Genomic DNA, 57,671 nt, shown 5'->3' with positions numbered 1-57,671 from the left:
CTGTACACGCTGCTTGAGTTCAAGAGCTGGTACGACGAGATCCAACGTGACACCAAGCGCGTCGAGCTGAAGGCGGCCAATGAAGTCGCGCCTGTCGCGCAGGTACCCGTGGAGGCGGTGGTATCGGTGCCCGTAGAGACGGTTTACACCACCATTCTTGACCAGGCCACGTTCGATCTGTGGCTGAAGAAGCTCAACAACGCCAAGCTGTTTGCCTTCGATACCGAAACCACCGGGATCGACGCCCAGCAGGCGCAATTGGTTGGGGTTTCGTTCGCGGTGCAGCCCCATGAGGCTGCCTACATTCCGCTGACGCACGCCTACATCGGTGCACCGGAACAACTGGACCGCGACACCGTGCTGCTGGCCTTGAAGCCGTTGCTGGAAGACCCGACCAAACTCAAGGTGGGCCAGCACGCCAAGTTCGACATGAACATCCTGGCCAACTGCGCCATTGGGGGCGACCCTGCCCAGGGCATTACCGTGCGCGGCATCGCCTTCGACACCATGCTTGAATCCTACGTGCTCAACTCCACCGCGACGCGGCACGATATGGACAGCCTGGCGAAGAAATACCTGGACCACGACACGGTCAGCTTCCAGGACATCGCCGGCAAAGGCGCCAAGCAACTTACGTTCGACCAGATCGCCCTTGAGCAAGCCGGCCCTTACGCGGCCGAAGATGCCGATGTGACCTTGCGCCTGCATCAGCACTTGTACGCGCAACTGGCAGCGATCCCGAGCCTGGCCAGTGTGCTGACGGACATCGAGATCCCGCTGGTGCCGGTGCTGGCCCGCATCGAGCGCCAGGGCGCACTGGTGGACAAGGACCTGCTCGGCATCCAGAGCATCGAACTGGGTAACAAGATGGTTGAACTGGAGCGCCAGGCGTACGAGATCGCCGGTGAAGAATTCAACCTAGGGTCGCCCAAGCAGCTCGGGGCGATCCTGTACGAGAAGCTTGGCATGCCGGTGCTGAAAAAAACCGGCAAGGGCCAGGCCTCCACGGCTGAGGAAGTGCTGGCCAAACTGGCCGAGGATGATTTCCCGCTGCCCAAGGTACTCATGCAGTACCGCAGCATGAGCAAGCTTAAAAGTACCTATACCGACCGCCTGCCGGAACAGATCAACCCGCGTACCGGGCGTATTCATACGTCTTACCATCAGGCCGTCGCGGCGACCGGGCGCTTGTCCTCCAGCGACCCGAACCTGCAGAACATCCCGGTGCGCACCGCCGAGGGGCGGCGCATTCGCCAGGCGTTTGTCGCGCCCAAGGGCTATAAGCTGCTGGCGGCGGACTATTCGCAGATCGAGCTGCGGATCATGGCGCATTTGTCCAAGGACGAAGGCTTGATGAACGCCTTCCGCAATGACCTGGACGTGCACACCGCCACGGCGGCCGAAGTGTTCAAGGTTGAATTGAACGAGGTTACGTCCAACCAGCGCCGCAGCGCCAAGGCGATCAACTTCGGCCTGATTTACGGCATGGGTGCCCAGAAGCTGGGCAAGGACATCGGCGTCGACACCAAGACCGCCAAGGCCTATATCGATGTGTACTTCGCCCGCTACCCTGGGGTTCGCGAATACATGGAGCGCACCCGCGCCCAGGCGGCGGATCAGGGTTATGTCGAAACCTTCTTCGGGCGACGCCTGTACTTGCCGGATATCAACTCCAACAAACCCCAGGAGCGCGCGGCGGCCGAGCGCACGGCGATCAACGCGCCGATGCAGGGCACGGCGGCGGACATCATCAAGAAAGCCATGGTGCAGGTGGATAACTGGCTGACCGAGTCGGGCCTGGATGCCAAGGTTATCCTTCAGGTGCACGACGAATTGGTGCTGGAGGTGCGTGAAGACTTGGTCGCGCAGGTCAGCGAGAAGATTCGCGAGCATATGAGCGCGGCGGCGCAGTTGGACGTGCCTTTGGTGGTGGACGTAGGCGTAGGCGATAACTGGGACGAGGCGCACTGATTCTGCGGCTTCGCCATCACATTGCGCGGTGGCGAGGCGGTTTAGAGCGCAAACCGCGGTCAGTTATTTCCAATAGTTTTTTGAGCCTGTCGGAACTTAACCTGTGAACTGCCACTCAGAGTTACTGAATGGGTGGTGAAGCCCTTCAATGCTCCTATGTTGTGTTAAGTGTTGGCAGATAATTCTGGACCCCGCCCTAGCGGTCCGGAACTTGAACCCCGAACTTCCCCTCCCCAAAAGAAGTCCGGGGTTTTTTTTGCCCGCAGAAAAGTTATTCGGCGATTTCTGCGCCCTTGTCAGCGAGTTCCATCCAGCCGGCCAGTACGGTGTAGGCTTCTTCCAGGCCCATGCGCTTAGGGGCGGAGAACAGCTGAATGGTGATGGTGTCGCCCCAACCCTTACGAATTTCGGACTGCACTTTGAGCAGGGTGTTCTTGGCTGCACCGTAGGTGAGCTTGTCGGCCTTGGTCAGCAAAATGTGCATCGGCATGCCGCTGGCGACCGCCCAATCGAGCATCAGCAAGTCGAAGTCGGTCATTGGATGACGGATATCCATCATCAGAATCAAGCCCTTCAAACTCTCGCGACCGCCCAGGTAAGCCTCGAGGTGACGCTGCCAGTGCAGCTTCAGCGGGATAGGTACTTTTGCATAACCGTAGCCCGGCAGGTCGACCAGACGCCGATCATCGTCTAGCTTGAAGAAATTGAGTAGTTGCGTGCGGCCCGGGGTTTTCGAGGTGCGCGCCAGGCTGGCGTGGGTCAAGGTGTTCAGTGCGCTGGATTTACCGGCGTTGGAACGGCCGGCAAAGGCGACTTCAAAGCCCTCGTCATCGGGGCATTGGTCCACTTTGGCGGCGCTGAGCATGAAGGTGGACTGTTGGCACAGGCCGAGGATGGGGTTCTTGAGTTGCATGAGATTTCCGATGTGGGCGGTGCCGAGAAAGGGTGCGGCAAGCGGTGTCGTTTCCGTTTCAGTAGCGCCAGTATATAATGCCGCAGATTTTGTGTGTGCTTTGTCCCAGCGAAGGATGAAGTTCACGGGAGCGAAAGACCTTTATTGCGCATTAGAACGCAAAACGCTCTCAAACCCTGAAAAGGTCGATGTATGGACCGACGGTTGCTCGCTTCTGCTGCCCTGATTCCGCTTTACGGCGCTCAGGCTACACAGGATCAACCGAGTTTGCATGGTCAGGCTGGCGCAGCACGTGACCCAGGGTTTCAAGGCAATGCCGCCGCGTGGTTTGTGCATGGACTGCAGTACTGAGGATTACCAGGCCGTCACTGATGTGATGGTGAGTAAACCCGGTAGATAACTCTTAAACCCTTAGCCGTAGTTGGATTAGCTGATGAACAAACTGATCGTGAGTCTGCTGTTGACCTTGGGCATCACAGGCGCTGCCGTCGCTGCAGAGGGCCCCGTCAAAGGTGATGCCACTGCCGGTCAAGCGAAGGCCGCCGTGTGTGGTGCCTGCCACGGGCCGGATGGTAACAGCCCGGCGCCGAACTTCCCCAAACTGGCCGGCCAGGGTGAACGTTACCTGAGCAAGCAGATGCACGACATCAAGAGCGGCAAGCGCACGGTGCTGGAAATGACCGGCCTGCTGACCAATCTCAACGATCAGGACCTGGCGGACCTCGCGGCGTATTTTGCCAGCCAGAAGGGTAGCGTGGGAGCTGCCGATCCTAAATTGGTCGCCCGTGGAGAGCAGTTGTTCCGTGGCGGTAACCTGGAAAAAGGCTTGCCTGCCTGCACCGGTTGCCACTCGCCCAATGGCGCAGGCAACGCTGCCGCAGGCTTCCCGCACCTGAGCGGCCAGCACGCCACCTACATCGCGAAGCAGTTGACCGACTTTCGCAAAGAAGAAGCCGGCCGGGCCAACGATGGCGACGCGATGACCATGCGCACCATCGCTCGCAAGCTGAGCGACGAAGACATCGCAGCCCTCTCCAGTTATATCCAGGGCCTGCACTGACCGGGCCGGGCGTTAACGCTCGATTAATCCCGCGATGCAAGCATAAAAAGGGTGGCTCAGGCCGCCCTTTTTTGTGGCCGCTGCCGTTACACTAACGAACTCATGTCCGCGTAGACCTGTCACAACAAAGGTCGCGTGAGGCGACTTTATTTGTCCAGGAGTAAAGCATGCGTAATCTGATCCTCAGCGCCGCTCTCGTCACTGCCAGCCTCTTCGGCATGACCGCACAAGCTGCCGATGTGCCGCTTGAAGCCGGTAAAACCTATGTTGAGCTGGCTAACCCGGTTCCCGTTGCAGTACCGGGCAAGATCGAAGTGGTGGAGCTGTTCTGGTACGGCTGCCCGCATTGCTACGCCTTCGAGCCGACTATCAACCCATGGGCTGAAAAGCTGCCCAAGGACGTTAACTTCCGTCGCATTCCTGCCATGTTCGGTGGCCCATGGGACGCCCACGGCCAACTGTTCCTGACCCTGGAAGCCATGGGTGTTGAGCACAAGGTCCACAACGCCGTCTTCGAAGCGATCCAGAAACAAGGCAAGCGCCTGACCAAGCCGGACGAAATGGCTGACTTCGTTGCCACTCAGGGTGTCGACAAGGACAAGTTCCTGGCGACCTTCAACTCCTTCGCTATCCAGGGCCAGATCAAACAGGCCAAGGAACTCGCGCAGAAGTACGGCGTGCAAGGCGTTCCAACCCTGATCGTCAACGGCAAATACCGTTTCGACCTGGGCAGCACCGGTGGTCCTGAAGCGACCCTGAACGTTGCTGACCAACTGATTGCCAAAGAACGCGCTGCCAAGTAAGGGGCTCGCCATGCGCCGCTGGGGTACCGAGCGTGTCGTTGGCCTGCATGAACCGCAGGTCAACGAGCATCACCTGGAGTCCACGGGCCTGCCGGCAGATAGCCGCTTGCGCCTGCTCAGCTTCAATATCCAGGTGGGCAACAGTACCGAGAAGTATCGGCACTACCTCACGCGTGGCTGGCAGCACCTGCTGCCCCACAAGGGGCGTACCGGTAACTTGCAGAAAATCGGCGACCTGCTCAGCGACTTCGACTTGGTCGCCCTGCAGGAAGCCGACGGCGGCAGCCTGCGCTCCGGCTATATCAACCAGGTGGAACACCTGGCTCAGTTGGGGGCTTTTCCGTACTGGTATCAGCAACTCAACCGTAATCTAGGGCGCCTGGCACAGCACAGCAACGGCGTGCTCAGCCGTCTCAAACCCACTGCCATTGAAGATCACCCCTTGCCAGGCCCCAAAGGCCGCGGGGCGATCCTTGTGCGTTTTGGCGAAGGCCCGGAAGCCTTGGTGGTGGTGATGATGCACCTGGCCCTCGGGGGGCGTACGCGCAACCTGCAGTTGGCCTACGTGCGTGAATTGATTGGCAACTACAAGCACCAGGTGCTCATGGGTGACATGAACACCCATGCCAACGACCTGCTGCAAAATTCTCCGCTACGCGACCTGGGGTTACTGGCCCCGCAAGTCGAAGCCACGTTTCCCAGCTGGCGCCCGCAGCGCTGTCTTGACCATATCCTGCTCAGCCCAAGCCTCACACTGGAAAGTGTGCAGGTGCTGGCGCAGCCCATTTCCGATCACCTGCCGGTCGCGGTAGAGATTCGTCTGCCGGGTTCGCTCACGGCTGATGCATTACCCGCGTTGAGCCCAGGCCCTCGCGGACCCCTTGCATGAGCGACGACGCCCAGCGCTGGAAAGAGAAGTACCTTCAGAGCATCGAGCAACAAGACAAACTCGAACGCCGCTGGGCCGCCCGCCTCGATTTGCTGCGCCGCGGGCTGGTGCGCAGCACGCTGGCCGCTGAAGGCACCGACCGCGCCGTCGATCAATGCATGAAGGAAATGCGCGATGTCGTGCGCACGGACGACATGGATGCTGCCCTCGCCGCTTTACTGCCGCGTCTGGAAAAGGCCGTGCTGGATTCGGAGCAGCGCCGCGAAACCCGCGTCGACCAGATCAGCACCGCGCTCACCGCCTTGGTCACCCAGTTGCAAAAGCTGCCGCTGCCCCGCGAAGTGGCTCGCCCGCTGAAAACCTTCGCCAAGCAACTCGATGGTCGCGTGGCGCAAGCGCGGGAGATACCGCTGCTACTCAGTGAGCTGAGCAGCCTGCAGGGGCAGGCGTTGAATAATCTGGAGCCGGATGGCGAAACTGCACGCCCAGGCCCAGGCCTGTTGCAGCGCCTGTTCGGCAGTAAAGAAGCCGCCAGCGAAGCGCTTGCGGTTGATGCCGAGCCACTGCCGGCAGCGCAATCGGCAGCGTCAAAACCCGCAGCGCCCAAACCCGTGCCCGAACCGGAAGAACCTGCGCAATCAGAAGAATTGACCCAAGCTTTGCGTGCCTTTGCACCGTTGCCACCCTTGAAGCCTGCGCCTGTTGCAGCGGCCGAAGAGCAAGAGGTCGCCAGCGAAACGCCGGTATTCGATGCTCCAGAGCTGCCGTCGATTGCGCCCGCGCAATTACCTGAACCCGACGTGCAGGCGCCGCCAGTTGCGGAACCTGCTCACGAAAGCGCACTCGCCGCCTTTATCGAACCGCCGCCGGTTCCAATTGAAACGCCGGATGAGACCCGCATCGGCAGCCTGTCGCTACCCCCTGTGCTGGAAAGCCCCGAGCCAGACGAGCTGCAATCGGACGGCACCTATGCCCTGCCCGATTCACCTGAACCGTCCTACAGCTCGGTGGCCAAACATATTGAAGGCACTTTACTCGGCCTGCTGGAAGATCTTTCCCTGCCCGAACGCCATCAACCCCAGGCCGAGGCGATGCGTGAGCGTCTCGCCCATGGCTTGAACTGGTACGAACTGCTGCCGATCCTCGATGACCTGGCGGTGCTGATGCTGGCGATCACCGACAGTGGCCAGCATGAATTCGAGGCTTACCTCAAGCAGCTCAACGAGCGTCTCGAGGCATTCCAGGGCCATCTGCAGGTCGCCAGCGAGGGCCACGCCGATAGCAGCCTGGCTGCGCGGGAGTTGGACACGCAGATTCGTGAGCAGGTCGATGGCCTGCAAAGCAGCGTGCAGGACGCCGCCGACCTGGACAGCCTCAAGCAGGTGCTCGAAAGCCACCTTGAAGGCTTGCTCGGCACCATGGACGAACACCAGCAGCAGCGTGACCTGCGCGAACAGGAAGTGGCCGCACGTTTAAAAGGCCTGGCTGAACGCGTGGCCCATATGGAGCAGGAGGCCCAGGGCTACCGCGAGCACCTGGAGGTGCAGCGCCAGAAGGCCTTGATCGATCCGCTCACCGGCTTGCCCAACCGTGCGGCGTGGAGCGAACGCCTCGATTACGAAGTCAACGCCTGGCATCAGCGCGGTAACAGCCTGTCGCTGGCCATGCTCGACCTGGACCACTTCAAGCGCATCAACGACGGTTACGGTCACCTGGCAGGGGACAAAGTCTTGAAGATCATCGCCAATGTGCTGAGCAAGCGCCTGCGGCCGACTGACTTCATCGCACGTTTTGGGGGTGAAGAGTTTGTGCTGCTCATGCCCGACTCGACCTTGGCGGATGCGTTGGCCGTAGGTGAAGTATTGCGTGAGGCCATTGCCGCGTGCCCGTTCCACTTCAAGGGTGAGCCGGTGACGATCACGGTGTCCATGGGCGTGGCGCAGTTTCAACCCGGCAAGCGCAGTGACCTGGCGCTCAAGCGTGCCGATGAAGCGCTCTACAGGGCAAAGGCCGCGGGGCGTAATCAGGTGCAGGCGGCATAAAAGATGTTCCATTTTGTAATTTGACCGCCTGGCCGTGAGTCGTACGTTACACTGTTGCATTATCGTCTTTCAGTGTACTGCCTCTCGCCATGAAATCCTTGTATATCGCTTTAGCGTTTCTTCTGCTCGCCGGCTGCACCAGTGGTCCGCGCCTGAACACCAGCCATCCCTCGGTCAACCACGACAACCGCGTGCAGTTCGTTGTGGTGCATTACACCTCGACCAACCTCGAACGTTCCCTGGCGCTGTTGACCCATGGCCAGGTCAGCAGCCATTACCTGATCGGCGACGACGCCTCCGGCACCATCTACAAGCTGGTGGATGAAAGCCAGCGCGCCTGGCACGCGGGTGAAAGCGAGTGGATGGGGCGCACATGGCTCAACTCCAGCTCCATCGGCATCGAGATCGTCAACCCAGGGTTCACCGATACGCCGACGGGGCGTGTGTGGTACCCGTATTCCGAAGCGCAGGTGCAGTCGCTGATCGTGCTGCTCAAGGACATCAGCAAGCGCAACGGCATCGACCCCAAGAACATCATCGGGCACAGCGACATCGCCCCACTGCGCAAGCTGGACCCAGGCCCGTTGTTCCCTTGGAAGCGCTTAGCGGCAGAAGGTCTGGCCGTGTGGCCGGATGCCCAGGCAGTGGCCCGGTTTCAGGTGCAGTACGCCGCGCAGTTGCCGAGCATTACCTGGTTCCAGGAAGAGCTGGCGCGCCTGGGCTACCAGACGCCGCAGACTGGTGAGCTGGATGTGGCCACGCGGCACGTCATCGCCGCATTCCAGATGCGTTTCCGCCCGTCATTGTTTGACGGCACCCCGGATGCTGAAAGCGCCGCAATCCTGCGCGCCTTGAATCACCGCTGATGGTGTAAAAATAATAATGTAGGAGCGAGCTTGCTCGCGAAGAACGCATAGACGACGCGGGCTGCCTGACAGCACAGCGTTATCGTTGACGTTTTTCGCGAGCAAGCTCGCTCCTAAAGGGGTAATGCCATATAGAACTGCGTACCCTGCCCCGGCCGTGAGTACACGCCCATGCGGCCGCCGTGCAATTGCACGATCTCCTTGCACAGTGCCAAGCCCAGGCCCGCCCCACCTTTCTTGCGGCCCACCTGCACAAAGGGTTCGAAAATCCGCCCCTGCTGGCCGTAGGCGATACCTTCGCCGTTATCCTCGACGCTGATAATCACCCGCTCGCCATGGCGTCGTGCCTGCAGGCGGATCTGCCCGCCTTCGGCGGTGTGGCGCAGGGCATTGCCCAGCAGGTTGTCGAGCACCCGCTCCAGTTGCACCTGGTCGGCATATAGCCGTGGCAACTCAGGTTGGGCTTCCACCAGCAACTCAATGTGCTGGGCGTTCGCAGGCTCAGCAAATCGAGCCCGTGCGTGCTCCAGCAAGTCGGTGACATCGCACGTACCCAGGGTGAGTTTTTGCAGGCCGTTCTGGTAGCGCGAGAAGTTGAGCAGGTCGTTGATCAACTGCATCAGGCGCTGCATCTCTTCATTGACCGTATCCAGCAGGTCCGCCTCGCGGGAGTCCGGTGGGAACTTGGCTCGCTCACGGAACAAGCCGAAGGCCATGTGCATGCCGGTAACCGGCGTGCGCAGCTCATGGGAGGCGCGCAACACGAACTCGCTGCGCACCCGCTCGAAAGCGCGCTGTTCAGTCACGTCATGCAGCACCATCACGGCCCCGAGAATATGCCCCTGGGTATGGCTGACCGGGGTCAGGCTGTAGGTCAGCAGGCGCAGCTCCCCTTCGACTTCCACCTCCAGATCATCCGGGGCCCGCTCCAGGTTGCCGCCGCGCAGCACCAGTTGCAGCTGTTCATCCATTTCCGCACGACCCATGGCTTCGCCAAGGCCTTGACCCAGCCGCTCCTCATCCCAGCCCAATTGGCGCTGCGCCACAGGGTTGAGGTGCTCCAGGCAGCCTTGGCGATCAATCATCAACAGGCCGTCATCGATACTGTCGAGCACCGCTTGCAGGCGCTGTTGGCCGGCCAGCAGCTCATCGATGTTAGTGGCCTGATGTTGGCGCAACGCTTCGGCCATGATGCCGAAACGGCGGGTCAGCAGGTTCATTTCCGCTGCGGAGGAGATCGGCAGCGTGACTTCAAAATCGCCCTGCCCGATCTTGTCGGCGGCCTTGGCCAGCGCCTCGATGGGGCCGCCGAAACGCCGGGCGATGCCATGGGCCGTGACGAAACCGATGATCAGCACCGCGAGCCCTACCAGGCCGAGCAGGCCGGCAATCAACAGCGCTCGTTCGCGGGATTTATGCTCGCTGGTACTGATATTTTCCAGCGCCCGCTTGTGATCGGCGATCAGGCCGTTACGCAATATGTTGAAGGTTTCAGTCAGCTTTTCTTTGCTGCCTGCGGGCGGTGATGCCTGTTGGGATTGGTCAAACGCTTCCAGCAGCTTCTGGTAATCGGAGCGTGCCTGGCTGAAGCCATGGTTTTTGCCGTCTATCTGCTCATGGGCGATGCCTTGGTCCAACAGGTCGAAATAATGCTGCTTGGAGGCTTGCAGGGCGTCCGGGTCGGGGCGCTTCTCCAGCATCATGATCAATTGGTCGCCCAGGCTCTGACGCAATTTGAGCCCCAGGTCCAGGGTGATGAAGTTACTGCGGATCAGCGATTCCTGGGTCTTGGCCATTTGCATGACGCTGACCAAGCCCAGGATCAACCCCAGCAATGCCACGGTGATCAACGCTGAGATGCTCAGGAATAACCGGGTGCGCAGTTTCATCGCGAGCTTCATAAGGTCCTGTTCAAAGGTTGTACTGCTTGCGTTTGCGGTACAGCGTCGACGCATCGATGCCGAGTGTGCGGGCCGCTTGGTCCAGTGTGTCGCTGGTCGCAAGTACGGCGCCGATATGGGCTTTCTCCAGCTCATCCAGGCTCAAAGCCGCGCCGATACGCGGTGCATTGTTGGCCGGTTGCTCGGCCATCCCCAGGTGGCTGATCTCCACCTTCTCCTGAGGGCAGATGATGCTGGCGCGTTCCACCACGTTACGCAGTTCGCGGATATTGCCGGGCCAGCGATAGTTGAGTAGCGCTTCGCGGGCATTATCACTGAAGCCGCGTGCCGGGCGGGCGTACTCCTTGACGAAGCGGGCGAGGAAGCGGTCGGCCAGGGTCAGGATGTCTTCACTGCGTTCGCGCAGCGGCGGCAAGTGCAAGGTGATGACATTCAGGCGGTAGAGCAAGTCTTCACGGAAGCGGCCATCGCGCACCATGTCTTCCAGGTTCAGGTTGGTGGCTGCGAGGATGCGCACATCGGCGCGGCGGGTGACCGGGTCGCCCACCCGCTCATACTCTTTGTCTTGGATAAACCGCAGCAACTTGGGTTGCAACGTGAGGGGGAAATCGCCGATCTCGTCGAGAAACAGCGTACCGCCGTCCGCTTGGTTCACTCGGCCCAAGGTGCTTTCGCTGGCGCCGGTGAATGCGCCGCGGCTGTGGCCGAACAGTTCGCTTTCCATCAGTTCGGCAGTCAAAGACGGGCAGTTGATGGTCACGCAGGACTTCTTCGAGCGTTTGCTCCAGCCGTGTATCGCCCGGGCCAACTCACCTTTACCGGTGCCGGATTCGCCGAGAATCAAGATATTGGCATCTGTCCCGGCCACCTGCCGCGCGGTTTCCAACACCACCATCATTGCCGGGCTATGGGAGTCCAGGCCGTCTTTAGGCTGGCGCACTTCGCCTTCCAGCGCTTCCAGCCGCGCCGAGAGCTGACGCACCTCCAGTTGCTTGGCGGTGGCCAGGCGCAGCTGGTCTGGGCTGCAAGGTTTGACCAGGTAGTCGGCGGCGCCAGCCTGGATGGCGTCCACGGCGGTATCCACGGCCGAATGGGCGGTCACAATCACCACGCGCATCCACGGTGCCTGCACACGCATCTGGGCCAGCACGTCCAGGCCATTGTCCTCGCCCAGGCGCAGGTCGAGGAAGCACAGGTCGAACACCTGACGCTGCATCAGGGCATCGGCCTGGGCGGCACTGTTCGCGGTGGCGACGGTATAGCCTTCATCTTCCAGGCAATAGCGGAAGGTGCGCAGGATCGCAGATTCGTCATCCACTAAAAGAATGCGGCCTTGAAGTTCCTTGGCTGATTCCATCTGTCCCGCACTCCTTAACTATAAATGTGATGGTGTTTAGTCCCGGAATAATCGGGCAAGTTGCATGGTTTATTCTGATTCATAAAAGGCTTCTTCGCGCAGCTATCTGCGCGCCTTCCTACAGACGTCGTCTGAGCGCATTTTCCCTTCCGTTCGCCCTTCGATCCTTCGATGTGTGCGCTGGGTGTCTGGTTCCGACCACTTGCCGTCGTGCATTTCGCACGGCCTGCACGCAGGCATCGTGCAGGATGCTAGGCGATGATTCTATCGGGCAAGTATAACTCTTTGATTTTATTGAGTTTTATTTTGCAATAAAGCTGGCATGCACTCTGCAATATCTCCCCCAAGAGCGTCATGAACGAATAATCAGAATGCGGGAGCAATGCAGTATGACTCGCCAAAGCCTCAGCCAATTGCGTGTATCGCCGCTGCGCTTGCAGCAGGGCCTGTTTGCCAGCCTGGCCTTGATGGTCACGTTGATTGCCGGCCAGCAGTTGCAGCATTGGCAAGAGCGTGCGCAGCCAGCCCCGCAATTTGAACGTCCTGCCATGACCCAGACCCATTTCCGTTCCATTGGCAGCGCCAGCGCCGATGTGACTGCCCCGCAACTGAGCCTGGTAGATCAGGGTTCCACCCTGGACGAACTGCCGGCCCATGACCGTTGGGTGTTCTAGGCAAAAAACGTCGCTTGTGTTGAGCGGCTGCACGGCATCACCGCTGTTACCCCTATAGAAGCATAAGGAGAATCACCATGTTGAGTTGGGCAATCACATTTCTGATCATCGCCATTGTGGCTGCAGTCCTGGGCTTCGGTGGTATCGCTGGCACCGCTACCGGCATCGCCAAGATCCTGTTTGTGGTCTTCCTGGTGATGTTCATCGCTTCGTTCTTCTTTGGTCGCAAAGGCCGAGGTTGAATATGGCCAACCTGCCTTTTAAAGCCCTTGCTGCCGCCCTGCTGTTGGGCGGTAGCGGCTTGGCTTTGGCCGCCAATGACGGCCAATCCCGGGCTAACGAATTGCTCAGCGCGGATCCGCAGTACCGTGAAACCTGGCAAGACGTGGTGAAGAAAGAAGAGCGCCTGCCCGAGTGGGTGATGAACCTGTCGGGCACGGCCGAGCAAATGAATGCCGTTGAGGAAGATGGCGACAAGTACTTGGTCGGGCCGCTCTGCGAAACTGCAGACACCTGCCTGAACAAGCGCCTGATCGTTGCCTTCAGCCTCGACAAGGAAGATGCCTACGCCATGTTGGTGGAAGTACCGGCCGGTTTGCCGGCGGACAAGTCCCCGACGCGGCACGCCGATTACCGTTTTATCGGTAAGCCGGACGAGGGTATGCAAAAGCTGCTGATGGAGCAGCTCAAGAAAGATCCGAATTGGTACTAGGTTCCGTCTGACGGAGCCGGCGTCCATAGAAAGAAGCCCTTGTGCTTCTTTCTGTTTGCATCGCTCCTTGAGCGATGCATGACCAGGGGGCCGGGTTGCTCTGATCGATCAGGATCGGCGTGACCTACGGGTACAGGGAGTACCTGCGCAAGGGCCGGGTCAGGCGAAAAGCTGCGACGCAAGTTCACAAGACCTCAAGCTTGCTGAACTTGCGGCGGGCTTATGACTCTCATTCCCGCACTTCATGCCGCCCATAGCCGCAGTTTTGCTTTTTGCCGCTGGCTAACCATTACCGGGTATGTCGGCGCGACCATCTATCGAGAATTTTTCACCCGCGCTATAGGATCTTTCTGGCGCTAGGTGGTGGATTTCTCAGACATTTCTGCCAATCAATTCAAGTCGTCCAGTATCTCTGCGCGAGCCTGATTTGGCTGCTTGACGGCATATTCACCCGCCTGAATGGCGGATACGAACTGACCGTTTGGACAAATATTTTCAAAAAAAGCCATGCCGATTCGGCATAGGGTAGGCGTTTACGGCATTAGACGTCGCTCCCTTGCATGGGAATAGTTGCGCCTTTTTTCGCCTGCCAGTAAGCCATTTCGGCCACGCTGCGGTGACCTTCCATGGAGGCAGATGCACACACTTTTTCGCTTTCGAGCGTTGCAGCGGGCGCATTTGCCGTAAGTCCACTTGAAGCAAGGGTAATGACATGAAGAAGGCAAAGCTAAGCCTCGCCTGGCAGATCCTCATCGGTTTGGTACTGGGGATCGCAATCGGTGCAGTGCTCAACCATTTCAGTGCTGAAAAGGCCTGGTGGATCAGCAATGTGTTGCAGCCGGCGGGCGATATCTTTATCCGCCTGATCAAGATGATCGTGATCCCGATTGTGATTTCTTCGCTGATCGTCGGTATTGCCGGTGTAGGCGACGCGAAAAAGCTCGGTCGTATCGGCGTCAAAACCATTCTTTACTTCGAAATCGTCACCACCATCGCCATCGTGGTGGGCCTGTTGCTCGCCAACCTGTTCCACCCAGGCGCTGGCATCGACATGAGTACCCTGGGTACCGTCGATATCTCCAAGTACCAGGCGACTGCTGCCGAAGTGCAGCATGAACATGCGTTCATCGAGACCATCCTCAACCTGATCCCTTCGAACATCTTCGCCGCTGTTGCCCGTGGCGAGATGCTGCCGATCATCTTCTTCTCGGTGTTGTTCGGCCTGGGCCTGTCGAGCCTCAAGCCTGAGCTGCGCGAGCCGCTGGTGACCATGTTCCAGGGCGTGTCCGAGAGCATGTTCAAAGTCACCCACATGATCATGAAGTACGCGCCTATCGGTGTATTCGCGCTGATCGCGGTGACGGTCGCCAACTTCGGCTTCGCCTCGCTGCTGCCGCTGGCCAAGCTGGTGATCCTGGTTTACGTCGCGATCCTGTTCTTCGCCTTCGCGGTCCTGGGGTTGATCGCCCGCCTGTTCGGCTTCTCGATCCTCAAGCTGATCCGCATCTTCAAGGATGAGTTGGTATTGGCTTACTCCACCGCCAGCTCCGAAACTGTGCTGCCGCGTGTGATCGAAAAGATGGAAGCCTACGGCGCGCCGAAAGCGATCTGCAGCTTCGTGGTGCCGACCGGTTATTCGTTCAACCTCGACGGTTCGACCCTGTACCAGAGCATTGCGGCAATCTTCATTGCCCAGCTGTATGGCATCGACCTGTCGATCGGCCAGCAACTGATGCTGGTACTGACCCTGATGGTGACCTCCAAAGGTATCGCTGGCGTGCCGGGCGTGTCCTTCGTGGTATTGCTGGCGACGCTGGGCAGCGTGGGCATCCCGCTGGAAGGCTTGGCGTTTATCGCCGGTGTCGACCGTGTGATGGACATGGCGCGTACCGCCCTGAACGTGATCGGTAACGCCTTGGCTGTACTGGTTATCTCCCGTTGGGAAGGCATGTACGACGATGCCAAGGGCGAGCGCTACTGGAATTCCTTGCCGCACTGGCGCAGCAAGGAAGCTCTGCCTACGGCACAAGCCACCCGTAGCTGATTACAGATTGATCGAAAACAAACCCCGGAGAATTCCGGGGTTTGTCGTTTCTGCCAGCCCCGTTATCATTCGCCCCATCTTTCGGGGGACTTATCTGATGCTCAATGGCCTGTGGCTTGGCTTCTTTGTCGTGGCAATGGTGTCAGCACTGGCGCAATGGCTGGTGGGCGGTAATGCAGGGATCTTCGCGGCGATGGTCGAAAGCATTTTCGCCATGGCCAAATTGTCGGTGGAAGTCATGGTGCTGCTGTTCGGTACCCTGACGTTATGGCTGGGCTTTCTGCGGATTGCCGAAAAAGCCGGGATCGTCGATTGGCTGGCCAAGGCCCTCGGCCCGCTGTTTCGCCGCCTGATGCCGGAAGTGCCGGCCGGGCACCCCGCGATCGGTTTGATCACCCTCAACTTTGCCGCCAACGGCCTGGGCCTGGATAACGCCGCAACGCCCATCGGCCTGAAAGCCATGAAGGCGCTGCAAGAGCTCAACCCCATCCCCAATACGGCAACCAACGCTCAGATCCTGTTTCTGGTGCTCAACGCGTCCTCGCTGACGCTGTTGCCGGTGACTATCTTCATGTACCGCGCCCAGCAAGGCGCCGCGGACCCGACGCTGGTGTTCCTGCCGATCCTGCTGGCCACCAGCGCCTCAACCCTGGTGGGCCTGCTGTCGGTGGCAGTCATGCAGCGCCTGCGGCTGTGGGACCCGGTGGTGCTGGCCTATCTGGTCCCCGGCGCGTTGCTGCTGGGCGGCTTTATGGCGCTGCTGGCGACCTTGTCCGCCACGGCGCTGGCGGGTTTGTCATCGATCTTGGGCAACCTCACGCTGTTTGGGCTGATCATGCTGTTCCTGGTGATCGGCGCGTTGCGCAAGGTCAAGGTGTACGAGGCCTTTGTGGAAGGTGCCAAGGAAGGCTTCGACGTGGCCAAGAACCTGTTGCCCTATCTGGTGGCGATGCTGTGCGCGGTTGGCGTGTTGCGTGCCTCGGGGGCCTTGGAGTTCGGCCTTGAAGGGATTCGCCATGTGGTGGCCTGGACGGGGCTGGATACGCGCTTTGTCGACGCGCTGCCGACCGCGATGGTCAAGCCGTTCTCCGGCAGCGCGGCGCGGGCGATGCTGATCGAGACCATGCAGACCCAGGGTGTGGACAGCTTCCCGGCGTTGGTGGCGGCGACGATTCAGGGCAGTACGGAAACCACGTTTTATGTGCTGGCGGTGTACTTTGGCTCGGTAGGCATCCAGCGGGCGCGGCACGCGGTGGGGTGTGCGTTGTTCGCGGAGTTTGCTGGTGTAGTGGCGGCTATTTCGGTGTGCTACTGGTTCTTCGGTTAAGCATGAGCCGCACCCCCGTAGGAGCGAGCTTGCTCGCGAAAAACGTTAACGATGACGCGGGGTATCAGGCTCCCCGAGGCGGTCTCAGGTTTTTCGCGAGCAAGCTCGCTCCTACAGGGCGGTGGAATCATTTTTTCGGCGCAGCATTACCCTGTTGTACTACCCAATCCACCACCTGCTTATTCAACTGATCCCCGGCCTGGCCAAAAGCAGCCACCACCGCAGGCACCTTGGCGTCACCCACCGGCTGCCTCACTTCGAAACGACGGCTGGCGATAATCCGTTGATCACGTCCACGCACCAATCGCGCGTCGAGACGAATCACCACCTCCACCGCCTTGCCCCGATACTCGCTCTGAAACGCCTGCAACTGCCCGCCCAGTTCATAGTCGGCTTGCAGGTTGGTCTCGTCAGTGCTCAACAATGTCACGCGCCCGTCGCGCTGGAAGCCATCCAGCAGGCGATTACGCAGCAACACCGGCGCCGGGTCGCTCCAGCGCGAGTTCGCGTAATTGCTGATCAAGTTGCCATCTGGCACCACGGCGATGCGCGGGCTGTCGAGAAACTCGCTGGTCTGTGGCTTGGTCACGCGCAGTGACCAACTCACCGGCGTGCCTTGAGTGGTCGGTTGGGCGGACGCCAGCCGGTACACGTCCGACGGGTCCGGCTTGGGCAGGATCGAGCACGCGCTGACCAGTGCCAGAGCCATAGGGACGATCATGTGGTAAGCACGCTTCATGGCGTGAACTCCTTGTTCTTGTCGCTGCCCAGCAGGTAACCACTGGGGTTGGCTTCCAGGCGGCGAGAGATGGCGCGCAGCGAGCCGAGGGTTTCACGCAGCTCGCGCACGGCTGGCGCCAGTTCGTTGAGGCCCTGCATGCCACTGTTTACCGAGTCCTGGTTATTGGTCAGCAAGGTATTGATGGTGGCGGTGCTTTGCTCCAGGGATTTCATCGCCTGCTCGGCGCTGCCGAAGGCTTGCTTGCCTTGTTCGCTGAGCAAGCCATTGGCGTCGCGCATCAATACGGTGGTTTGCTCGAGCGCTGCGCCCGCCTGTTTGCTCACCTGCATCAATTGCTGCATCACCACCTTGATGTCGCCGCGTTGCTCGGCAATGGCGCCGGTGGTTTGTTGCAGGTTGTCCAAGGTGTTGCTCAGGCGTTCGACGTTTTCCCGCGAGAACAGGTGGTTGGCGTTGTGCAGCAGCAGGTTGACGCTGGTCATCAGGTCGTTGCTGTTATTGAGCAGGCGCGCGATGGGCGATGGCGATGCGATGATTTCCGGCAGGTTGCCGTCCTTGCCCTTGAGCTCCGGGCTCTGCGGGGTGCCGCCACTGAGCTGGATGATCGAGGTGCCGGTGATACCGGTCAGGGCCAGTTTGGCCTGGGTGTCTTCCTTGATCGGCGTTTGCCCGGCCAGGCGGATGCGAGCCAGGACGCGGCGCGGGTCCTTGGGGTCCAGGCGCAGGCTGATCACGTCGCCCACCTTGATGCCGCTGTACTGCACCGCACTGCCCTGGGACAGGCCGCTGACCGCCTCGTTGAAGATCACTTCGTAATCCTGGAAGGCGGTATCGACGCTGGACTTGGCCAGCCACAGGCCGAACAGCATCGCGCCGACCACCACAATTACGCTGAACAGTCCGATCATCACATGATGGGCTCGGGTTTCCATGTCATACCTCGTTGAGCGATTGAGCGGCATCCAATGCCGCGCGGCCCCGGGGGCCGTGGAAATATTCGTGAATCCAGGCGTCGTTCGTTTCCGAAACGACATCGATGGCGTCGGCCACCAGCACTTTCTTCTGCGCCAGCACCGCCACACGGTCGGTGATGGTGTACAGCGTGTCGAGGTCGTGGGTGACCAGGAACACACTCAAGCCCAGCGCATCGCGCAGGGTGAGGATCAGTTGGTCGAATTGCGCCGCGCCAATCGGGTCGAGACCGGCGGTAGGTTCGTCCAGGAACAGGATGTCCGGGTCCAAGGCCAGTGCGCGGGCCAGGGCTGCACGCTTGATCATGCCGCCGGATAACGAGGCCGGGTATTTGTCGGCCGCCGACAGCGGCAACCCCGCCAGGGCCAGCTTCACCGCCGCCAAGTGCTCGGCATCGGCGCGGCTGAGGCCGGCGTGCTCGATCAAGGGCAGGGCCACGTTTTCGGTCACCGTCAGCGAGGAAAACAGCGCGCCCTTCTGGAACAGTACGCCAAAGCGGCGCTCTACCAGTGAGCGTTCATGTTCAGGCAGGCTCGGCAGGTTTTTGCCGAACACCCGTACTTCGCCTTCACTGGGGCGACGCAGGCCAACGATGCTGCGCAACAACACGGATTTACCGCTGCCAGAGCCGCCCACCACCGCCAGGATCTCGCCCTTGTACAAGTCCAGGTCGAGGTTCTCGTGCACGCTTTGGCTGCCAAAGCGATTGCACAGGCCACGCACTTCAATCACCGCCTCAGTGGGCGCACGGTGTAGACGACTCACCAGCCCATCTCCATGAAAAACATCGCCGCGACCGCATCCAGAACGATCACCACAAAGATCGATTGCACCACGCTCGACGTGGTATGCGCGCCGACTGATTCGGCACTGCCGCTGACTTTAAAACCTTCCAGGCAGCCGATGGCCGCGATCAAAAAGGCAAAAATCGGCGCCTTCACCATGCCCACCAGAAAGTGTTGCACGCCAATGTCCGATTGCAGCAGCGAAAGAAACATCGCCGGCGAAATATCCAGGGCCACCGCACACACCACACCGCCGCCGACGATCCCCGAGAGCATCGCCAGGAAGGTCAGCATCGGCAACGCCACCAGCAGCGCCAGCACGCGGGGCAATACCAACAGCTCCATGGGGTCCAGGCCCAATGTGCGGATGGCGTCGATTTCTTCGTTGGCTTTCATGGAGCCGATTTGCGCGGTGAACGCACTGGCGGTACGTCCGGCGATGAGGATTGCGGTGAGCAGCACGCCGAACTCACGCAGGAAGGAGAACGCCACCAGGTCGACGGTAAAGATCGTCGCGCCGAAGCTCTTGAGCACGGTGGCACCGAGGAAGGCCACGACGGCGCCCACCAGAAAGGTCAGCAGCGCGACGATAGGCGCCGCATCCAGGCCCGTCTGTTCGATATGGGCGACCATGGGCGTCAGGCGCCAGCGCTTGGGCCGCCAGATGCCGCGGGCGAAGGTTTCGAGGATCAGGCCGATAAAGCCCAACAGCTTCATTGCGTCTTGCCAGACCGTGTCTACTGCGCGGCCGATGCGGGCCAAGACTTGAATGCCGGCGGCCTCTTCCGGCTCTTTGATCGGTACGCAAAAGTCATTCAGGGAGCGGTAGACGGTCTTGAGCAGTGCACGGTCGGCGGCTGCCAGGGTGCAATCGGTCTGTTCGGCAGAGTGTTCGATGCGCGCTGGGCCCAGCAGCTCCACCAGCAGCGAGGCGCCGGCGGTATCCAGCGCGCCGAGGCCGTTGAGGTCAATGCGGGCACCGGCGTCATATTGGCCGTCGAGCGTGGCCGACAGCTTCTTCAGGTGGGCGTAGTGGGCCAGCGTCCAGTCGCCGGTAATCCGTAGCGAAGGCGGGGTGCTGGACGTATCAAGATGGGCCGCGCCGGCCGTCGTGCGAGTGGTCATAAGCTCCGAGCTTGTTTGGCTATCCACAATTGCTACGTAATAGCACGATCCGGCTTACTTTGGGTTGTCCGCTTGTGCTGTGTCTATCACCTTGAAGCGCAGAACGCCGATGACTTGCCCGTCTTCGGTGAGCACCTGCACCTGCCAGCGCCCTACGGCGTCACCCGGAAAATTCTGCTTGTGGGTCCAGGCGCGATAGCCTTCCTTGCGCCCACCGTGGATGTCCAGGGCAATGCGGTCGACTTCCTGGCCGTTGAATTTCCACACATGGTAGATCCGCTCATCCAGCCCGCGTGGTGCATTGATCGCGGTGTACGCATACAGCCCACCGCTGCGCAGTTGGGCGGCGGTGACTTGCTTGAGGTCGTCGCCCGGCGTGCGGTCTTGCAGTTGGGTGCTGATGGCGACTTCGGTCATCCACAGGGTGGCGGGCGGTACCCAACTGCGCAGGAACCAGCCGGCGCAGCCGATGGCGGCCGTTACCCCCAGCAGCATCGCCCAGCCCTTGAGGCTGCGCAGCGGCAGGCTGACGGCCAGGCTTGGAATCGACAACACCATGGCTACACCCAACGCCAGTTTGTAGCTCTGGGCGGTGGTCAGGTGCATGATGATCGGCAGCGCGGTCAGCAACGCGGCGAACAGGGTCAGGGTGTGCAGGGCCAGGAACAGCCAGCGTTTGGGCGCCAGCCATTTGTAATACAGCGGGTCGATGATCGACACCAGCGCCGCCGCGCCGAGCAGGCCGGTGAACAGCGATTGGCCGCTGTTCCAGGCGGTGGTGACAAAAAAGAAAGGCAGGACGAAAAACAGACTTTCCTGGTGGATCATCTGGGTGGCGTAGCGCAGCAGCGGTTCAGGGATCTCGCGATTGAAAACCTTGGTGAACAGTTGCGTAAAGCTGTTTTCCAGCATCAGCCACAACCAGCTCACCAGCATGATCACCGCAATCCAACTGGCCATGCCCTGCTGGCGGTCTACCAGGATGAAGCTGCCCACCCCCGAGATGAAACCGCCGAGTGCAATCACCCCTGGGTAGCGCTTGATCAGTTCTATAACGCGCTGGATAAGGGGCGGCAAGTTCGGCATGGGCGGTTCACTAGTTGTGGGAAAAATCTCAGACAGAATAACGCCTTAGCCCGATATTCTGTGCGTCATTACTCAACAGGTTTGCGATAAAGCCTCAGGCCGATCAAACCAAGGATGATCAGGCCCAGTACGCCCGCGCCGATCCAGGTCAACGCGTCATAACTCAACAGCGGTTTTTCGATGCGCCAGTAGCCAGGCTGCTGGAACGCTTCGCGCATGGCCTGGTTGGTTTGCGCCAGGCTTACAGCCTTGATGCGTTTGACCGGGTCGCTGAAACGCCCGTTGCTGTAGTCACCGGCAGCACTCCAGTAATAGTCGGCCAGCGCACTGTTGCCCTGTACTGCCCAGGCTTGGCGAGCAATGGCGGCTTGTTGCAGGCGCGTGAATACTGTTGGGTCGAGGCCGTCCTTGAGCAGTTGGGTCTTGAGGTCTTGCAAGACTTGCTCGGCTTCAGGGAGGTTTTCCCGTTCAAGGTCGGCATTCAGGCTGAGGAACCCAACGCCGCCGAGCACTTCGCGTTCTACCCATGGGCCGTAGGACAAACCGTGCTTGAGGCGCAGTTGCCGGTACAGTGCCCAGTCGAGGTAATCCTTGAGCAGGTTGTAGGTTTCATCATGCTGGTCGTCCAGCACAGGTTCGGGGAACAACCAGTGCAGCTTGGCGCCATCGCCCACCCAGCCGCGGATCAGGTCGCGATGGCTGGCGGCGGTATGCTGGATTTCGGGTAGGGGGCGATGCTCGCTCGGCTCCACGGGGTCGAGTTGCCCATAGGTGCGTTCCAGGTAGGCGGGCAGCAGTTTGTCGAGATCGCCGACGACGATCAGGGTCATGTTGTTCGGCGCGTACCATGCTTTGCGCAGCTTCTCCAACTGGTCGCGGGTCAGGTGGCTGACCTCGGCGCGTTCGGCGCACTTGAGGCCCAATTCCACGGCCAATTGGTTGCTGGCGCTGTGACCGAGGTCTTGGCGATCCAGCAGGCGTTGCAAGTGTGAGTAATGGCCGCCGTCTTCGCGCTCCACCACTTGCTTGGCGGCATTGATATGGGCCTCGGTCAGTTGCGTGCGCGTGAGGATTGCCAGCAGCAGGTCCAGCACCTTGCGTTGGTTCTGCGCGGGCGCCTCGATCACGAAGGTGGTGTCGGCGTTGCTGGTGTAGGCGTTCCACTCGCCGCCCAGGGCTTGCATGCGGTCTTCGAGGTCGCCTTCGCCGCCGCCGTCGATACCGCTGAACAGCAAGTGCTCGAACAGGTGCGGCAGTTCTTTTTCTTCGCAACCGAAGTCGTCCAGGCCCACCCCAACCACCAGGCGAATAGCCACGTGCCCACGCTCGGTGCCCGGTTTGAGCAGCAGTTGCAGGCCGTTGGGCAAGGTGTAGCCCTCGACTTGCAGGCGGTCAAAGGCAAAGGTGTGGGCCGAGCCCAAGAGCAGGCAGGCGAGTAACAGGCGACGCATAACAAGCTTCCTGGCGAATGAGGTCCATTGTTAACTGACTTCGCTCGCGGGCGTACGTTCAGGGCGAATGGGTGATGTCGGCAATACTTTCAGCGGAGAGCGCGCCGGTGTCGGACGTTTCCAACACTACATAAGCACTGCTGCAAAACAACGAGTTCAAGCGTTTCATGTCGGCAATCAGTTCCAGATGCAGTGAACTGGTTTCCAGGCTCTGCACGATCTTGCGCTGCAAGCGGCTGACATGGGCGTGGGCCAGGCGGCGTTCCTGAGCGCGGAAGCGGCGCTTTTCTCGCAGTAATTGGCGGGCGCTTTCCGGGTCGCCGCTGAGAAACACCGACAGGCCCAGGCGCAGGTTGGCGATCAACTGGCTGTGCAGGCCGCTGAGTTCTTCCAGGCCCACTTCGGAAAATTGCCGGCGCTGCGAGGTCTTCTGTTGCTGGACCTTGCGCAGCATGCGTTCGATCAGGTCACCCGCCAATTTCAAGTTGATCGACAGCTCGATGATCTCGGCCCAGCGGCGGTTGTCTTGTTCACTCAGGTCTTCCCGAGGCATTTGCGCCAGGTAGAGTTTGATCGCGCTGTAGAGCGCTTCGACGTCATCGCTCAGGCTGCGCATTTCTTGGGTAACGGCGGTTTGGTTGCCGCGCAGCACTTCCTGCATCGAAGTGAGCATATTGTCGATCAAGTCACCCAGGCGCAGGGTTTCGCGGGCGGCGTTCGCCAGGGCCAGGCTTGGGGTATTCAATGAGGCCAGGTCCAGATGGCGTGGCTTGGCCTTGCCATTGGTTTCGGGGCGTTCCGGCAGCAGCCATTCGCACAGGCGTGCCATGGGCCCGATGGTGGGTAACAGGATCAGGCAGCGGCTGACGTTGTAGAGCAGGTGGAAGGTGATGACCATGCCCTGAACGCTGTAGTCCAGGCCGTCCATCCAGCCCACGAGTGGGTCAAGCACTGGAATGATCAGCAACAGACCGATCAATTTGTACAACAGGCTGCCCAGAGCCACTTGGCGACCGGCAGTGTTTTGCATGCTGGTGCTGAGAAAGGCCAGCACGCCGCTGCCGATGTTGGCGCCGATCACCAGGCCGATGGCCACGTGCAAGCCGATCACGCCGGCACCGGCCAGGGTGGCAGTGAGCAATACCGCAGCGAGGCTGGAGTAGGAAATCATGGCGAACAGCGCGCCGACCAGGGCGTCCAGCAAGATATCGCCGGTCAGCGAAGCGAAGATGACTTTGACGCCCTGGGCATGGGTAATGGGCCCGGCCGCTTCGACGATCAATTGCAGGGCGAGGATGATCAGGCCCAGGCCGATTCCGACCCGGCCCAACTGCCCTGCCCGCGTCTGCTTGCGCGACAGGAAGAAAATCACCCCGAGGAAGATCAGCAGCGGCGACAGCCAGGACAAATCGAACGTCAGCACCCGCGCCATCAAGGCCGTACCGACGTCGGCGCCAAGCATGGTGGCCAAGGCCGGCGTGAGGCTCATCAGCCCTTGGCCGACGAACGAAGTCACCAGCATCGCGGTGGCGTTACTGCTTTGCACCATGGCCGTCACCAGGATACCGGCGACAAATGCCAGCCAGCGCTTGGACATGTTCTGCCCGATGACTTGGCGCAAATTGGAACCGTAGACCCGCAGGATGCCGGTTCGGACGATATGCGTGCCCCAGATAAGCAGGGTCACGGCGGAAAGCAGATTGAGCAAGGTCAGCATGCTCGGCCCCCCGTGTGGGTGCGCTCCAGCAGGAGCGAAGGAAAGTTACCGCGTGCCGCTCTACGTCTTGTACCTAAGCTGTAGTTGGCGAATGGGCTCTGCGCCAGCATCGCATAGCTAAACTTGGGATTGAAACAAAACTGTCATGAAGATCGTTCCCCACGCTCGGCGTGGGAACGCATCCTGTGACGCTCTGCGTCACTTTGCGGACGCGGAGCGTCCGAGAGGGCATTCCCACGCGGAGCGTGGGAACGATCACTCGCGGGTCAAATTACTGACCCGGAATGTCCTTGCGCAGTTTCACTGGGTCCTGCTGTTTCTTCTTTTTCGCGATGGCGGTACGCATCTTGATGTTCACCGCTTCCACCGCCAGCGAGAACGCCATGGCGAAGTAGACGTAGCCTTTTGGCACGTGTACGTCGAAAGATTCAGCGATCAGCACGGTACCCACTACCAGCAGGAACGACAGCGCCAGCATTTTCAGCGACGGGTGTTTGTCGATGAACTCGCTGATCGTGCCGGCAGCCAGCATCATCACCAATACCGCAACGACGATGGCGGCAACCATCACCGGCACGTGGGAAACCATGCCGACGGCGGTAATTACCGAGTCCAGGGAGAACACGATGTCGATGATGGCGATCTGGATAATGGTGTAGATGAACTTGCCACCGGCGCCTTTGGGCTCGTCTTGGGTTTCATCTTCACCTTCCAGGGCGTGGTACATCTCCTGGGAGCTTTTCCACAGCAGGAACAGGCCACCGAAGAACAGGATCAGGTCGCGACCGGAGATGCCCTGGCCAAACACCACGAACAGGTCGGCGGTCAGTTGCATGACCCAGGTGATCGACAGCAGCAACAGGATGCGCGTGACCATGGCCAACGCCAGGCCGAAGATCCGAGTGCGTGCCTGCATATGCTTGGGCATGCGGCTGACCAGGATCGAAATCATGATGATGTTATCGATGCCCAGGACGATCTCAAGGGCCGTCAGGGTGAAGAAGGCAATCCAGATTTCCGGATTGGTCAGCCATTCCATGTGTATTCCTTTGAGCAAATGTTAACCGCGCAAGCTGTAGCGCCGCGCGGTGAGTGAGTCGGTACGATTATAGAGTGCTGAACAGCGGAAAAATCCCCATCAGCAATGCGGCGAACATTATGCACAGGCACACCAGCACTGCCCACTTGAGTGTGAAGCGCTGGTGATCGCCGAATTCGATACCCGCCAGAGCAACCAGCAAGTACGTCGAGGGTACCAGTGGGCTCAGCAAATGCACGGGTTGCCCGACGATCGACGCCCGCGCCATTTCCACCGCGGTGATGCCGTAATGGCTGGCAGCTTCGGCCAGTACCGGCAGTACGCCGTAGTAGAACGCATCGTTGGACATGAAGAAGGTGAACGGCATGCTCACCAGCGCGGTGATCACCGCCAGGTAAGGGCCCATGGCTTCGGGGATGACTGCCAGCAGGCTCTTGGACATGGCGTCGACCATGCCGGTGCCCGACAGGATGCCCGTGAAGATACCGGCGGCGAAGATCAAGCCCACCACCGCCAATACGCTGCCGGCGTGGGCCGCGACGCGGTCCTTCTGCTGCTGCAGGCACGGGTAGTTGACGATCATGGCGATACTGAACGCCACCATGAACAGCACCGGCAGCGGCAACAGGCCGGCAATCAAGGTGCACATCAACGCCAGGGTCAGGGCGCCGTTGAACCAGATCAGTTTTGGACGGCGGGCGTCGGGGAATTGCGACACGCTGATTTCGCTGTGGTCGATCTCGTCGCCCTGCAGGTGCAATTCACCCAGGCGTGCACGCTCGCGCTTGCCGTACATGTAGGCAATCACCAGGATCGCCACCACACCGGCGGCCATGGCCGGAATCATCGGTACGAAGATGTCCGACGGGTCTACATGCAGCGCACTGGCGGCGCGCGCGGTCGGGCCGCCCCAGGGGGTCATGTTCATCACGCCACCGGCGAGAATGATCAGGCCGGCCATGATCCGTGGGCTCATGCCGATGCGCTGGTACAGCGGCAGCATGGCCGCGACGCAGATCATGTAGGTGGTGGCGCCGTCACCGTCCAGGGATACCACCAGAGCCAGCACGGCGGTGCCGACCGACACTTTGAGCGGGTCGCCCTTGACCATCTTGAGGATCTTGCGCACGGCCGGGTCGAACAGGCCGGAGTCGATCATCAAGGCAAAATAGAGGATGGCGAACATCAGCATCACGCCGGTTGGCGCAAGCTTGGTGATGCCTTCGAGCATCATCGGGCCGATCTTCGGTGCGAAACCGCCGAACAGCGCGAACAGGATCGGCACGATGATCAAGGCGATCAGCGCGGACAGGCGCTTGGTCATGATCAGGAACATGAACGTGATGACCATGGCAAAGCCAAGGAAAGTCAGCATAGGAATACTCCAGGCGTAGCGCGGCTAGGGAATGGCGGACCGAGTGGCGGTCAGCGCAGAACGAAAGGCACGAGGCGTACGGGTGGAGTTGGAGCGAACAGGCGGGTACGAGCGGACATCGGGAATCACCATTGTTGTTGTTAACAGCCGGTCTGTTGCCGGCAGTGGAGGCGATCCTAGACGGGGAAGCTTTCAGCCAGCTTTCGCTGAGAAAACAGCTGATGAAGGGCAGGTGCCAGTCTTCAGGTTCTTGTTCTTGTAGGAGCGAGCTTGCTCGCGAAAAACGTCAACGATAACGCGCGCTTTCTGAATAAACGCGGCGCCTGTGAGTTTTTCGCGAGCAAGCTCGCTCCTACAAGGGCAAGCCAGCTTACACAGTGGTGTTCAGGGCAGTTCGAGGCCGCCGGCGGCTTTATGCAGCGCTCGCAAATGCTCACCCACCTGTTTGAGGTTGGCCTCACAGGCGGCAATCTCGGCGGCGCGAGACGGATCGAGCAGCGCCCTCACCTCTTTATCCAGCTCGCCGGTCAACGACTGCAACTGCTTCTGGCGTTCGGCGCTTTCTGATTCCAGGCGCTTGGCTTCTGAAGGTTGCGGCAGGCCATACCCTCCGCTGTCCAACAACTCGGCCGGGCGGCTGAGGAAGCCGCTGTTGGCGAGAATTTGCTGCAGCGTGTTGTTGGCTCTCTCCATGCCGCCGTTTTTCAGCTCGCGGGCATTGAGATAGCGTTGTTTGACTTCGTCCTGGGCGAGCATCAGCTGTTTGCGATAGCTGGCCTGCTCCAGCAGCAACAGCGCGGCGCTGGTACGCAGGTCGGCCTGGGCAAACCATTGGCGACGCGCTTGCGCATCCAGGGACAACCAGTCTTCGACCTGGGTCTGCTTGATCGGCAGTTGCTTGCGCAACACATCGAACATGGCCTGGTAACGCTCGCGGAACGAGTCGAAGTGATACCCCAGGCGCAGGGCTTCGCGCTTGTCGTTCAATACGCTGGTATCGGCCAGGCCGCGGGCGCTGAGCACTTCCAGCAAACCGTTGGGGGTGATGTTGTCCAGGCCGGTCAATTGCGGATTGGCGCTGCCACTGCGCAACAGTTTCAGGCTTTCGACCGCACAGTTGTTGGAGATAAAGAAGTAGTTGCCGTCATAGCTCCAGTGCATCTCAGCCGCATGTTCGACGGTGTCGTTGATTTCCTGGCGGCTGAGCTTCAGCGGCACCGATGCCAGGCCACGCAGTTCGGTCTTGGTGTACTCATCAATGACCTGGGCCAACGGCAGGACGAACAGCCGCGACGGGTATTTGCCCACCAGGCCATCCCAGCTCGACAGCTGAACGTCACCGACGAAGGCGCGGTAAGACAAGACCAGGTGCCGGTCCAGATCCAGCCGACAATCCGGGCCACGTGGGCGGCCCGGGGCGCAAATCACCAGGCGCAACATGCTATGGCCCCAACGGCTCACCAGGTTCTGGTTGGCTTCGGCCAGCAGGTAGTCGATTTCATACACGCGTTCCGGATCGATCTGGCCCAGGGGCGTCTTGGCGAAATCGTTGCCTGCGTTCAGGAAGGCATAGGTGCTGGCGCAGGTGTCCTGTTCGGGCGGGGCCCAGCCGAAGTGGTCCTTGTAATAACGGAACAGCGCGGGGCGGCGACAGGCGTAGCTGGGGTCCAGGAGGAAGTACTCCATGTTGACCGCGACGAATTCCAGCGGGCTGGTGGTTTCGTAGATGTCCGGGCTGCGCACCACCTGATGGTTGTGCTGCTCACGCTCGCCGCGCCGACCCACATATTGTGGCCAGCCGGCAAGGTCCAGCAGGCGCGGGTCGTCACTGAGGGTAAAGCGGCGGTCGTTCTGGCCACGGCACTGGTCGGGCAAACCGATCAAGCCGGTGATGTTGTTCTGACGGCTGCAGCGCTGGATCAGCGTGCGCTCGTCCTTGGACCACAGGCGCGCACGGTCGTAGATGTGGGTCAGTTCATGCAGCACGGTGGCGAGCATTTCCCTGCGCACAGTGCCGTGGGGGCGATTGGTTTTCTGGGTGGCGGCGCTGCCGTCAGTCAGGCTGGCGAGCAGGTTCTGGTTGAGGTCCAACTCGGACACCAGGGACGCCTGGCCGTAAGCGTTTTCAGGCATCTTGTCGGTCCAGCCGACATCGATACGTCGATCCAGCTGCTCGACAAAGCGCGGCGGCAATGAACGTAGCGCTTCATCGAGCAATGCCTGGCTGGCCTGCTGTTCCGCCGGGCTCAAGCCTTCGGTCTTGAGCCGCAGTTGCAGGCCGGCCTGGGCTGTACTTGCGCACAGCAGCACGGCCCCGGCCAGGAGCCAGGTTTTGAGGCGCCTCACAGAGCGAGGATAGCTTCTGCGAGGGTCTGGTCGCTGGCATCACGGGCTTCTGGCACGCGGGTGCGGAGGGTATCGAACGCGGCTTCCAGTTGGGCGCCACGGATCTCGCCATTGGTAGCGACGAAACTGGCGGCGTCATCGTGGGCTTCGCGCACGATCTTGGAGTCGCGGATGGAGGTGGTGGTGTCCGAGGTGAAATCAATGGTGCGTGCCGAAGCCCGCACGACGATGTTGCTGGTGGCCTTCAAGGTTTGCGCCTGGGCGACATCAGCCAAAAACAGCAGGCCGAGGGCGGCGACGATCAGCGGGCTACGCATGGGGTGACTCCAATGACAAAGATAGAATTACAACGATGATTATTGGACGAGAATTGCTTGCGCCAGTTCAAGGTCGCTTGCATGAAGTTTTGGCTGGGTGCGGCGCAGATAGTCCAGCGCGGACTCCAGGCGTGCGCCCCGCCATTGGCCGTCAGTGGCAATGAAAGCGGCAGCATCATCCCGAGCGGCCAGGACCAACTTATTGTCGAACGGCGCAGAGGTCACTTTGCTGGTGGCATACACGCTGACAACCGTGCTTTGGGTGGACACATCCAACGCTGAAGCCATGGGTGACCAGCAGGCGCAAAACAGAACAGGAACACTCAATAAACGGTATGAAAAAGCCATGGGACTCGACAACTGAAAGCGAGCGCCAAGGCTAGCGCAACCGCCGGGCGAGAGCCAGCGTCGAGCCATGCGGGAGCGGCGGGCGCTCCCGTCTGGTTGCCGTGGGTCAGATAGCCAGGATGGCCTGTGCCAGCTGCGCATCGGTAGCGGTATTCAATTGCGGCGCTTGTTGGCGGATCTGGGCCAGGGCGCTTTCCAGCTTCACGCCACGGATGGCGCCTTGGCTGGCGACAAAGCTGGCGGCGTCGTCACGGGCCGCTTGTACAACCTTGTTGTCGCGCAGGGATGAGGTGGCATCAGACGTGGCATCGGAGGTTGCCTTCAGAGCGCCGACGATCGAGTCGGTCGTCATGATCAGGCTGCTCGCGTTGGCATTGGCAGCCAGGGTCAGCACAGCGGCAGTGCACAGCAGGCGAAGACGGGACATGGGGTAACTCCTGTAGACGAATAATAAGGTGGCGCGAAACGGCCACAATGAAACGGACTGGGACTGTCGAGCATCAGACGCACGCTCTACAGGGTTCGCCACGTGGTGAACCGATATTAGGCGTGTGCCCGGCTATTCGGAAGCCTGTAATTAAACTGTACCTGTCATATTTTACTGATTTAAAACTGTACCTTCGTGCTGGGATTGAGCCGATCCAATGCGCTATCGCACATACAACAAAGCCCGCCTCCGGTTACCCGGGGCGGGCTTTGTTTTGACAAATCAGGGTGCTGGCAGTGGACCCGTCAGGTCAGGGCCAGCGGGCGCTACTTAGCGCCAGAACGGCTTGCTCAGCTCTTCGTAGCGTTGAGCTTCGCTGATACCGGCGTCAGCCAGCAGACGCGAATCCAGGCGAGCCAACTGGTGGCGGCTGGAGATGCGGCGCTGCCACAACATCAGGTTGGCGAGAACGCGCAAAGGCAGGGAAGCCTGGGTGTTTACAGCTTTTTCTTCGAAGAACAGTTCGGAACTGAGTGTACGTTCCATGATGACATCCTTCCGCTTGTGGCGGGATTAGGTAGTGGTTTAACTGATGCCAATGATCCTCTTCCAAGGCAAGACTCTCTAGATACAGTTCACCTGTATTGTGAGAGGCCAGTTAACTGTTTAACGAGGCTGTACGGTACGAAATTGGGGCAACTGTACCTGTGCGCACTTAAAAGGTGCGAAACCGGCGTTTTTGAGTTGAGATGTGGGATATTTCGGTAGGAAATGACCAGTACAGCAGTACAGTTTTTTCCATTAATGCGTGAGGGTTCACCGAGCTGATGAAACTGTATTTGCATCAGCCCGGATCTGTATTCATCAAGCCTTGAGCATGTGCCCGGTTTCTTCCAGGTTAATGTGCCAACTCAGTGCTTCGCGCAGGATGTGCGGGGTATGCCCGCCGATGGCGCAGGCGGCATCGAAGTAAGTGTTGAGCGCATCACGATACGCTGGGTGCACGCAGTTATCGATGATGACCCGAGCGCGCTCCCGTGGCGCCAGGCCCCGCAGGTCGGCAAGGCCTACTTCGGTGACGAGAATGTCCACGTCATGTTCGGTGTGGTCCACATGGCTGACCATCGGTACCACGCTGGAAATCGCGCCACCCTTGGCAATCGACTTGGTGACGAAGATCGCCAGGTGCGCATTGCGGGCGAAATCCCCGGAGCCGCCGATGCCGTTCATCATCCGCGTGCCGCAGACGTGGGTGGAGTTGACGTTGCCGTAGATATCGAATTCCAGCGCGGTATTGATACCGATGATGCCCAGGCGGCGTACCACTTCAGGGTGGTTGGAGATTTCCTGCGGGCGCAGCACCAATTTGTCCTTGTAGTGTTCCAGGTTGCCGAACACATCGGCATTACGCCGCTCCGACAAGGTAATCGAACTGCCGGAGGCGAAGCTCAGCTTGCCAGCGTCGATCAGGTCGAATGTCGAATCCTGCAACACTTCCGAATACATGGTCAGGTCTTCGAACGGTGACTCGATCAACCCGCACATCACCGCGTTGGCAATATTGCCGATGCCGGCTTGCAGCGGCCCGAGCTTGTTGGTCATGCGCCCCGCATCGACTTCTTGCTTGAGGAAGTTAATCAGGTGGTTGGCGATGCGTTGGGTATCGCTATCAGGCGGTGTCACCGTGGAGGCGGAGTCCGCCTGGTTGGTAATGACGATGGCGACGATTTTCTCGGGCGGGATCGGAATCGCGGTGCTGCCAATGCGGTCGTCGACTTTCACCAGCGGAATCGGCGTGCGCGTCGGCCGGTAGGTCGGGATGTAGATGTCGTGCAGCCCTTCCAGGTTCGGGTTGTGCGCCAGGTTGATCTCGACGATCACCTGTTTGGCAAAAATCGCGAAGCTGGCCGAGTTGCCTACGGAGGTAGTGGGCACGATATGGCCCTGCTCAGTGATCGCGACGGCTTCGATCACGGCAATGTCTGGCAATTTGAGCTGGTTATTGCGCAGTTGCTCGACGGTTTCCGACAGGTGCTGGTCGATAAACATTACCTCGCCGGCATTGATCGCCTTGCGCAGGGTGCTGTCGACTTGAAAGGGCATGCGTCGTGACAGTACGCCGGCTTCGGTCAATTGTTTGTCCAGGTCATTGCCCAGACTGGCGCCGGTCATCAGCGTGATCTTGAGGGGCGACGTCTTGGCGCGCTCGGCCAGGGCGTGGGGGACGGCCTTGGCTTCACCGGCACGGGTGAAGCCGCTCATGCCGACGGTCATGCCGTCCTCGATCAGTGCAGCGGCGTCTGCCGCGCTCATGACCTTGTTCAACAACGAAGGCAAGCGGATACGATCACGGTACATGAATTGTTATCTCTGGCTACGGAAAGCAAGGTGGGCAGTGTAGTGATTTCAAAAAGTTTCGGCCCGCTACCATGGTCGAATGCCAGGTCGCGATTTAGAGCCTTTGGTCGGGTTTCATGTGTGTGCAAAGCGGGACGTAGAGCATCCCTGGATGCGTTCCACGCAGAGCGTGGGAACCATAAAAAAACCCCAGCCTACGTGAGGCCAGGGTTTCAGGTATTGCGCTGGCGCAGTGTTATTCGACGGCCTTGACCATGTCTTCGATGACCTTTTTGGCATCACCGAACACCATCATGGTCTTGTCCAGGTAGAACAACTCGTTGTCCAGGCCCGCATAGCCGCTGGCCATCGAGCGCTTGTTGACGATGATGGTCTTGGCCTTGAACGCCTCGAGGATCGGCATGCCGGCGATGGGGGAGTTCGGGTCGTTCTTGGCGGCCGGGTTGACCACGTCGTTGGCGCCCAACACCAGCACCACGTCGGCCTGGCCGAACTCGGAGTTGATGTCCTCCATCTCGAACACTTGGTCGTAAGGCACTTCGGCCTCGGCCAGCAATACGTTCATGTGCCCCGGCATACGACCCGCCACCGGGTGGATCGCGTACTTCACGGTGACGCCGTGGTGGGTCAGCTTCTCGGTCAGTTCCTTGAGCGCGTGTTGTGCCCGCGCCACTGCAAGGCCGTAGCCTGGGACGATAATCACGGTGTCGGCGTTGGTCAGCAGGAAGGTGGCGTCATCAGCGGAGCCGGACTTCACCGGGCGTGCTTCTTTGGAGCCCGCCGCAGCGCCAGCGTCCGGCGCATTGCCGAAACCGCCCAACAGCACATTAAAGAAGGAGCGGTTCATGGCCTTGCACATGATGTACGACAGGATCGCGCCGCTGGAGCCCACCAGGGAGCCGGCGATGATCAGCATCGAGTTGTTCAGCGAGAAGCCAATGCCCGCCGCTGCCCAGCCGGAATAGCTGTTGAGCATCGACACCACCACGGGCATGTCGGCGCCGCCAATCGGGATGATGATCAGCACACCCAGCACAAAGGCCAAGGCCAGCATCAGTGCGAACGCAGTGAGATTGCCGGTCAACATGAACGCCAGGCCCAGGCCCAGGGTTGCCAGGCCAAGTATCAGGTTCAGTTTGTGTTGGCCGCCGAACTGTACCGGTGCGCCTTGGAACAGGCGGAACTTGTACTTGCCCGACAGTTTGCCGAACGCGATCACCGAGCCGGAGAAGGTGATTGCACCGATGGCGGCGCCGAGGAACAGCTCCAGGCGGTTACCGGCCGGTATCGAATCGCCCAACTGCTTGACGATGCCCAGGGACTGCGGTTCGACAACGGCGGCAATGGCGATGAACACCGCTGCCAGGCCAATCATGCTGTGCATGAAGGCGACCAGCTCAGGCATCTTGGTCATTTCGACGCGCTTGGCCATGATCGAGCCGGCGGTGCCGCCGACCAGTAGGCCAACGATGACGTAGCCAATACCGGCAGTCGCCAGTTCAGCCCCCAGCTTATAGATGAGGCCGACGGTGGTGAGTACCGCCAGCGCCATGCCGAGCATGCCGAACAGGTTGCCGCGCCGCGAAGTGGTCGGGTGCGAGAGGCCTTTGAGGGCCTGGATGAAACAGATCGACGCGATCAGGTAGAGCGTCGTCACGAGATTCATGCTCATTACTTGGGCGCCTCTTCTTTTACTTTCGGGGCTTTCTTCTTGAACATCTCAAGCATCCTGCGGGTGACCAGGAAGCCACCGAAGACATTTACCGCCGCCAGGGCCACGGCCAGCGTGCCCATGGTCTTGCCCAGTGGCGTCACGGTGAGAGCGGCGGCGAGCATGGCGCCGACGATAACAATCGCGGAAATGGCGTTGGTCACGGCCATCAGCGGCGTGTGCAGCGCGGGTGTTACGTTCCAGACCACGTGATAACCGACATAAATCGCCAGCACAAAGATGATCAGGTTGTAGATACCGGGGGAGATAAGCTCTTCCATCGTCTGAATCCCTGCTTAGGCGTTTTTGCGGATGACTTGGCCGTCGCGGCACATCAGGCACGCGGCGACGATGTCGTCTTCGAGGTTGATTTCAAACTGCCCTTCCTTGGTGAAGACCAGCTTCAGGAAGTCCAGCAGGTTGCGCGCATACAAGGCCGATGCGTCGGCGGCGACAGCGCCCGCCAGGTTGGTCGGGCCGCAGATGATCACGCCGTTTTCCACCACGACCTGGTCGGCCACGGTCAGCGGGCAGTTGCCACCCTGGGCAGCGGCGAGGTCGATGACCACCGAGCCGGGTTTCATCTGCGCCACGGTATCGGCGCTAAGCAGGGTCGGCGCCTTGCGGCCCGGGATCAGGGCGGTGGTGATGACGATGTCGGCCTGTTTGGCGCGTTCGTGCACGGCCAGGGCCTGGCGCTGCATCCAACTGCTGGGCATCGGGCGCGCGTAGCCACCGACACCGACGGCGCATTCACGCTCTTCATCGGTTTCGTACGGGACGTCGACAAACTTGGCGCCCAGGGACTCGATCTGCTCTTTTACCGCCGGGCGTACGTCGGACGCTTCGATCACCGCGCCCAGGCGCTTGGCCGTGGCGATGGCTTGCAGGCCTGCCACACCGGCGCCGAGGATCAGTACGCGCGCGGCTTTTACAGTGCCGGCAGCCGTCATCAGCATCGGCATGAAGCGCGGGTAGTGATGAGCGGCCAGCAACACGGCCTTGTAACCGGCGATGTTGGCTTGCGAAGACAGCACATCAAGGCTTTGAGCGCGTGAAGTGCGCGGCGCGGCTTCCAGGGCGAAAGCGGTGATGCCGCGCTCGGCGAGCTTGGCGATGGTTTCGTTGCTGAACGGGTTGAGCATGCCCACCAACACGGTGCCACTTTTGATCAGCGCCAGTTCGCTGTCGCTGGGGGCAACCACTTTAAGGATCAGCTCGGCACCAAACGCGTCGTTGGCACTGCCAATGGTGGCGCCTGCCGTTTCATAGGCACTGTCGACGATGCTGGCATTGATGCCTGCGCCGCTTTGTACAGTGACCTTATGGCCCTGGCCGATCAGCTTCTTGATGGTTTCCGGGGTGGCAGCCACCCGCGTTTCACCGGTCTGGGTTTCGAGAGGAACACCAATGTGCACGTCAAATCTCCTGCATGATCTTTTTGCTTTTGATCTTTTTGTAAAAAGGCCAGTGCACCGCGAGTGGCGCAGCTGGGGCGGCCGATCAGCACGATCCCGCTGAAATGACAGCGGGGCGCGGCATTTTGCAGGCGAACTTTACGGCCATCAAGGGATTATGACGGGTGACGAAAAATTAACTACAAGTCACCCTGTGACTGATTGTCGCAACAAGCTGAAATAACCTCTTTAAATACAGGTCTTTAAAGGCGTTCAGGCGTTTTCGGTCCGTTTTTCCATTGCGAGTGTGAATAGTCGTGCATTGGCCGGTAAGAGTCGCTACGAGCCATGAGATACATGGCTTTTAGCCTTATTTTTGGCTGACAAGTACAGTCTGTTTAAATGCGACATATACGTACATCTGTAGGTTCTGAATTTATCTGACTACAAAGTCAACAATTGCATTGTGTCCTTCATTTACATGGGTTGTAGCGTCTTGACTGGTCGAGCAACCAGTCCCTGAATGCATGCAGAGAGGCTGATTCGACCTTTTTGTCAGGAATCATCAGGTAATAAGCCTTTTCGCTGGTCAGTGCTTCGGTGCTGGCGATGACCAGTTGTTGCTCCTTCAGCTCCCGCTGTATGAGGAAGGGAGGAATCAGTGCGATGCCCATGTCATGCATGGCCGCTTGAGACAGCATCGAGAATAGCTCGTATCGAGGGCCTGTCATGTCGCGAGGGATGTTCAGTTGTTGGGCGTTGAACCATTGGCGCCAGGCATAGGGGCGTGTGGTCTGCTGCAGCAGGGGCAGCTCGGCGATCTGTTGAGGGGTGAAGTGCGTGCGGTCGCCGAGTAAGCGTGGGCTGCACACCGGTACCGGGTTTTCGCCCATTAACCTGTGGGATTGTGTACCCGACCAATCGGCATCCCCAAAGTAGATGGCGGCATCGAACTCGGTGTCGGCGAACAGGAAGGGGCGCGTACGGTTTGTCAGGTTTACCGTGACTTCCGGGTGCTGATGTTGGAAATCCTTCAGGCGTGGGATCAGCCACTGCGTGCCGAAGGTAGGTACCACCGCCAGTTCGATCACATTGGCGCCCTGCTGGCCCATCACCGACAAGGTGTCGCGCTCTACGGCGTCCAGTTGCGTTGCAACCCTGCGGCTATAAGACAGCCCCGCCTCCGTCAGCTTCACTCCACGGCGTGAGCGGCGAAACAGCTCGACACTCAAAAATTCCTCCAGGCTGGCGATCTGTCGGCAAATCGCGCCTTGGGTGATGGAAAGCTCCAATGCTGCCTTGGTGAAGCTCTCGTGCCGGGCTGCTGCCTCAAAGCTGATGAGTGCGGTGGTACTGGGGATTTTTCTGCGCATGTACGTTGCCCTCACAGATAAAGCGCATTTCTGGGCTTTTTTAGTGTTACGAAGTGAGAAATTAGCACAAGCCTATGCAAAAACCTCGTTTGCCCTCTGCGCTGACCGCGCCTAGTCTGGTTCCACGACTTCTGATTTTTTCCGCGAGGACTTATTCATGGCTGGCAAGGCAAGCTTCAACTGGATCGATCCACTGTTGCTGGATCAACAGCTCACCGAAGAAGAGCGCATGGTGCGTGACAGCGCCGAGCAATTTGCTCAGGACAAGCTGGCTCCCCGCGTGCTCGAAGCCTTCCGTCATGAAAAGACAGACCCCGCTATTTTCCGTGAGATGGGCGAGACCGGTTTGCTGGGGGCGATGATCCCTGAGCAGTACGGTGGCAGTGGTTTGAACTACGTCAGCTACGGTTTGATTGCGCGTGAGGTCGAGCGTGTCGACTCCGGCTATCGCTCGATGATGAGTGTGCAGTCTTCCCTGGTCATGGTGCCGATCAATGAGTTCGGTACCGAGGCGCAAAAACAGAAGTACCTGCCCAAACTGGCCTCTGGCGAATGGATCGGTTGCTTCGGGCTGACCGAGCCCAACCATGGTTCCGACCCGGGTGCGATGATTACTCGTGCACGCAAAGTGGATGGCGGCTACAGCCTGACCGGCGCCAAAATGTGGATCACCAACAGTCCCATTGCGGATGTGTTTGTGGTGTGGGGCAAAGACGATGCAGGTGATATCCGTGGCTTCGTCCTGGAAAAAGGCTGGAAAGGCCTGAGCGCTCCCGCTATCCACGGCAAGGTGGGTCTGCGGGCCTCGATTACCGGGGAAATCGTCATGGATAACGTATTTGTGCCGGAAGAAAATATCTTCCCGGATGTGCGTGGCTTGAAAGGTCCTTTTACCTGCCTTAACTCGGCACGGTACGGGATTTCCTGGGGCGCGCTGGGGGCTGCTGAGTTCTGCTGGCATACCGCGCGCCAGTACACACTTGATCGCCAGCAGTTTGGTCGCCCATTGGCCGCCACTCAGCTGATCCAGAAGAAGCTGGCCGACATGCAGACCGAGATTACCTTGGCCCTGCAAGGTTGCCTGCGCCTGGGTCGGATGAAGGATGAGGGGACGGCGGCGGTTGAGATCACTTCGATCATGAAGCGTAACTCGTGTGGCAAGTCATTGGACATCGCGCGTATGGCCCGGGACATGCTGGGCGGCAACGGCATCTCTGACGAGTTCGGGGTGGCGCGCCACCTGGTCAACCTGGAGGTGGTCAACACCTATGAAGGGACCCATGACGTGCATGCCTTGATCCTGGGGCGCGCACAAACCGGTCTTCAAGCGTTCTATTAATAGGAGCATGGGCATGGGCGCGCTTTCGCATCTGCGAGTGCTGGATTTGTCGCGAGTACTCGCGGGCCCTTGGTCCGGGCAGATTCTTGCAGACCTTGGGGCTGAGGTGATCAAGGTCGAAAGGCCGGGCAGCGGTGATGACACGCGTGCTTGGGGGCCGCCCTTCCTTAAGGATGCGGATGGTGAGAACACCAGTGAGGCGGCGTATTACCTGTCGGCCAACCGTAATAAAGAGTCGGTGACCATCGACTTTACGCGGCCGGAAGGCCAGAAACTGGTGCGCGACCTGGCTGCCAAGTCCGACATCCTCATCGAAAACTTCAAGGTGGGTGGCCTTGCTGCGTATGGGCTGGACTATGAATCTCTTAAAGAGATTAACCCTGAGCTGATTTACTGCTCCATCACCGGGTTTGGTCAGACGGGCCCCTATGCGATGCGTGCGGGCTACGATTTCATGATCCAAGGTCTCGGAGGGCTCATGAGTCTGACCGGGCGGCCTGAAGGGGATGAAGGGGCCGGGCCGGTAAAGGTTGGCGTAGCCTTGACCGATATCCTGACCGGGCTTTATTCGACTGTGGCGATCCTGGCTGCGCTAGCTCATCGCGATCACGATGGCGGTGGGCAACACATCGATATGGCGTTGCTGGATGTGCAGGTGGCTTGCCTGGCGAATCAGGCGATGAATTACCTGACAACCGGGGCGCCGCCCAAGCGCCTGGGGAATGCTCACCCTAATATTGTGCCCTATCAGGATTTCCCCACTGCCGATGGAGATTTCATCCTCACCGTAGGCAATGACGGGCAGTTCCGTAAATTCGCTGAAGTCGCTGGGCAGCCACAATGGGCGGATGACGTGCGTTTCGCCACCAATCGCGCGCGCGTGGCTAATCGCGCGGAGCTGATCCCCTTGATTCGCCAGGCGACGGTCTTCAAGACGACCGCTGAGTGGGTGTCGCAGCTGGAGCAAGTGGGCGTGCCGTGTGGGCCGATCAATGATCTGGCGCAGGTGTTTTCCGATCCTCAGGTCCAGGCGCGTGGTTTGGCGATTGAGCTGCCTCACGCATTGGCGGGGACGGTGCCCCAGGTTGCGAGCCCGATACGCTTATCCAAGACGCCTGTGGAGTACCGGAGTGCGCCTCCTCTATTAGGGGAGCATACGCTTGAGGTGCTGCAGGGGGTTCTGGGGCTGGGAGCTGCTCATGTGGCCGCATTGAAGGAAGCGGGTGTTATTTGAGCGTTCCCTTCTATATAGAAGCGCAGTGGTGAACTGGTTGTTTTTTAACCGAAGCTAACTTATTGATAGGAAAGCAAAATTAAGAGTTGACGGCGAATTATATCTGTCTATAATTCGCCCCACTTCCGGCGCAGTCGAAACGGAAAACTCCTTGGTAAACAATGAGTTACGCAGTTCTCGGCAGCAAGTTGCTTCAGTTTATCGAAGCCAAAAGGAAGTTGAAAAAGAGGTGTTGACAGCAGCGTGTAACGCTGTAGAATTCGCCTCCCGCTTACGAGAGATCGCAAGCGCAAGTGGTTGAAGTTATTGAAGAAGTCTTCGAAAACTTCTGAAAATAACCACTTGACAGCAAGTGAGGCTGCTGTAGAATGCGCGCCTCGGTTGAGACGAAAGATCTTAACCAACCGCTCTTTAACAACTGAATCAAGCAATTCGTGTGGGTGCTTGTGGAGTCAGACTGATAGTCAACAAGATTATTAGCATCACAAGTTACTCCGCGAGAAATCAAAGATGTAACCAACGATTGCTGAGCCAAGTTTAGGGTTTCTTAAAAACCCAAAGATGTTTGAACTGAAGAGTTTGATCATGGCTCAGATTGAACGCTGGCGGCAGGCCTAACACATGCAAGTCGAGCGGTAGAGAGAAGCTTGCTTCTCTTGAGAGCGGCGGACGGGTGAGTAATGCCTAGGAATCTGCCTGGTAGTGGGGGATAACGTTCGGAAACGGACGCTAATACCGCATACGTCCTACGGGAGAAAGCAGGGGACCTTCGGGCCTTGCGCTATCAGATGAGCCTAGGTCGGATTAGCTAGTTGGTGAGGTAATGGCTCACCAAGGCGACGATCCGTAACTGGTCTGAGAGGATGATCAGTCACACTGGAACTGAGACACGGTCCAGACTCCTACGGGAGGCAGCAGTGGGGAATATTGGACAATGGGCGAAAGCCTGATCCAGCCATGCCGCGTGTGTGAAGAAGGTCTTCGGATTGTAAAGCACTTTAAGTTGGGAGGAAGGGTTGTAGATTAATACTCTGCAATTTTGACGTTACCGACAGAATAAGCACCGGCTAACTCTGTGCCAGCAGCCGCGGTAATACAGAGGGTGCAAGCGTTAATCGGAATTACTGGGCGTAAAGCGCGCGTAGGTGGTTTGTTAAGTTGGATGTGAAATCCCCGGGCTCAACCTGGGAACTGCATTCAAAACTGACTGACTAGAGTATGGTAGAGGGTGGTGGAATTTCCTGTGTAGCGGTGAAATGCGTAGATATAGGAAGGAACACCAGTGGCGAAGGCGACCACCTGGACTAATACTGACACTGAGGTGCGAAAGCGTGGGGAGCAAACAGGATTAGATACCCTGGTAGTCCACGCCGTAAACGATGTCAACTAGCCGTTGGAAGCCTTGAGCTTTTAGTGGCGCAGCTAACGCATTAAGTTGACCGCCTGGGGAGTACGGCCGCAAGGTTAAAACTCAAATGAATTGACGGGGGCCCGCACAAGCGGTGGAGCATGTGGTTTAATTCGAAGCAACGCGAAGAACCTTACCAGGCCTTGACATCCAATGAACTTTCTAGAGATAGATTGGTGCCTTCGGGAACATTGAGACAGGTGCTGCATGGCTGTCGTCAGCTCGTGTCGTGAGATGTTGGGTTAAGTCCCGTAACGAGCGCAACCCTTGTCCTTAGTTACCAGCACGTAATGGTGGGCACTCTAAGGAGACTGCCGGTGACAAACCGGAGGAAGGTGGGGATGACGTCAAGTCATCATGGCCCTTACGGCCTGGGCTACACACGTGCTACAATGGTCGGTACAGAGGGTTGCCAAGCCGCGAGGTGGAGCTAATCCCATAAAACCGATCGTAGTCCGGATCGCAGTCTGCAACTCGACTGCGTGAAGTCGGAATCGCTAGTAATCGCGAATCAGAATGTCGCGGTGAATACGTTCCCGGGCCTTGTACACACCGCCCGTCACACCATGGGAGTGGGTTGCACCAGAAGTAGCTAGTCTAACCTTCGGGAGGACGGTTACCACGGTGTGATTCATGACTGGGGTGAAGTCGTAACAAGGTAGCCGTAGGGGAACCTGCGGCTGGATCACCTCCTTAATCGACGACATCAGCTGCTCCATAAGTTCCCACACGAATTGCTTGATTCATTGAAGAAGACGAAAGAAGCAGCCCGAAATTGGGTCTGTAGCTCAGTTGGTTAGAGCGCACCCCTGATAAGGGTGAGGTCGGCAGTTCGAATCTGCCCAGACCCACCAATTTTGTGTGGGAAACGCCTGTAGAAATACGGGGCCATAGCTCAGCTGGGAGAGCGCCTGCCTTGCACGCAGGAGGTCAACGGTTCGATCCCGTTTGGCTCCACCACTACTGCTTCTGTTTGTATAAAGCTTAGAAATGAGCATTCCATCGTTGTGATGGTGAATGTTGATTTCTAGTCTTTGACTAGTTCGTTCTTTAAAAATTTGGGTATGTGATAGAAAGATAGACTGAACGTTACTTTCACTGGTAACGGATCAGGCTAAGGTAAAATTTGTGAGTTCTCTTAATTGAGAAATTCGAATTTTCGGCGAATGTCGTCTTCATAGTATAACCAGATTGCTTGGGGTTATATGGTCAAGTGAAGAAGCGCATACGGTGGATGCCTTGGCAGTCAGAGGCGATGAAAGACGTGGTAGCCTGCGAAAAGCTTCGGGGAGTCGGCAAACAGACTTTGATCCGGAGATGTCTGAATGGGGGAACCCAGCCATCATAAGATGGTTATCTTGTACTGAATACATAGGTGCAAGAGGCGAACCAGGGGAACTGAAACATCTAAGTACCCTGAGGAAAAGAAATCAACCGAGATTCCCTTAGTAGTGGCGAGCGAACGGGGACTAGCCCTTAAGTGGCTTTGAGATTAGCGGAACGCTCTGGAAAGTGCGGCCATAGTGGGTGATAGCCCTGTACGCGAAAATCTCTTAGTCATGAAATCGAGTAGGACGGAGCACGAGAAACTTTGTCTGAATATGGGGGACCATCCTCCAAGGCTAAATACTACTGACTGACCGATAGTGAACTAGTACCGTGAGGGAAAGGCGAAAAGAACCCCGGAGAGGGGAGTGAAATAGATCCTGAAACCGTATGCGTACAAGCAGTGGGAGCCCACTTTGTTGGGTGACTGCGTACCTTTTGTATAATGGGTCAGCGACTTATTTTCAGTGGCGAGCTTAACCGAATAGGGGAGGCGTAGCGAAAGCGAGTCTTAATAGGGCGTCTAGTCGCTGGGAATAGACCCGAAACCGGGCGATCTATCCATGGGCAGGTTGAAGGTTGGGTAACACTAACTGGAGGACCGAACCGACTACCGTTGAAAAGTTAGCGGATGACCTGTGGATCGGAGTGAAAGGCTAATCAAGCTCGGAGATAGCTGGTTCTCCTCGAAAGCTATTTAGGTAGCGCCTCATGTATCACTGTAGGGGGTAGAGCACTGTTTCGGCTAGGGGGTCATCCCGACTTACCAAACCGATGCAAACTCCGAATACCTACAAGTGCCGAGCATGGGAGACACACGGCGGGTGCTAACGTCCGTCGTGAAAAGGGAAACAACCCAGACCGTCAGCTAAGGTCCCAAAGTTATGGTTAAGTGGGAAACGATGTGGGAAGGCTTAGACAGCTAGGAGGTTGGCTTAGAAGCAGCCACCCTTTAAAGAAAGCGTAATAGCTCACTAGTCGAGTCGGCCTGCGCGGAAGATGTAACGGGGCTCAAACCATACACCGAAGCTACGGGTATCACGTAAGTGATGCGGTAGAGGAGCGTTCTGTAAGCCTGTGAAGGTGAGTTGAGAAGCTTGCTGGAGGTATCAGAAGTGCGAATGCTGACATGAGTAACGATAATGGGTGTGAAAAACACCCACGCCGAAAGACCAAGGTTTCCTGCGCAACGTTAATCGACGCAGGGTTAGTCGGTCCCTAAGGCGAGGCTGAAAAGCGTAGTCGATGGAAAACAGGTTAATATTCCTGTACTTCTGGTTATTGCGATGGAGGGACGGAGAAGGCTAGGCCAGCTTGGCGTTGGTTGTCCAAGTTTAAGGTGGTAGGCTGGAATCTTAGGTAAATCCGGGATTCTAAGGCCGAGAGCTGATGACGAGTTACCTTTTAGGTAACGAAGTGGTTGATGCCATGCTTCCAAGAAAAGCTTCTAAGCTTCAGGTAACCAGGAACCGTACCCCAAACCGACACAGGTGGTTGGGTAGAGAATACCAAGGCGCTTGAGAGAACTCGGGTGAAGGAACTAGGCAAAATGGCACCGTAACTTCGGGAGAAGGTGCGCCGGTGAGGGTGAAGGACTTGCTCCGTAAGCTCATGCCGGTCGAAGATACCAGGCCGCTGCGACTGTTTATTAAAAACACAGCACTCTGCAAACACGAAAGTGGACGTATAGGGTGTGACGCCTGCCCGGTGCCGGAAGGTTAATTGATGGGGTTAGCTAACGCGAAGCTCTTGATCGAAGCCCCGGTAAACGGCGGCCGTAACTATAACGGTCCTAAGGTAGCGAAATTCCTTGTCGGGTAAGTTCCGACCTGCACGAATGGCGTAACGATGGCGGCGCTGTCTCCACCCGAGACTCAGTGAAATTGAAATCGCTGTGAAGATGCAGTGTATCCGCGGCTAGACGGAAAGACCCCGTGAACCTTTACTATAGCTTTGCACTGGACTTTGAATTTGCTTGTGTAGGATAGGTGGGAGGCTTTGAAGCGTGGACGCCAGTCTGCGTGGAGCCATCCTTGAAATACCACCCTGGCAACTTTGAGGTTCTAACTCAGGTCCGTTATCCGGATCGAGGACAGTGTATGGTGGGTAGTTTGACTGGGGCGGTCTCCTCCTAAAGAGTAACGGAGGAGTACGAAGGTGCGCTCAGACCGGTCGGAAATCGGTCGTAGAGTATAAAGGCAAAAGCGCGCTTGACTGCGAGACAGACACGTCGAGCAGGTACGAAAGTAGGTCTTAGTGATCCGGTGGTTCTGTATGGAAGGGCCATCGCTCAACGGATAAAAGGTACTCCGGGGATAACAGGCTGATACCGCCCAAGAGTTCATATCGACGGCGGTGTTTGGCACCTCGATGTCGGCTCATCACATCCTGGGGCTGAAGCCGGTCCCAAGGGTATGGCTGTTCGCCATTTAAAGTGGTACGCGAGCTGGGTTTAGAACGTCGTGAGACAGTTCGGTCCCTATCTGCCGTGGACGTTTGAGATTTGAGAGGGGCTGCTCCTAGTACGAGAGGACCGGAGTGGACGAACCTCTGGTGTTCCGGTTGTCACGCCAGTGGCATTGCCGGGTAGCTATGTTCGGAATAGATAACCGCTGAAAGCATCTAAGCGGGAAACTAGCCTCAAGATGAGATCTCACTGGAACCTTGAGTTCCCTGAAGGGCCGTCGAAGACTACGACGTTGATAGGTTGGGTGTGTAAGCGCTGTGAGGCGTTGAGCTAACCAATACTAATTGCCCGTGAGGCTTGACCATATAACACCCAAGCAATTTGACTACTCTAACGAGCATCAGATTGCGGTGTGTGAAGACGAAAATGAACCGAAAGTTCGACGCTCACAAAACACCGAGATCTATCACCTACCCAATTTGCTGAAGCGAGGCCAACTGGCCGCGACTCAGTACCCGAATTTCTTGACGACCATAGAGCATTGGAACCACCTGATCCCATCCCGAACTCAGCAGTGAAACGATGCATCGCCGATGGTAGTGTGGGGTTTCCCCATGTGAGAGTAGGTCATCGTCAAGATTAAATTCCAAAACCCCTGTCTGCTAACGCAGACAGGGGTTTCGTTTATGTAGAAGCTCATGAATTTCACCGGCACGTTGCCAACGCAACGGTCTGGTACACAGAATTTCTTGACGACCATAGAGCATTGGAACCACCTGATCCCATCCCGAACTCAGCAGTGAAACGATGCATCGCCGATGGTAGTGTGGGGTTTCCCCATGTGAGAGTAGGTCATCGTCAAGATTGAATTCCGAAACCCCTGTCTGCTAACGCAGACAGGGGTTTTGTCGTTTAGGGCAGCCCATCACAGCCAATCTGCCTTACCCCTACCGCCTGTCGGTTTCCTACGCTAAAAGAAGATGCTTCTCACAAATTCCTAAGATTTGTCGAAGCTTGGCCGAAAGCCTGACGAGCCATGCGTGCACCGAAATAGAGCGACCGCAGAGTCCGCCTATCCCGTTACATGGAATGTTCCACTCGGCACGCTCACCCCCCTTTGGCAAAAGAAGTCGATGAAATGAATCTCAAGTTCAGTCATAAAATTCTGTTGGCCGCGTCAGGCGTCGTGGTTTTAGCCTTCGCGTTATTCACGCTCTACAACGACTACCTGCAACGCAGCACCATCAGGCAAAACCTGACATCGTCCATCCAGCAATCCGGCGAGCTCACTGCCAGCAGTGTGCAGAACTGGCTCAGTGGTCGCATCCTGGTCCTCGAGAACCTGGCGCAAAACGTTGCCCACCAGGGCAGCGCTGCCGACCTCCCAGGTTTGGTCGATCAACCAGCGTTCACCAGCAACTTCCAGTTCACCTATGTGGGACAAGCCAACGGGGTATTCACCCAGCGCCCTGACGCGAAGATGCCTGACGACTACGACCCTCGTCAGCGCCCTTGGTACAAGCAAGCAGTACTTGCGGACAAAACCATGCTTACTCCGCCTTATATGGCGGCTGTGGGCGGTCAGATCGTGACAATTGCCATGCCGGTGAAAAAGAACGGCGATTTGTTGGGTGTTGTTGGTGGTGACCTGAGCCTGCAGACACTGGTGAAGATCATCAACTCGGTAGACTTCGGTGGCATTGGCCATGCGTTCCTGGTCAGCGGCGATGGCCAGGTCATTGTCAGTCCAGACCAGGACCAGGTGATGAAGAACCTCAAGGACATCTACCCTGGCACCAACGTGCGCATTGAGAAGCTCAATCAGGACGTCGTACTCAAAGGACAGGATCGCATCCTCTCTTTCACGCCTATCAGCGGCTTGCCAGGCGCTGACTGGTACATAGGCCTGTCGATCGACAAAGAAAAAGCCTATGCCCCGCTGGGCAAATTCCGTACTTCGGCCTTGATTGCGATGTTGATCGCCGTTGTGGCCATTGCGGTGCTCCTGAGCCTGTTGATTCAAGTACTGTTGCGCCCGCTGACCACCATGGGCGTGGCCATGCAGGACATTGCCCAAGGCGAAGGTGATTTGACCCGACGCCTCGACGTGACCAGCAAGGATGAGTTCGGCGAGGTCGGCAGTGCATTCAACCAGTTCGTCGAGCGAATCCACGCGTCGATTTCCGAAGTGTCTTCGGCAACGCGCCAGGTGCACGATTTGTCCCAGCGTGTGATGGCTTCATCGAATGCGTCGATCATCGGTTCTGACGAACAGAGCGCGCGTACCAACAGCGTTGCCGCAGCCATCAACGAACTGGGCGCTGCCACTCAGGAAATCGCGCGTAACGCCGCTGACGCGTCCCAGCACGCCAGTGGTGCCAGCGAACAAGCCGACGATGGTCGTAAAGTGGTGGAGCAAACTATCCAGGCGATGTCCGAGTTGTCGCAGAAGATCAGCCTGTCCTGCACCCAGATCGAAACCCTTAATGCCAGTACCGACAACATCGGGCACATCCTGGATGTGATCAAAGGCATTTCCCAGCAAACCAACTTGCTCGCCCTCAACGCGGCGATCGAAGCGGCCCGTGCTGGTGAAGCCGGGCGTGGTTTTGCCGTGGTGGCGGATGAAGTGCGTAATTTGGCGCACCGTACCCAGGAGTCGGCAGAGGAAATCCACAAGATGATCACTTCGCTGCAAGTGGGCTCGCGTGAAGCTGTGACCACCATGAACGCCAGCCAGGCTTCCAGCGAAGAAAGTGTTGAAGTCGCCAACCAGGCAGGTGAGCGCTTGGTCAGCGTGACGCAACGTATCGTTGAGATTGATGGCATGAACCAATCCGTCGCGGCCGCGACTGAAGAGCAGACCGCAGTGGTCGAAACCCTCAACGTCGATATCAACCAAATCAACCTCTTGAACCAGCAAGGTGTGGCCAACCTCAACGAGACGCTCAAGGACTGCGATGCGCTGTCCCAGCAGGCCAGCCGATTGAAGCAATTGGTCGATAGCTTCAAGATTTGATTCTGACTGCATCGGAGCGAGGCCTCTCGCTCCGACTGTTTTGCCCTGCGTCCACGGTGCTATTCAGAGGAAGTTGATAGCGCTCAGGTAGTCGCAGCCTTTGCGTAACAGCGCCTGGCTCTTGGGTGGATAGCACATCCCCATTTTTTCCAAGCCCCACCGGGCATTGTCGTAACGGATCATCGATGTATCACCGATGTCTTCGCCCAGTCCGTCCAGGTAAAAGCCCAGCACCCCGAACAGTGCGTTATCGCGACTTACGTTGCGCAACGCCCGTTGCCAGTGTTCAACGCTGACTCGGTCAAAAACGTGCCCAGCCTCGCTGAAGGCATCAAGGTACTGATCCCAATTCAAGGGCTGCGGATTGTGCAAGTTGAACACGTTTCGCTCGGTGTCAAAATGAGCGCTATGGAAGACGATGAAACGCGCCAGGAAGTCCACCGGCATCAGATCGAAATTGGCGTCCAGTCGCGGGACGAGCCCCAATTGCAGAGACCCCTTGAGCATCAACAGCAAGCGGTTTTTCTGTGGCTGACAAACACCGTTCTGGCTGTTGAAGCTGATATTCCCCGGGCGATGAATATTAACCCAGGCCCCTTGCTCGACTGCTCGTCCTAATAGCCGCTCGGCGACCCACTTGGAGAGGTTGTAGCCGTTTTTCACGTAGAGCGGCAGTGTGCGCTGGGCTGGCGCTTCAAGTACGTAGCCATCGACGTCCACGCTGCTGCAGGCTGACAGCGTCGAGATGAAATTGAGGACCTTCTTGCAGTGGGTCTCGCAAAGACGCAGGCACTCCAGCAGAGGTTCGACGTTGTCCTTGGCGAGTGAGGCGTAATCCATCACATGATTGACCTGCGCGGCGTTATGCACCACCACGCCGTAATGACGGGCGAGGTGCTCGTACACATCGTCGGCCAAGCCCAGGCGGGGTTTACGAATATCAGCGGCGTATACCTGCACTCGGCTCAGGTCCAGATGTTCCAAGCGGTATTCACGCAATGCCTGGGCGAACCTTGCCGCCGCCGAATGGCCGGGCAACTCACGCACCAGGCACGCCACGTCCTGCGCTCCGCCAGTCAGCAGTGCCTGGACGATATGCACCCCGACAAAGCTGTTCGCGCCAGTGACGATGGCTTTGCGCGAATCTCCCGCAAGGGCCTCGGGCAGCACTTCGACCGCCAGTGCTCGCGTCGCGTCTTGCTCCATCTGGTTGGACTGGGTATCCGGCAGCGTGCCGCCATCCATGAGTGCGGCCAATGTGCGAATGGTCGGTGTCTCAAAAAAGGGGCTCAGGCAGAAGCTTCGGCCAAACTGCTCGCGCAGGCGTAGCAACAGGGTCGACAACAGGATGGAGTGGCCACCGAGGTTGAAAAAACTTTCATCGATCGAGAGGTCGCCAGCGGGTAATCCCAACAGTTCACCCCACAGGTCAGCCAGTTGTGCCTGCAAAGGGTCTTGTACGCGGCAGCGGCTCACCTCGACGGGTGTGGGTATTGGCATGGCCAGTAAGGCTTTGCGATCGATCTTGCCGTTATCCGAACGGGGCATGCCTGCCAGCTCGCTCCAGGCGCTTGGCTGCATGTGCACGGGCAACCATTGCCGAGAGTGTTCCTTCAGGCTTGCCAGCGTAGCGCCAGGTTCTGGCCGGGCGGCAAACCCGATGACTCTGTGTGCCGCATCGATCACTACTGCCACTTGGCGAAACAAGCGACTGTCGCGCAAGCACTGCTCAATATCCTGGGGCTGAACTCGAAAACCGCGAATCTTGACTTGTTCATCTCGGCGGCCACCCAGTTCGATGCCCTCTTGCGTCCATTTCGCCAAGTCGCCGCTACGATAAGCCTGTAGCACATGCCCATTTGGCAGTGTCAGCGCCACAAACGGATTGTCGACCGGAGACAGTGCATTGGAATAACCCAGGCTTACGCCTGGGCCGACAATGTACAAGTCGCCCATCACCTGTTCATCCACGGGCTGCAGGTTCTCGTCGAGAATCAGCACCTGGCTGTTGGCAATGGGGAGGCCGATATTGCGATGGCTGTCACCTTCTTGGAACACGCGATGGGTTGCCAACACAGTGGCCTCGGTCGGCCCATAGAGGTTATGCAGTTGGCATTGACCGGCCAGTTGTTCGATCACGCAGGGCTCGCAGAAATCACCTCCGGTCAGCAGATGAGACATTCCTAACGGCTGATCCAGCGGCAGGATACTGAGCAGCGCCGGTGGCACGAACCCATGCGTGACGCGTTGCTGGCGAATCAGCTCTACCAGTTGCTGAGGGTCGTGACGTTGGTCTGCACTGGGGACAATCAACTCGGCGCCGGCGATCAAGGCCGGGAAAATATCGATCAGTGACGAATCAAAGCCCAGCGACGAAAACTGCAGGACGCGGCTGTGTTGATCCAACGCCACGCGCCTGACGAGCCAGGCCGTGAAATGCGCCAGGTTGTATTGGCTAAGCAGTACCCCCTTAGGCTGGCCCGTCGTACCCGAGGTGAACAGTGCCACGCAGGGCTCGTCGGCACCGGGACGATGGCGCATCAGCGGTTGCGTCATGTCGGCGCTATGCGCGGCGATCTGGCTCACATCCAGTGAAACGAAACGCTCTCGCAGCGGGTGCTGGCCATTCTCCAGCAGCACACAAGCCTTGAGGCTGGTCAGCATGCAGTGCTGGCGTTGCTGCGGGTGGTCCGGCACCAACGGCAAATACACGGCGCCACAGCCAAGCACCGCAAGAATGCTGGCGTACAGCTCGGCGGATTTCTCCAAGCATACGCCGACTACTCGGGGTGACTCGGCACTCTCCAGCAGGGGAAGCAGGCGTTGTTGGATTGCCATGGCTTTTTGCTCGAGCTGCCGATAAGTCAGCACGTGACCGGCGATGTTCAGCGCGGTTCGATGCGCGAAGGTATGAAGGCTGGCCTGCAGCCGTTCGATCATGGGCGTCCGGGCCGCGTGCAGTAAGGCAGGGTCTGCCGTGTGGTTGAACCGGTGCATGAAAGCCAAGGCATCCAGCTCTTGCAGACTCTGTTCAGGCCAGGCGTTAGCAGTGGCCGTTGCCGAGAAATAAGCGGGGTCTCTTGAGAAACCGCAGACCAACAAAGCAGCGCACTCCACCAATGCATCCGTTGCCTGCTGGCGCAACCGCTGCCCATTGCCGCTGGGCTCCTCGGCAACGTCTTGCACAGCCTGCAGGCGCCGCTCGCGGTCATAGCAGCGCAACTGTAGTGAGGGTAGCCCGTGTTCGCAGAGTGGGCCGATACCCACGCGCAAGCTTAACCAAGGTGCACTGGTGGGCGAGGGCGGCAGCCGCTGACTCCCGTCGTCAATCACCAGGTCGACAGACCCCGTTCCTGCCACATGCCCATATTGCTCCAGCTCCTGCTTGAGCGCCTCCAGAGCTTTACTGGTGCCCCGCCACTCGATCTGCAAGCGCCTCATGCCAACCTCCTCGATACGGGCAGGTAGTCGCTCAGGGCTCGTGCCACGCTAGGGGTTTGCAGGACACCGCTGTGGTGCAGAAAGCCCATGATATTGGCCACCAGCGGATGTTGATGGGTGATGGGAAAGTCCAGCGCCTGGATTTCATCGCGCAGTGCCAGGCGAGCGTCGGCACTGATAACCAAGTGTTCGATCAGTTGCAAATCGAAGTCTTTCTGTAGGTCGTTGGTCAGGTAGTGCGTCAGGAACACGGGCAGGGCTTGAGCAATGTGGTCGCGAGCTTGCGAGCTTGCCGATTGCCAGTAGAGACGCACCAACTGTGTCCAGAACCGCGCATGCCGCCCTTCATCAAACAGATGATCGGCCATCAGGCCGCGGACAGAGGATTTGACGCTGCCGTCTTTGGAAAACGCTGCGACGTCATGGGTGACGGTGTTCTCGGCGATGGCGACGCCGATCAACTCAACGGCATCGTGCAAATATACTGGTACCTGCGCCTGGGCTGCCGGCAGCGCGCGGCCCAATTCAATTTTCCCGGGTAGATCAAGCGGTTGGATTCCGGTCATCTCCACGGCTTGCTGCAGGAAATCCAGCGCGACCAGCGCGTGGTAATCCTCGTCGACAACGACCGTCATCGCGTCGTAGCGGCAGGCGAGGGGGAAGGGCAGGGAGAAGCGATTTTTAGCGATGCTGCGCGCGGTTTTGTCGACGATCTCGGTTTCGAAAATCACCACGTCATTGATGAATTTATAAAAGCTTTGCACCAGTACGAAGTCGCGCCATTGTGGGCAGTGCTTGAGAAAGGTTGCACTCAGCACCAGAGGCTGGCGGCACAGGGGGAAGATGAGTTTGTCGTCGTCTTCCAACATCCGCCGGGGGCGTGTGCGGATGGTTGCGCGACGCTCCCAGTCATCGGCAAAGGATTGGTAGTGGGCGGCGTTCACGGGCGTACCTCTTGCATCGAGGCCAGTACGTCGTCCCAGAGGGTAATACGACTCTCCACGGCGCCCAGGGCGGTGTTATCGGCCTCTCGCTGACGGCTGGGGTCTGCTTCGATCAGGCGCTGTAGCAACTGATGCGCTGCAGGCCCGTGATCATCGCTGTCCATATCGATATGGCGGCTGAGGTAGTGACATAACGTAGGGGCCTGCCGACCTATGAAAACATGGCTATGCAAAAGCCTCTCGAACATCGACGGAATCACACTCTCGCGGCCATGCAGGAACGCCGCTGCCACACAGTGGGTCGGGGCGCTCAATGCGATTTGCAAGGTGCTGTCGACGAAGCGGGCCACGCCCTGGGGCGCACCGATCATTTGCAACGCTGCGCTTACCTCCACTCCCTGGCTTTGCAACTCGATAAAGCGGGTGATTGCGACAGTGCTGGCGCCCACTTCCGTCATGGCGTCCAGGTACAGCTCGAAGTGGCTGCAATAGCCCCGTGTCGGGTGCTCGTCCGACTCTTCCGCCAATACGATTTCATTGATCAGGCGGGCAGCGTGCGGGTCAGCGCAGGGGAGCCAGGGCAGTTGCGTGCAGGTCAGGTCCTGTTGCAGGCGTTTGGTCAGGCTCATGAAGTCCCACACGGCAAATACATGGTATTGCATAAAGTGTTGTAACTTGCCAAGGGTGGTTGTTTCTATAAATAACGGGTGGCCGAAAAGTTTTTGTTTTTTTTGCTCAAGTAAATATTGATGCATGGTTGACGCCTATAGTTGTTGCGAGTGCTGTAAAAGCAGTGTTGGAATATTATAGTTGTGGATGTAAGAGTAACTTGGCCACGATCACGTGCACGACGCTGCCTTTTAAGTAGGCGGTCGCAGCGGTTTGGGAAAGCGGAGCTTGCTAGGCGAAGATAGTAAGCTGATTGAATGTTTGAACCGGTATACAAATGTATTAAAGGACTTTGCGGGTATTTATATGTGCGGTAAGTTGCCCGGATATAGGTGGGATTTTTCCGTGCACTAAGTCAGCGTTAATTGTCCTTTAGTTGATTTTTTTAATATTTCTGACGGAGCAACAATCCTGATAGGGAAGTTGCTCCGTCACATAAGTATTAAGGGCTCAGGCGAAAAACCGACTACACGGCTTTTTTGTCGGCGCTCTCAAGGCCCCTGAGGTAGGTCGCGATTACCTCCATGCCACGCATCAAGTGATTACGCAGCGTCAGGATGCTCTCCTCGACCCTCTTCTGTGCCACCAGGCTCAGCAGTTCGCGGTGATCCTCCTGGGAAGTCTCGCCCAGCCCCATCGCTTCAAGGTTGAAGCGCAGGAAGCGCTCCTCCTCGTTCAACCCGTGCTCGACCAGAGTGAGTAGCCGCTGGTTGGGCGCCTTGCCATACAACACCATGTGGAACAGGCGATTGAGCCGACCAATCTCGGTGTAGTCTTTTTCGCTTTCCAGTGCATTGATACAGGCCTCGGCTTGAGCAAGGTCCGCGTCGGTGAGCAACGGAATCGACAGGCGCAGGGCTTCGGACTCCAGCAGCATGCGCAAGGCATAGGTCTCAGCCGAATTGTCCTCGATCAAGGGGGCAACGACGGCGCCCTTGTGAGTCACCACATGCAGCAAGGATTGCGCCTCCAGCTGGCGCAAGGCTTCGCGCACGGGCATGCGGCTGACGCCGAACAGGCTGGCCAGTTCTTGCTGGCGCATGGCGGTGCCACAGGGCAGTCGCCCATCGAGGATGGCATTACGCAAGGTTTCTTCAATAACCGAGCGCGCAAGATGGGCGGGAATAGGCCCGCTGATTTTGATGCTGCTTAATGGGTTCGGCTTCTGCGTCACGGTTGCGCTATCCTCCCTTTTTGAATAATAGATTGGCTAATTGGATCCAAAGAACACTAAAGATGGGCCAAGCGCTTGTCAAACAGCCAAAGTTTCCGTTTGTAAGGGCTTACACAGCATACTTTGTGTCTCTCACAAGGGGCGGTTATAAAACGCGGCTCCCGCGAATGATTGCACTGTGCCATTGTTTTTTGTAGGGCCAGGCTTCACCATTCCTTGAAATTCCGTCTCTTTCATGGACTGAACACTTTGGCGGTAAGTTTTATTCCCTATCGACTGCTTTGCTGGCTTTTATCAGCAATTTTACTGGCTGGCCTGATGCTTGGCGGGCTGCGTGCCGATTGGGATTTCTCGCAGATCAGCCGCAAGGCCACCGCCGTCTACGGGCCGTTGGGCCAAGGCCAGCAGCGTATCGACGCCTGGCAGCGGCTATTGGCGAGCGAAAAACAGGTCAGCGAGCAGGACCAGCTCAAGGTCGTCAATTTGTTCTTCAACAAGCAAATGACCTACGTGGAAGACATCGATCTCTGGCACGTTGTCGATTATTGGGAGACACCCGTCGAAGCACTCTGGAAAGGTGCCGGTGACTGCGAAGACTACGCCATCGCAAAGTATTTCAGTTTGCGTCATCTGGGGGTGTCCAGCGACAAACTGCGCATTACCTACGTCAAGGCCCTGCGGCAGAATCGAGCGCACATGGTCCTGACCTATTACTCGACCCCCGACGCCGTACCACTGGTGCTCGACAGCCTGATGGATGAGATCCTGCCGGCCACCCGTCGCACCGATCTGGTCCCGGTGTACTCATTCAACGCCGAGGGGCTGTACTTGCCCGGTGCCAAGGGCAACAAGAAAGTCGGTGATACCAAACGCCTGTCGCGCTGGCAGGATGTGTTGAGAAAAATGCGTGCGGAAGGCTTTCCAGCCGAGCCTGCCAACTAGGAGTAACTGATCGGATGTCTCTGTTCAAACAGCTATTGATCGCAATCTGTCTGTTCCTGGTGGTCGCCTTCAGCGGCAGCTTCATGGTCAGCCTGGAAAGCTCGCGCACCCAGTACGTCAACCAACTGCGCTCCCACGCCCAGGACGCCGCGACGGCGTTGGCGCTGTCGCTGACCCCGAATATCGACGACCCGGCCATGGTGGAGCTGCTGGTCAGCTCGATCTTCGACAGCGGTTACTACGCCAGCATCCGCGTCGTGGACCTGGCCACCGACAAAACCATCGTCGAGCGCAGCGGTATCCCGGACAACAACGGCGTGCCCAACTGGTTCGTCAAGTTGATCGGCCTGGAGCCGGCCGGCGGTGATGCGTTGGTCAGCCGTGGCTGGGAACAGGCCGCACGGGTCGAAGTGGTCAGCCATCCGATGTTCGCCCTGGCCAAGCTCTGGCAAAGCGCCCTGGGCAGCCTGGGCTGGCTGCTGCTGTGCGGCGCGGTCAGCGTGGTGCTCGGTGGGCTGCTGCTGCGCCGGCAATTGAAGCCGTTGGACTATATGGTCAAGCAATCCCACGCCATTGCCCGCCGCGAGTTCCTCAGCCTGCCTGACTTACCCCGCACGCCAGAACTGCGTCGCGTGGTACAGGCCATGAACCAGATGGTGGAAAAGCTCAAGGCGCTGTTCCAGGAGCAGGCCGAGCGTAGCGAAAAACTGCGCACCGAATCCTATCAGGACAACCTCACCGGCCTCGCCAACCGTCGTTATTTCGAGATGCAGCTCAACGCCCGCGTCAGTAACCCGGAAGAGACCAACTCCGGCTACCTGCTGTTGCTGCGGGTCAAAGACCTGGCCGGCCTCAACCAGCGCCTGGGCGGCCAGCGCACCGACCAGTTGCTGCAAGCGGTTGGCGAACAACTGCTGCGCCAGTGCGCGCCGTACCCGGAAACCCATAACCTCGTCACCCGTATTCGTGGTGGTGAGTTCGCCGTGCTGGCGCCAGGGTTGATGCGTGAAGAAGCGGTGCAACTGGCGCAGAACCTGGAAAGCACTTTGCTCAGCCTGCAAGCGACCGGTGCCAGCGACGTTACGCCGGTCGCCTATATCGGCCTGGCGCCGTTCAGCCATGGCGATGCGCCCCAAGCCTTGTTGACCCTGGCCGACCAGGCCCTGGCCCAGGCCCAAGCGCAGGGCGACACCAGTTGGGTGTGCCTGGACCGCAGCGCCGCCGCCAGCGTGGGAGACGATCACCATGCCTGGCACACCTTGCTGGACCAGGCCCTGACCCAGCAGCGCTTCCAGCTGTACTTCCAGCCAGTGGTGGCCAGCCAGGACCCACAGTTGGTCTTGCACTACAAAGTGCTGTCGCGCTTGCAAGACGAGGACGGCCACACCATACCGGCCGGGCGCTTCCTGCCGTGGCTGGAGCGCTTCGGTTGGTCGGCCCGCCTGGACCGCCTGATGCTGGAGCAGGTGCTCAAGCAGATGAGCAGCCACACCGAGAACCTGGCGCTGAACCTCTCGGCCGCGACCCTGCAGGACACCCAGGCTCTGAACCGCATTTATGACCTGCTACGCCAGCACAGCAACCTGGGCCCGCGCCTCACCCTGGAGATCGGTGAAGAGCAACTGCCTGAGCAGCACGTGCTGGAACAGATGACCCAGCGCCTGCGCGAGCTGGGCTTCTCCCTCAGCCTGCAACGTTTCGGTGGGCGGTTCAGCATGATCGGCAACCTGGCGCGCCTGGGCCTGGCGTACCTGAAGATCGACGGCAGCTACATTCGCGCCATCGACCAGGAAAGTGACAAGCGCCTGTTTATCGAGGCCATCCAGCGAGCGGCCCATAGCATTGACCTGCCGCTGATTGCCGAGCGTGTAGAGACCGAGGGCGAACTGAAGGTGATTCGTGAGATGGGGATTTTCGGTGTGCAGGGCCAACTGTTTGGCGAACCCGCACCCTGGAAATAATTTACCTGTAGGAGCGAGCTTGCTCGCGAAGATCGCCAACGATAACGCGCAAAGCCTGACACCCCGTGGCGATTTCAGTTTTTTCGCGAGCAAGCTCGCTCCTACAGGGGTAGGAGCGGTTGGATTAAATCAATCCTTTCTCGTCGTCATCGATCAACTGGCTCAACCCACCCAACGCTTCCCGCGCCTGGTTACGGTCCATCAACTTGGCCTGGGCTGCCGGGGGCAGGTCGGTCACGCTGATCACCCCTTTGCGGGTCAGCACCTGGATCAAGTCGTCCAGCACCCGGATCATCTCCAAGTCGCTCTGCTTGAGCTGGGCCAGGCTGGTTTCCACTACTTCGTTGGCGTACCAGGCCTGGATCTCATGGTGATCGGCCGGCAGGGTTTCAGTGGAGTCGGCAAAGGCGATAGCCTCTACGCGAACCAGCGCGCCCTGTGCATCACGTTGCACGTAAAACATAACAACCCCTCGAAAATGCGCCACAGGCGTTCAACAGCATAGGTCAACGCTGCGTGTATGGGCGTGAGTATGCGATGCACCGTCCGCCAGAGCCAGCGGCCCGCAGGCCAAAAAATCGGCCGCCTGAAAGGGCGGCCGATTAATCGTGTCTTAAGTGTGGTCGATCTTGATGGTCGGGTCGGCACCACTGATCAGCGAGTTGATGCTGGTGTGGGA

General features: G+C 58.6%; 44 protein-coding genes, 2 tRNA genes, 4 rRNA genes and 1 pseudogene (2 of these 51 running past the window's edge). 23 read left to right on the top strand and 28 right to left on the bottom strand.

All coding sequences use genetic code 11. From position 1 onward, the window contains the following. On the top strand, window positions 1-1,971 hold the 3' portion of the coding sequence (gene polA, locus CRN80_RS08030) for a DNA polymerase I (RefSeq protein ID WP_098949917.1). The gene continues 825 nt to the left of window position 1, outside the view; only the last 1,971 of its 2,796 coding nucleotides appear in the window; its start codon lies beyond the left edge, outside the window; it ends in the stop codon at window positions 1,969-1,971. Between the two features lie 271 nt (window positions 1,972-2,242). Here polA and yihA read toward each other — a convergent pair whose 3' ends face one another. After that, the gene (gene yihA / locus CRN80_RS08025) at window positions 2,243-2,884 is read right to left on the bottom strand and encodes a ribosome biogenesis GTP-binding protein YihA/YsxC (RefSeq protein ID WP_003187369.1); all 642 of its coding nucleotides are present in this window, start codon (window positions 2,882-2,884) and stop codon (window positions 2,243-2,245) included. A gap of 192 nt (window positions 2,885-3,076) precedes the next feature. Here yihA and CRN80_RS08020 point away from each other — a divergent pair. From CRN80_RS08020 to CRN80_RS07995, 6 genes and pseudogenes are all read left to right on the top strand, one after another. Beyond that, window positions 3,077-3,284: pseudogene (locus CRN80_RS08020) on the top strand (cytochrome). 33 nt (window positions 3,285-3,317) lie between these two features. Further along, window positions 3,318-3,944 (top strand): cytochrome c4, encoded by a 627-nt coding sequence (locus CRN80_RS08015; RefSeq protein WP_098949916.1) that lies wholly within the window; start codon window positions 3,318-3,320, stop codon window positions 3,942-3,944. Between the two features lie 167 nt (window positions 3,945-4,111). After that, window positions 4,112-4,747 (top strand): thiol:disulfide interchange protein DsbA, encoded by a 636-nt coding sequence (dsbA, locus tag CRN80_RS08010; protein WP_003187375.1) that lies wholly within the window; start codon window positions 4,112-4,114, stop codon window positions 4,745-4,747. A 10-nt stretch (window positions 4,748-4,757) separates the two neighbouring features. Further along, window positions 4,758-5,636, top strand: a complete 879-nt coding sequence (locus CRN80_RS08005) for an endonuclease/exonuclease/phosphatase family protein (protein WP_003187377.1) — start codon at window positions 4,758-4,760, stop codon at window positions 5,634-5,636. After that, entirely contained in the window at window positions 5,633-7,678 is a 2,046-nt protein-coding gene (locus CRN80_RS08000; protein WP_098949915.1) for a diguanylate cyclase, read from the top strand. Before CRN80_RS08005 ends, CRN80_RS08000 begins: the two co-directional genes overlap by 4 nt. A gap of 89 nt (window positions 7,679-7,767) precedes the next feature. After that, window positions 7,768-8,544: an N-acetylmuramoyl-L-alanine amidase gene (locus CRN80_RS07995; protein ID WP_032894301.1), complete on the top strand. Its 777-nt coding sequence runs from the start codon at window positions 7,768-7,770 to the stop codon at window positions 8,542-8,544. A 113-nt stretch (window positions 8,545-8,657) separates the two neighbouring features. Here CRN80_RS07995 and CRN80_RS07990 read toward each other — a convergent pair whose 3' ends face one another. Both CRN80_RS07990 and algB read right to left on the bottom strand, forming a co-directional pair. Continuing rightward, window positions 8,658-10,445: an ATP-binding protein gene (locus tag CRN80_RS07990; RefSeq protein WP_032894300.1), complete on the bottom strand. Its 1,788-nt coding sequence runs from the start codon at window positions 10,443-10,445 to the stop codon at window positions 8,658-8,660. 10 nt (window positions 10,446-10,455) lie between these two features. After that, window positions 10,456-11,802 carry a sigma-54-dependent response regulator transcription factor AlgB gene (algB, locus tag CRN80_RS07985; protein WP_003187383.1) on the bottom strand — a complete coding sequence of 449 codons (1,347 nt, stop codon included), beginning with the start codon at window positions 11,800-11,802 and terminating at the stop codon, window positions 10,456-10,458. Between the two features lie 389 nt (window positions 11,803-12,191). Here algB and CRN80_RS07980 point away from each other — a divergent pair, with 389 nt between their 5' ends. The 5 genes from CRN80_RS07980 (at window position 12,192) to CRN80_RS07960 (ending at window position 16,559) form a co-directional block, all read left to right on the top strand. Next, on the top strand, window positions 12,192-12,476 hold the full coding sequence (locus CRN80_RS07980; protein WP_003187385.1) for a hypothetical protein: 285 nt from the start codon (window positions 12,192-12,194) through the stop codon (window positions 12,474-12,476). A gap of 77 nt (window positions 12,477-12,553) precedes the next feature. After that, on the top strand, window positions 12,554-12,718 hold the full coding sequence (locus CRN80_RS07975; RefSeq protein ID WP_003187386.1) for a DUF1328 domain-containing protein: 165 nt from the start codon (window positions 12,554-12,556) through the stop codon (window positions 12,716-12,718). Between the two features lie 2 nt (window positions 12,719-12,720). Beyond that, the gene (locus tag CRN80_RS07970) at window positions 12,721-13,188 is read left to right on the top strand and encodes an inhibitor of vertebrate lysozyme family protein (protein ID WP_032894297.1); all 468 of its coding nucleotides are present in this window, start codon (window positions 12,721-12,723) and stop codon (window positions 13,186-13,188) included. A 712-nt stretch (window positions 13,189-13,900) separates the two neighbouring features. After that, the gene (gene gltP, locus CRN80_RS07965) at window positions 13,901-15,232 is read left to right on the top strand and encodes a glutamate/aspartate:proton symporter GltP (protein ID WP_003187390.1); all 1,332 of its coding nucleotides are present in this window, start codon (window positions 13,901-13,903) and stop codon (window positions 15,230-15,232) included. Between the two features lie 97 nt (window positions 15,233-15,329). Further along, the gene (locus tag CRN80_RS07960) at window positions 15,330-16,559 is read left to right on the top strand and encodes a nucleoside recognition domain-containing protein (protein WP_098949914.1); all 1,230 of its coding nucleotides are present in this window, start codon (window positions 15,330-15,332) and stop codon (window positions 16,557-16,559) included. A 127-nt stretch (window positions 16,560-16,686) separates the two neighbouring features. Here CRN80_RS07960 and lptE read toward each other — a convergent pair whose 3' ends face one another. The 19 genes from lptE to CRN80_RS07855 form a co-directional block, all read right to left on the bottom strand. After that, window positions 16,687-17,298, bottom strand: a complete 612-nt coding sequence (gene lptE, locus CRN80_RS07950; RefSeq protein ID WP_032894293.1) for an LPS assembly lipoprotein LptE — start codon at window positions 17,296-17,298, stop codon at window positions 16,687-16,689. Beyond that, window positions 17,295-18,233, bottom strand: a complete 939-nt coding sequence (locus tag CRN80_RS07945) for an MlaD family protein (RefSeq protein WP_098949913.1) — start codon at window positions 18,231-18,233, stop codon at window positions 17,295-17,297. The genes lptE and CRN80_RS07945 overlap by 4 nt, the downstream gene beginning before the upstream one ends. A 1-nt stretch (window position 18,234) precedes the next feature. Further along, window positions 18,235-19,038, bottom strand: a complete 804-nt coding sequence (locus tag CRN80_RS07940) for an ABC transporter ATP-binding protein (RefSeq protein ID WP_003187395.1) — start codon at window positions 19,036-19,038, stop codon at window positions 18,235-18,237. After that, window positions 19,035-20,183 carry an ABC transporter permease gene (locus CRN80_RS07935; protein ID WP_034129245.1) on the bottom strand — a complete coding sequence of 383 codons (1,149 nt, stop codon included), beginning with the start codon at window positions 20,181-20,183 and terminating at the stop codon, window positions 19,035-19,037. The genes CRN80_RS07940 and CRN80_RS07935 overlap by 4 nt, the downstream gene beginning before the upstream one ends. Window positions 20,184-20,237: 54 nt before the next feature. Beyond that, window positions 20,238-21,269 (bottom strand): DUF5924 family protein, encoded by a 1,032-nt coding sequence (locus CRN80_RS07930; RefSeq protein ID WP_098949912.1) that lies wholly within the window; start codon window positions 21,267-21,269, stop codon window positions 20,238-20,240. Window positions 21,270-21,337: 68 nt separating this feature from the next. Further along, window positions 21,338-22,720 (bottom strand): pitrilysin family protein, encoded by a 1,383-nt coding sequence (locus CRN80_RS07925; RefSeq protein ID WP_098949911.1) that lies wholly within the window; start codon window positions 22,718-22,720, stop codon window positions 21,338-21,340. A gap of 58 nt (window positions 22,721-22,778) precedes the next feature. Further along, window positions 22,779-24,437: a Na/Pi cotransporter family protein gene (locus tag CRN80_RS07920; RefSeq protein ID WP_003187402.1), complete on the bottom strand. Its 1,659-nt coding sequence runs from the start codon at window positions 24,435-24,437 to the stop codon at window positions 22,779-22,781. Between the two features lie 271 nt (window positions 24,438-24,708). Continuing rightward, the gene (locus CRN80_RS07910; RefSeq protein ID WP_003187403.1) at window positions 24,709-25,476 is read right to left on the bottom strand and encodes a TerC family protein; all 768 of its coding nucleotides are present in this window, start codon (window positions 25,474-25,476) and stop codon (window positions 24,709-24,711) included. Window positions 25,477-25,543: 67 nt separating this feature from the next. Continuing rightward, window positions 25,544-26,851, bottom strand: a complete 1,308-nt coding sequence (locus CRN80_RS07905; RefSeq protein ID WP_003187405.1) for a CitMHS family transporter — start codon at window positions 26,849-26,851, stop codon at window positions 25,544-25,546. A gap of 384 nt (window positions 26,852-27,235) precedes the next feature. Then, window positions 27,236-29,197: a DUF4105 domain-containing protein gene (locus CRN80_RS07900; protein ID WP_098949910.1), complete on the bottom strand. Its 1,962-nt coding sequence runs from the start codon at window positions 29,195-29,197 to the stop codon at window positions 27,236-27,238. Continuing rightward, window positions 29,194-29,514 (bottom strand): DUF2388 domain-containing protein, encoded by a 321-nt coding sequence (locus CRN80_RS07895; RefSeq protein ID WP_003187408.1) that lies wholly within the window; start codon window positions 29,512-29,514, stop codon window positions 29,194-29,196. The genes CRN80_RS07900 and CRN80_RS07895 overlap by 4 nt, the downstream gene beginning before the upstream one ends. A gap of 39 nt (window positions 29,515-29,553) precedes the next feature. After that, a complete protein-coding gene (locus tag CRN80_RS07890; RefSeq protein ID WP_032894275.1) occupies window positions 29,554-29,862 on the bottom strand; it encodes a DUF2388 domain-containing protein in 309 nt (102 codons plus the stop codon). Between the two features lie 106 nt (window positions 29,863-29,968). Next, window positions 29,969-30,289, bottom strand: coding sequence for a DUF2388 domain-containing protein (locus tag CRN80_RS07885; RefSeq protein WP_056790582.1), 321 nt, complete (start codon window positions 30,287-30,289; stop codon window positions 29,969-29,971). A 330-nt stretch (window positions 30,290-30,619) separates the two neighbouring features. After that, the gene (locus CRN80_RS07880) at window positions 30,620-30,835 is read right to left on the bottom strand and encodes a DUF1127 domain-containing protein (RefSeq protein WP_003187413.1); all 216 of its coding nucleotides are present in this window, start codon (window positions 30,833-30,835) and stop codon (window positions 30,620-30,622) included. A gap of 318 nt (window positions 30,836-31,153) precedes the next feature. Beyond that, complete coding sequence (locus CRN80_RS07875; protein WP_098949909.1) at window positions 31,154-32,647, bottom strand: acetyl-CoA hydrolase/transferase family protein; 1,494 nt, start codon at window positions 32,645-32,647, stop codon at window positions 31,154-31,156. Between the two features lie 235 nt (window positions 32,648-32,882). Further along, a complete protein-coding gene (locus CRN80_RS07870; RefSeq protein WP_032894270.1) occupies window positions 32,883-34,319 on the bottom strand; it encodes an NAD(P)(+) transhydrogenase (Re/Si-specific) subunit beta in 1,437 nt (478 codons plus the stop codon). Further along, entirely contained in the window at window positions 34,319-34,639 is a 321-nt protein-coding gene (locus tag CRN80_RS07865; RefSeq protein ID WP_003187417.1) for an NAD(P) transhydrogenase subunit alpha, read from the bottom strand. The genes CRN80_RS07870 and CRN80_RS07865 overlap by 1 nt, the downstream gene beginning before the upstream one ends. Window positions 34,640-34,654: 15 nt before the next feature. Then, on the bottom strand, window positions 34,655-35,776 hold the full coding sequence (locus CRN80_RS07860; RefSeq protein ID WP_003187419.1) for a Re/Si-specific NAD(P)(+) transhydrogenase subunit alpha: 1,122 nt from the start codon (window positions 35,774-35,776) through the stop codon (window positions 34,655-34,657). Window positions 35,777-36,228: 452 nt separating this feature from the next. Then, window positions 36,229-37,128 (bottom strand): LysR family transcriptional regulator, encoded by a 900-nt coding sequence (locus tag CRN80_RS07855; protein WP_003187421.1) that lies wholly within the window; start codon window positions 37,126-37,128, stop codon window positions 36,229-36,231. Between the two features lie 157 nt (window positions 37,129-37,285). On the opposite strand from CRN80_RS07855, the gene CRN80_RS07850 reads away from it, so the two are divergent. From CRN80_RS07850 to CRN80_RS07805, 9 genes are all read left to right on the top strand, one after another. Further along, on the top strand, window positions 37,286-38,467 hold the full coding sequence (locus tag CRN80_RS07850; protein ID WP_003187423.1) for an acyl-CoA dehydrogenase: 1,182 nt from the start codon (window positions 37,286-37,288) through the stop codon (window positions 38,465-38,467). A gap of 13 nt (window positions 38,468-38,480) precedes the next feature. Further along, window positions 38,481-39,701 carry a CaiB/BaiF CoA-transferase family protein gene (locus CRN80_RS07845; protein ID WP_098949908.1) on the top strand — a complete coding sequence of 407 codons (1,221 nt, stop codon included), beginning with the start codon at window positions 38,481-38,483 and terminating at the stop codon, window positions 39,699-39,701. 567 nt (window positions 39,702-40,268) lie between these two features. After that, window positions 40,269-41,805 (top strand): 16S ribosomal RNA (locus tag CRN80_RS07835). Between the two features lie 81 nt (window positions 41,806-41,886). Continuing rightward, window positions 41,887-41,963 (top strand) — tRNA-Ile (locus tag CRN80_RS07830). 30 nt (window positions 41,964-41,993) lie between these two features. Beyond that, window positions 41,994-42,069, top strand: a tRNA-Ala gene (locus CRN80_RS07825). 247 nt (window positions 42,070-42,316) lie between these two features. Next, window positions 42,317-45,207: ribosomal RNA gene (locus CRN80_RS07820) — 23S ribosomal RNA — on the top strand. A 158-nt stretch (window positions 45,208-45,365) separates the two neighbouring features. Beyond that, window positions 45,366-45,481: ribosomal RNA gene (gene rrf / locus CRN80_RS07815) — 5S ribosomal RNA — on the top strand. 109 nt (window positions 45,482-45,590) lie between these two features. Then, a 5S ribosomal RNA gene (gene rrf / locus CRN80_RS07810) occupies window positions 45,591-45,706 on the top strand. Together the 16S, 23S and 5S rRNA genes with 2 tRNA genes alongside form the textbook arrangement of a ribosomal RNA operon. Before the next feature lie 274 nt (window positions 45,707-45,980). Next, window positions 45,981-47,861 carry a methyl-accepting chemotaxis protein gene (locus CRN80_RS07805; protein WP_098949907.1) on the top strand — a complete coding sequence of 627 codons (1,881 nt, stop codon included), beginning with the start codon at window positions 45,981-45,983 and terminating at the stop codon, window positions 47,859-47,861. Window positions 47,862-47,924: 63 nt separating this feature from the next. Here the strand turns inward: CRN80_RS07805 and CRN80_RS07800 are convergent, their stop codons facing one another. From CRN80_RS07800 to CRN80_RS07785, 4 genes are all read right to left on the bottom strand, one after another. Continuing rightward, complete coding sequence (locus tag CRN80_RS07800; RefSeq protein ID WP_098949906.1) at window positions 47,925-51,302, bottom strand: amino acid adenylation domain-containing protein; 3,378 nt, start codon at window positions 51,300-51,302, stop codon at window positions 47,925-47,927. After that, entirely contained in the window at window positions 51,299-52,246 is a 948-nt protein-coding gene (locus CRN80_RS07795) for a diiron oxygenase (protein ID WP_098949905.1), read from the bottom strand. The genes CRN80_RS07800 and CRN80_RS07795 overlap by 4 nt, the downstream gene beginning before the upstream one ends. Next, window positions 52,243-53,001: a DUF3050 domain-containing protein gene (locus tag CRN80_RS07790; RefSeq protein ID WP_098949904.1), complete on the bottom strand. Its 759-nt coding sequence runs from the start codon at window positions 52,999-53,001 to the stop codon at window positions 52,243-52,245. The genes CRN80_RS07795 and CRN80_RS07790 overlap by 4 nt, the downstream gene beginning before the upstream one ends. Before the next feature lie 380 nt (window positions 53,002-53,381). Beyond that, on the bottom strand, window positions 53,382-54,089 hold the full coding sequence (locus CRN80_RS07785) for a GntR family transcriptional regulator (protein WP_032894258.1): 708 nt from the start codon (window positions 54,087-54,089) through the stop codon (window positions 53,382-53,384). A 318-nt stretch (window positions 54,090-54,407) separates the two neighbouring features. Between CRN80_RS07785 and lapG the strand changes: the two genes are divergently transcribed. Both lapG and lapD read left to right on the top strand, forming a co-directional pair. After that, window positions 54,408-55,031 (top strand): cysteine protease LapG, encoded by a 624-nt coding sequence (gene lapG / locus CRN80_RS07780; protein ID WP_019819857.1) that lies wholly within the window; start codon window positions 54,408-54,410, stop codon window positions 55,029-55,031. A 14-nt stretch (window positions 55,032-55,045) separates the two neighbouring features. Next, window positions 55,046-56,992, top strand: a complete 1,947-nt coding sequence (gene lapD, locus CRN80_RS07775) for a cyclic di-GMP receptor LapD (protein ID WP_098949903.1) — start codon at window positions 55,046-55,048, stop codon at window positions 56,990-56,992. Between the two features lie 124 nt (window positions 56,993-57,116). Here the strand turns inward: lapD and CRN80_RS07770 are convergent, their stop codons facing one another. Further along, window positions 57,117-57,455, bottom strand: coding sequence for a hypothetical protein (locus CRN80_RS07770; RefSeq protein ID WP_032894252.1), 339 nt, complete (start codon window positions 57,453-57,455; stop codon window positions 57,117-57,119). A 150-nt stretch (window positions 57,456-57,605) separates the two neighbouring features. Then, window positions 57,606-57,671 carry the final stretch of a retention module-containing protein gene (locus tag CRN80_RS07765; RefSeq protein WP_098949902.1) on the bottom strand. Its footprint extends 17,655 nt past the window's final position, so 66 of the gene's 17,721 nt are visible here — the last part of the coding sequence; its start codon lies beyond the right edge, outside the window — the gene reads right to left on this strand; the stop codon is at window positions 57,606-57,608.

The sequence above is a fragment of the Pseudomonas sp. FDAARGOS_380 genome (assembly GCF_002591235.1).
Classification (GTDB): domain Bacteria; phylum Pseudomonadota; class Gammaproteobacteria; order Pseudomonadales; family Pseudomonadaceae; genus Aquipseudomonas; species Aquipseudomonas salmasensis.
This window is presented reverse-complemented; position numbering and strand designations above follow the sequence as displayed.

Bases quoted from the DNA above. Each gene is read 5' to 3' on its own strand.
- yihA (WP_003187369.1), bottom strand. From the start codon at position 2,884: ATGCAACTCAAGAACCCCATCCTCGGCCTGTGCCAACAGTCCACCTTC.
- CRN80_RS08015 (WP_098949916.1), top strand. From the start codon at position 3,318: ATGAACAAACTGATCGTGAGTCTGCTGTTGACCTTGGGCATCACAGGC.
- dsbA (WP_003187375.1), top strand. From the start codon at position 4,112: ATGCGTAATCTGATCCTCAGCGCCGCTCTCGTCACTGCCAGCCTCTTC.
- CRN80_RS08005 (WP_003187377.1), top strand. From the start codon at position 4,758: ATGCGCCGCTGGGGTACCGAGCGTGTCGTTGGCCTGCATGAACCGCAG.
- CRN80_RS08000 (WP_098949915.1), top strand. From the start codon at position 5,633: ATGAGCGACGACGCCCAGCGCTGGAAAGAGAAGTACCTTCAGAGCATC.
- CRN80_RS07995 (WP_032894301.1), top strand. From the start codon at position 7,768: ATGAAATCCTTGTATATCGCTTTAGCGTTTCTTCTGCTCGCCGGCTGC.
- CRN80_RS07990 (WP_032894300.1), bottom strand. From the start codon at position 10,445: ATGAAGCTCGCGATGAAACTGCGCACCCGGTTATTCCTGAGCATCTCA.
- algB (WP_003187383.1), bottom strand. From the start codon at position 11,802: ATGGAATCAGCCAAGGAACTTCAAGGCCGCATTCTTTTAGTGGATGAC.
- CRN80_RS07980 (WP_003187385.1), top strand. From the start codon at position 12,192: ATGACTCGCCAAAGCCTCAGCCAATTGCGTGTATCGCCGCTGCGCTTG.
- CRN80_RS07975 (WP_003187386.1), top strand. From the start codon at position 12,554: ATGTTGAGTTGGGCAATCACATTTCTGATCATCGCCATTGTGGCTGCA.
- CRN80_RS07970 (WP_032894297.1), top strand. From the start codon at position 12,721: ATGGCCAACCTGCCTTTTAAAGCCCTTGCTGCCGCCCTGCTGTTGGGC.
- gltP (WP_003187390.1), top strand. From the start codon at position 13,901: ATGAAGAAGGCAAAGCTAAGCCTCGCCTGGCAGATCCTCATCGGTTTG.
- CRN80_RS07960 (WP_098949914.1), top strand. From the start codon at position 15,330: ATGCTCAATGGCCTGTGGCTTGGCTTCTTTGTCGTGGCAATGGTGTCA.
- lptE (WP_032894293.1), bottom strand. From the start codon at position 17,298: ATGAAGCGTGCTTACCACATGATCGTCCCTATGGCTCTGGCACTGGTC.
- CRN80_RS07945 (WP_098949913.1), bottom strand. From the start codon at position 18,233: ATGGAAACCCGAGCCCATCATGTGATGATCGGACTGTTCAGCGTAATT.
- CRN80_RS07935 (WP_034129245.1), bottom strand. From the start codon at position 20,183: ATGACCACTCGCACGACGGCCGGCGCGGCCCATCTTGATACGTCCAGC.
- CRN80_RS07930 (WP_098949912.1), bottom strand. From the start codon at position 21,269: ATGCCGAACTTGCCGCCCCTTATCCAGCGCGTTATAGAACTGATCAAG.
- CRN80_RS07925 (WP_098949911.1), bottom strand. From the start codon at position 22,720: ATGCGTCGCCTGTTACTCGCCTGCCTGCTCTTGGGCTCGGCCCACACC.
- CRN80_RS07920 (WP_003187402.1), bottom strand. From the start codon at position 24,437: ATGCTGACCTTGCTCAATCTGCTTTCCGCCGTGACCCTGCTTATCTGG.
- CRN80_RS07910 (WP_003187403.1), bottom strand. From the start codon at position 25,476: ATGGAATGGCTGACCAATCCGGAAATCTGGATTGCCTTCTTCACCCTG.
- CRN80_RS07905 (WP_003187405.1), bottom strand. From the start codon at position 26,851: ATGCTGACTTTCCTTGGCTTTGCCATGGTCATCACGTTCATGTTCCTG.
- CRN80_RS07895 (WP_003187408.1), bottom strand. From the start codon at position 29,514: ATGCGTAGCCCGCTGATCGTCGCCGCCCTCGGCCTGCTGTTTTTGGCT.
- CRN80_RS07890 (WP_032894275.1), bottom strand. From the start codon at position 29,862: ATGGCTTTTTCATACCGTTTATTGAGTGTTCCTGTTCTGTTTTGCGCC.
- CRN80_RS07885 (WP_056790582.1), bottom strand. From the start codon at position 30,289: ATGTCCCGTCTTCGCCTGCTGTGCACTGCCGCTGTGCTGACCCTGGCT.
- CRN80_RS07880 (WP_003187413.1), bottom strand. From the start codon at position 30,835: ATGGAACGTACACTCAGTTCCGAACTGTTCTTCGAAGAAAAAGCTGTA.
- CRN80_RS07875 (WP_098949909.1), bottom strand. From the start codon at position 32,647: ATGTACCGTGATCGTATCCGCTTGCCTTCGTTGTTGAACAAGGTCATG.
- CRN80_RS07870 (WP_032894270.1), bottom strand. From the start codon at position 34,319: ATGAGCATGAATCTCGTGACGACGCTCTACCTGATCGCGTCGATCTGT.
- CRN80_RS07865 (WP_003187417.1), bottom strand. From the start codon at position 34,639: ATGGAAGAGCTTATCTCCCCCGGTATCTACAACCTGATCATCTTTGTG.
- CRN80_RS07855 (WP_003187421.1), bottom strand. From the start codon at position 37,128: ATGCGCAGAAAAATCCCCAGTACCACCGCACTCATCAGCTTTGAGGCA.
- CRN80_RS07850 (WP_003187423.1), top strand. From the start codon at position 37,286: ATGGCTGGCAAGGCAAGCTTCAACTGGATCGATCCACTGTTGCTGGAT.
- CRN80_RS07845 (WP_098949908.1), top strand. From the start codon at position 38,481: ATGGGCGCGCTTTCGCATCTGCGAGTGCTGGATTTGTCGCGAGTACTC.
- CRN80_RS07805 (WP_098949907.1), top strand. From the start codon at position 45,981: ATGAATCTCAAGTTCAGTCATAAAATTCTGTTGGCCGCGTCAGGCGTC.
- CRN80_RS07800 (WP_098949906.1), bottom strand. From the start codon at position 51,302: ATGAGGCGCTTGCAGATCGAGTGGCGGGGCACCAGTAAAGCTCTGGAG.
- CRN80_RS07790 (WP_098949904.1), bottom strand. From the start codon at position 53,001: ATGCATCAATATTTACTTGAGCAAAAAAAACAAAAACTTTTCGGCCAC.
- lapG (WP_019819857.1), top strand. From the start codon at position 54,408: ATGCTTGGCGGGCTGCGTGCCGATTGGGATTTCTCGCAGATCAGCCGC.
- lapD (WP_098949903.1), top strand. From the start codon at position 55,046: ATGTCTCTGTTCAAACAGCTATTGATCGCAATCTGTCTGTTCCTGGTG.
- CRN80_RS07770 (WP_032894252.1), bottom strand. From the start codon at position 57,455: ATGTTTTACGTGCAACGTGATGCACAGGGCGCGCTGGTTCGCGTAGAG.